The following is a 45652-nucleotide window of genomic DNA, read 5'->3' as shown; positions in this document are numbered from 1 at the left end:
GATGGCAATCCTGCGTTCGGGCCTGCGGGTCAGGCGAAGCTGAAAAGAGCCGGCCCCATCAAGACAATGCTTCAACCAATGGCCTGGTCACCTTCTCCACCCTCTAGACAGGCGCTCTCCAGTGACATCCGGTAACCCCATCGCACCTGGGGTACCGGATGACAACAGCCGACAACATGCTGGCGCGCCTGCTAGAGGATGACGAGCTCTACTGCGCCAAGAACCTGAAGATCCGCACGAAGGACGGGAAGGTCATCCCGTTCGTGTGGAACGCTGCCCAGCGGATGCTGCACGAGCGGCTTGAGCAGCAGCTGCAGCACTCCGGCTGGGTCCGGGCCATTGTGCTCAAGGGGCGACAGCAGGGCGTCAGCACCTACACCGGTGCCCGCTTCTACAAGCGGACCTCCATGCGCTTCGGCAAGCGCACCATGATCCTCACTCACCTGGCGGACGCCACGCGGAACCTCTTCAGGATGGTGAAGACCTTCCTGGAGCTGAGTGACGACACGTTGCGGCCGGCGACGAAGAGCAACTCGGGGACCGAGCTGAGCTTCGCCAAGCTGCGTAGCGGCTACGCCGTGGCCACCGCAGGCTCCCCCAACGCAGGGCGCTCGGACACCGTCCAGTACCTGCACGGCTCCGAGGTGGCGTTCTGGCCCAACGCGCAGGACATCATGGCCGGCCTGGGCCAGACCGTGCCGCTGCTGCCCGGCAGCGAGATGATCCTGGAATCGACGGCCGACGGCCTGGGCAACCTGTTCCACAAGATGTGGGTGCAGGCCACGGCGGGGAAGGGCGACTTCATCGCCATTTTCATCCCGTGGTTCGTGCAGGAGGAGTACCGCCGCGAGGTGCCGGCCGACTTCGAGATGGATGCCGATGACGAAGAGTACATGGAGACCTTCGGCCTCGACCTGGAGCAGATGGCCTGGCGTAGGGCGAAGATCGATTCGGAGTTCGCCGGCGACCTCGATCGCTTCAACCAGGAGTATCCCGCCACCCCAGACCTGGCATTCACCAAGGTCGGCCACAAGGCACTGATCCAGACGCTGCGCGTGCAGAAGGCGCGCAAGGTCAACCCGAAGCACCTGCAGGCGATCGGCGCCCACGTCGTCGGCGTCGACCCCGCGCGCTTCGGCGACGACGACACGGCCATCATCCACCGGCAGGGGCGCAAGGCCTGGGGCCTGGAGAAGGTCAACGGCCTCGACACCATGGCCGTGGTCGGCAAGATCGTCCGCCTCCTCGAGGACGATCGCACCATCCGCATGGTGTTCATCGACATCGGCGGGCTCGGCGCCGGCATCTACGACCGCCTGGTGGAGCTGGGCTACGGCGACCGCGTCACAGCTGTCAACTTCGGCGACAAGGCCATCGACGAGCGCAGGTTTTTCAACAAGCGCTCCGAGATGTGGGGCCTGCTGGCCGAGTGGCTGCACGACCTCATTACCCCGTCGATCCCTGACGACGACAGCCTGCACAGCGACCTGACAGCGCCCAGCTACCGCTACAGCTCCAATGGCCAGATCAAGCTGGACCCGAAAGAAAAGGTCAAAGAGGACACGGGGAAGTCCCCCGACGCTGGCGATGCACTCGCCCTCACTTTCGCCTTGCCAATCGCAGCCAGTGACATAGAGGTACCCGCGTGGAAGCGGAAGTACCTGGCTTCCCGAGGCCGCAAAACTGCCATGAGTGGATGAGATGACGACCGCTACCGAGCCCCAATCGACCGACCGCAACCAGGCGGCGCGCCAGAACTGGCAGCGTTACGAGTACGGCCGCAACCGTGGCCACCGCGACTACTGCCGGCAGGCGAAGATCAACGAGGGCATGTACCTGGGGGGCGGCCTGCAGTGGGACCAGGCCGACGTGGAAAAGCTGCGCGAGAGCGGGCGGCCGGCGTTCGAGTTCAACCAGATCCTCGGCAAGATCAACACGGCGATCGGCTACCAGATCCATAACCGCATGGACATTGCCTTCCGCCCGCGCGGTGGCGATGCCGATCAGGCCCGCGCCACCACCCTGTCGAAGCTGATCATGCAGGTGGCCGACAACAACAAGCTGCACTGGACCGAGACCCAGGTGTTCGCCGACGGGCTGATCCAGCAGCGCGGCTACTACGACATCCGCGTCACCTACAAGGACAGCCTGCTGGGCGAGATCCAGATCACCGACCTCGACCCGCTGGACGTGGTGCCGGACCCTGACGCGAAATCCTATGACCCCGACGGCTGGTCTGACGTGACCATCGCCAAGTGGCTGACCTACGACGAGATCGAGGAGAACTACGGGACCGAGGCGCGCAGCGAAGTCGAACTGGAGAAGCCCGACGACAGCGACTATGGCGAGGATGCCGATGACGAACAGCGCAACAAGTTCGGCAACGACGACACCGGCTTCGCTGATCGCATGGGGACCACCCAGCTTTCCGATGGCAGCCGGCGGGTGCGCGTCATCGAGCGCCAGTTCTGGAAGATGGTCAAGCGCAAGGTGGCCATCACGCTCACCGGCGACATCCGCCCGATAGACGACCTGAGCGAGGAGCAGACTGCAGCCCTGAAGGGCGTCGTGATCGCCGATCGCCGGATGCGTCGCGTCCGCTGGGTGGTCAGCACCCAGTGCACCACGCTCCACGACGACTGGTCGCCCTACAACCACTTCACCGTGGTGCCGTACTTCCCCTTCTTCCGCCGCGGCAAGACGCGCGGCCTGGTCGACAACGCGATCGGCCCGCAGCAGATGCTCAACAAGTCGCTGAGCCAGTTCCTGCACATCATCAACACCACGGCGAACAGCGGCTGGATCAGCTGGGCGGACACCATCGCCAACATGCGCGAGGAGGACATCGAGACCAGGGGCGCAGAAACCGGCCTCAACATGGTCCTCAAGAAGGGAACGCCGACCGACCAGATCCCCCGCAAGATCCAGCCCAACCAGGTGCCGACTGGCGTGGACCGAATGATCGACCGGGCCTCTGGCCTGGTGGACGAGACCACCGGCATCAACGACGCCATGGCAGGCGGGCAGGGGCGCGAAGTCAGCGGCATCGCCATCCAGACCAAGCAGTTTGCTGCCCAGCAGGGCCTGGCCGTGCCGCTGGACAACCTCGGCCGCACCCGCGCGCTGCTTGCCAGCCGGGCGCTGGAGCTGATCCAGGGCTTCTACGACGAGCCGCGCATCGTCCGCATCACCGAGACCGATTCAAACGGCAAGGAGCAGACCCAGCCCCTGTACCTCAACTACCCGGCCAACGACGGCACCGTGCTCAACGACCTGACCCTGGGCGAGTACGACGTGGTCATCACCGAGGTGCCGTTGCAGATCACATTCGAGAACAGCCAGTTCCTGCAACTGATCGAGATGCTCGAAGCGGGAATCCGCATCCCGCCGCAGTTCGTGGTTCGTCACAGCAACCTGGCCGACAAGACCGAGATCCTCGAAGCGATGGAGCAGCAGGGCCAGCCTCCGGTCGACCCGCTCACCGAGGCCAAGGTCAAGCTCACCGAAGCCCAGACCCAGAAGACGGTCAACGAGGCCGTCAACACGTCGGTCGAGTCGCAGTTCAGCGCGATCCAGACAGCCGGGACCATCTCCATCAACCCGGCTACCTCCGCCCTGGCCGATGCGCTGCTGCGCTCGGCCGGCTACGTCGACCAGGACATGGCGCCGATCGTCCCCAGCTACAACGGCCCCGGCATCGCCGGGGGGCTGCCCACCAACACCAACCCGCTGACTCCGGCCAACCCTGGCGTAGGGCTGAAGGCCGGTATCGAAACCCCGCGCATTGAAGGAGCCGCAGCATGAGTAAAGGCAGCGCACCGCAGGTCGCCGAGAGCGACAAGTGGCGCATCGAGGACGACCTCCGAACCCTGCTCAGGGCCGAGGAAATCAAGAAGGACAGCAAGCGCATGGCGGCCGTGCGGCGCATGGCCGGCGAAAAACTCACCGAGCTGAAGCAGCTCAGCACACGTTAACCACCCAAGGGGGCACCCATGAAACCGATCAGCATCAAGCACGCCAGCGACGACCTGGCCCTGGCCATCCTCGCGGGCCGTGTCGTCTCCGAGTACGACGAGCAGGACCCCGAGCTGCTGGGCTCCAGCATTGAGGAAGAGGAGGAAGAAGAGGAGGGCGCCGAGGACCGCGGCGACGAGGTCGACCCTGACCTGCCTCCCGAAGATGACGAAGGCCTGGAGCTGGAAGAGGACGACGACCAGGGCGACAACGAACAGGACGCAGACCCGGACGGAGACGGCCAGGACGACGAGCTCGACGAGGACGCGCTGGCCAAGATCGCCGGCACCGGCAGGTCCGCCACCGTGCCCCATGCCCGCTTCAACGAGGTGAACGAGAGCCTCAAGGAAGAGCGCAAGCGTCGCCTGGAGCTGGAGGAGGAACTGGCCCGTACCAGGGGGGCCGTACCGGCCAAGAAGGAGGAGGACCCGAAGCCCACGGCCTTCGACTACGACGAAGCGGAGGACCGCTACAACCAGGCGATCCTCGAGGGCGACGCCGATGCGGCCAAGGCGATCCGTCGCGAGATCCGTGCGGCCGAGCGCAAGGAGATTGAAGAGGCCGCGCAGCAGCGCGCTGAAGCTCTGTACCAGCAGCGCGCCCAGGAGGCTGCGCAACGACAGCAGCAGGCCGCGCTGCCCGGGGTGCTGGCGGAGTCCTACGAGAAGTTCCCCTTCCTCGACTACCAGGGGAGCGCACCCAACATGGAGGCGATCGAAGATGTGATTGCGCTGCGGAACCACTACATGGCCAATGGCGAGCCCATGGCCAAGGCGCTTGCCCGGGCCGTGGCCAAGGTCGGGCCGCGCTATGCAGAGCCTGTGAGCGTCGACAAGGCGCCGAAGAAAGGGGTGACGCTGACCACCGAGCAGATTGATCGCAACCTCAAGCGTGAGCGCGCAACTCCGCCGCTGACCCCCGGGGTGGGCGAGCGCGGTGCCGCTTTCGACGTGGCCAGCATGTCGGAAGAGGACTTCGCCAAGCTCTCCCCCGAGGACAAAAAACGTGAACGCGGGGACTACATCAGCCGTTGACGACGGCTCGCCAGTTACATAACCAGTGCATCGAGGGCCATCGGACGGCCCCGTGGAGGTGAGGGGCGCCCCGGGCTGGTAGAGCCGGGGCGATTCTCAACAGCGCAGCCGCCTCCTGCTGCTCGCTCGCCGAGACACGGCGTTCTCGCCCGCAGAGCGTTACCTGCACCCGAGTTCCCGGGCACTCCCCAACAGCCCGTCTTCGCCAGGGTGGCGACACAACCCAGACCCGACGACAGCAATTCGACGATAGGAGACGGCCATGTCCGTAACCAACTTTGCGCGGCTGAACGCCAAGCAGAAGATCGTCTGGTCGCGCGATGTGTGGGAAGCCGCCCGCGACCAGATGTTCATCAAGAAATTCCTGGGTACTGGCGATGGCGCCATGATCCAGCGCATCACCGAGCTGACCCAGACCGAGAAGGGTGAGCGGGTGATCATGCAGCTCGTGGCCGACCTGGTCGACGATGGTGTGATCGGCGACGACCAGCGTGAAGGCAACGAAGAAGAGATCCAGAACTTCGAAGTCGAGCTGAGCATCGACCTCATCTCCCACCAGGTGCGCAACAAGGGCAAGCTCGCCGACCAGAAGACGGTCATCAACTTCCGCGAGCAGGCCAAGAGCCGCCTGGCCTACTGGCTCTCGAACCGTATTGACCAGCTGGCTTTCCTGACCCTGTCGGGCATCTCGTATGCTTTCAACACCGACGGCAGCCCGCGGCAGAAATCGCCGTTCCCTCAGTTGAGCTTCGCTGCCGACGTGACTGCCCCCTCGTCCAAGCGCCACCTGATGTGGAACGGCTCCAATCTCGTGCCCAGCAGCACGGCAGCCATCACCAGCGCCTTCACCGCCAGCTACAAGATGATCGTGGACGCCGTTGCCTACGCGAAGGACCACTACATCAAGCCGCTGATGGCCGGCGGCAAGGAGTACTACGTGCTCCTGGTGAAGCCCGGCACCCTGGCGCAGCTGAAGAAGGACGCGGACTACCTGCGCGCAGTCGTGGCGATTGCCACCAAGGAAGGTGCCAATAGCCCCTTCTTCACCGGCGGCACCGTGACCGTGGACGGCGCGATCCTTCACGAGCACCGCATGGTGTACAGCACCACCGGTGCCGCAGCCGGCAGCAAGTGGGGCGCCGACGGCAACGTCAACGGCACCCGCACCCTGCTGTGCGGCGCGCAGGCGCTGGGCATGGCTGACCTGAGCGTGCCGGAGTGGGTCGAGAAGAAGTTCGACTACGACTCCAAGGTCGGCATCTCCGTGGACAAGATGTTCGGGCTGCTGAAGCCGAAGTTCTACTCGATCTACGACAAGTCGGTCGAGGACTTCGGCGTGCTCGCCATCGACCACTACCTGGGCTGAGGGCAGAGACCATGAGCATTTCCCGCAACTACAACCGTCAGTGCGTGGCCTTCGCCCTCCAGTCGATCGCCCTCGCCAGCTTCGCCGACGGCGCTGTGCAGCAAGCGGTTCAGCTGCCGGCCGGCGCCATCGTGACTCGCGCCTTCATCGTGGTGGACGAGGTGTTCAACGCCGCGACCACTGCGACCTTGAAGGTGGGCGACGCGGCGGATGACGACCGCTACAGCGCCACTCCGGTGGACCTGAAGACCACGGGCAAGAAGGACTTGGACGTCACCGGCTTCGAGCTGGCCGCCCAGGGCTACCTGACCGTGACCTACGCCAGTACCGGCGCTGCGGCAACCACCGGCAAGGCCCGCCTGTTCGTCGAGTACATCGACACCGGCAAGGCCGAGTGGACCCAGGGCTGACCTGGCAGGGGGCCGGGCAGCCGGCCCCTGTTTCCTTCACCCAACACAGGGGCATCACCATGAGTCAAGACAACGTCCGCTTCCTGCCGCCTCGTGGCCAGGACCTGCTACAGATCAGCCGTACCGATGGCCACTCCATCGTGATCCACGCCGTGGACCCGAGCGATGACAAGGAAGGCACCCTCGTCCCGCTGCGCTTTCGCAAGGACGCACTGGCTGCCGGCTGCAATGTCGTCGGCCTGGACCTCGGCGAGGAAGAAGGTCCGCCCGAGGGGCAGAAGACCGAAGTCGTGGTCAAGGCCATCCAAGCCATCCTTGAGCGCAAGGACGACTCGGAGCTGAACGGCGATGGCCGACCGAGCCTGAACGCGCTGAAGAAAGAGGCCGGCTTCGGCGTGACCCGCGATGAGTTCGAGGCCGCCTGGGTGGTCTTCGAGGAAAGCCTCGACGACGACGCGGACGCCTGATCGTGGCCATGAACACCGTCAGCGACCTGATCAAGGCCTTCCGGGAAGACGAGAAGGACGCCGTTGCTCCGTTCCTGTGGAGTGACGACAAGCTCGTGCGGGCCGTGAACGGGGCGCTGGCGGCGTTCTGCGAGCAGACCAGGATCGTCTACGACGAGATCGAGGCCGACTTCGCCGCGGGCGAGCGTGACCTGCCGCTGTCCGAATCGATCCTCGATATCGTCGAGGCCTCTATCGTCAACCCGCGTGAGCGCGACCTTGAGGTCGTGGCGCCCGGGGTGATCCCGCGCTCCAGCCTGCCGCGCGCCGGGTATCCCCGGTACCTGATCGCGGACGTGGTGAAGGGGCAGATGCGCATCGTGCCGACGCCGGCCGAGGCTGGCAGTCTGGTGCTGTCCGTCGTGCGCAAGCCGCTGCGCGAGGTGAACAAGGGCTCCAACATCCCCGACGTGCCGAGCGACTACCGCCCGCACCTGCTGCACTACATGCGCTTCATCGCCTACATGGACAAGGACGGGGAGCTCTACGACCCGGACAAGGCGATGGCGTCCCGCGCCCTCTTCGACAACGAGTGCCAGAGCGTCTACGAGGCCGGCCTGCGGCGTCGTTCGGCGGCATCTGGGCCCATTCGGTTCAGGTGGTAGCCATGCCTGAGCTGGTTCGCGTCGACGACTGGTCCGAGGGCATGAACAACCTGGCTCAGGTGGACCGCATCCCGCCGAAGCAGGTGCGCGACCTGCTCAACCTCGACCCGGTGGGCGGGGGCGGCCTGCAGCAGCGGGCCGGCCAGCGGAAGGTGGCCGACCTCGCAGGTGCCCATGGCGCGGTTCCGTATCGGGATGGGCTGCTGGTGGCTGCCGGCGGCAACCTGCTGCAGTACTCCGCCACCACCAACGAACTTCGGACCATCGGTGCCGCTCCTGCCACCGGTGGTCTCTGCGGCGCCGAGCTGAACGGTGACGCTTTCCTGTGCTCCGCCATCGACATGCTTCGCGTGCGCGGGGACCAGGTTGGCCCTTGGGGACTGCCCGAGATCATGCCGCGCGTGGTGTTGAGCAGCGGCAACCTGCCGGCCGGCATCTACCGGGTGGCGGTCACGGCCCTCGATCGCTTCGGCGCTGAATCCGGGGCGGCGCCCCTATTGGTCACGCTGGAGGCGCCTGGCTCCATCGACCTGCTGTGGACCGCACCGGCGGGGGCCACCAGTTGCCGCCTCTACGCCAGCGTAGCCAATGGCGAGACGCTCTACCTGCAGTCGAGCAGCCACACCGATGGCTTCAGCCTGACCAGCGTCACTGACTCCAGCGCCAGGCTGACCACCACCAACCTCGTGCAGCCGCCGGTGGCCACGCACGTCACCGCCTACAAGGGGCGCCTGGTGCTGGTGGTGGGTTCTGCCCTCTGGATCACCGAGCCGTTCGCGCCTCACCTGGTGAATCCCGCCTTCGGCTTCGTCCAGTACGGCGCGGCCATCGACATGGTGGCCGTCAACGACGCCGGCATCTTCATCGCTGCTGGACAGCGTACCTACCTGCTCATGGCGCCCGGTACCGAAGACGCCTCGCAGCGCGACATCTTCGGCTTCGGTGCCGTGCGCGGGAGCGGGGTCACGCTGCCGGGCGGCCAGGCCGCCTGGATGACGCAGTACGGCATGGCCATCGCCCAGGTCGACGGCACCGTCAGCCTGCCCCAACAACAGCGCTACGCGCCCAGCCTGGCGGCCTACGCCACGGCCGGCGTCGTGGACAACAACGGCCTGCAGATGCTGGTCACCACCATGAAGGGGGCCGTGGCCCCCAACACCCTCGGCGTCGAGGACTCCTTCGACATGGAGATTGAATGATGCACGTTCGAAACGAAGACGCCGTGACATTCGGCTTTGTCTACCACTTCGAGCTGATGGAGGAGGGCCGCCTGGTAAGCGAGTGGTATGAGCACAACCTGGTGCCGCTCGCTGGCCTGAACTACATGGCCCAGGCCATGTTCGGCGATACCTCGCCGATCGGCACCTTCTACGTCGGCCTCTTCGAGAACAACTACCTCCCGGCCTCCGGCGCGCTGGCTTCGGACCTGCCTGGCGTCATCGGCGAGTTCGTGGGGTACAGCGAGGCCGCCCGCCCACTGTGGAACCGGGTCAACACCAACGGCCTGATCACCAACGCAGCCAGCCGTGCGGTGTTCACCTCCAACCAGAACAAGCGCCTGTACGGCGGCTTCCTGGTGTCCAGCTCGGAGAAGGGCGGCAACACCGGGATGCTGCTGTCGGTGGCGCGATTCAACTCCCCCAAGGACGTGGAGGCCGGCCAGGTGCTGCGCGTCCGCGCGGAACTGTCCCTGATTCCCACGAACGTGGTGTGAGGCCCTCATGTCGACCCCGACCTATACCAGCGAGCAGATCATCGACCTGCTGTTCACCAACTCCACCAAGTACGTGTCGGCGCACACCGGCGACCCCGGTGCGACCGGCGCCAACGAGGTGGCGGCAGGCGTCGATGCGAACTACGCGCGCAAGGCGACCTCCCTGGTCAAGAGCCTGTCCGGAACCATCTACCGCGCCCGCAACAGCGCCGACGTGGTGTTCAACGCGGCGGCGGCCGGCGCGAGCTATTCGGTGACGCACCTCGGCATCTGGGATGCCGCGTCTGGAGGCAACTTCCTGGCGGCCTTGCCGCTGCCGGCGGCACTGCCGGTGGTGGCCGGCGCCATCAACGCCTTCGCCCTCAACGATATCGTCATCCGCGGAGACTGACATGAGCCTGAAATTCAGCACCGGCCTGCGCCGGGCATTGCTTGCTGTAGCGCCGCTGCGCACCGCGCTCAACGGCTGTGAGCTGCGGATCTATTCCGGGCCCGAGCCTGCCAGCGTCGACGCTGCCATCGCCGCGTCCAACCAGTTGCTGTTGACGATCAAGACCGACGCCGGCGCAGGCCTGACCTGGGAGGCGGATGCGCCGGGTGGCGTCATCACCAAGAACCTGGCCGAAGACTGGCGGGGCACCGTCGTTGCGGCCGGCGCCGCGACCTTCTTCCGCTTGGTGCTGCCGGCGGATACCGATGCCGCCTCTACCTCCGCTGTGCGCATCCAGGGCAGCGTCGCCATTGCCGGCGCGGATCTGAACTTCAGCAGCACGGCCTTGGTGGTTGGCGCCGTGCAGCGCCTTGAGGCCTACGCGATCGCGCTTCCCGAATTCTAAGGAGCGGCCATGGCCAACCGGCTGAGTAAAGTCCCGGCGGTGCGCAACATCCCCGGGACGCCGGGGGTGCCGGCGATCCCTGCGTATTGCGTAGACGTCCCGGTCTTCTCCGACTTTGGCGCCTATGCGAATAACCTGCAGCTGATGGCCAGCCTGACCCAGATGCTCACCCAGCAGAAGCTGGGGAACACCTACTACGGTGAGGTTGGCATTGATGCTTCAGGCCGCCCGCTCTACGGCCCGAAGGTGGTCGGCGTGCCGCCGGAGATCCGCGACATGTTCGTCGGGGCCGGCGGCGCGGGTGGGCCGCTGGTGTGGTACTACGAGAAGCGCTGCTACCCGGCCACGCCTGCTGTTCCAGCGGTGCCGCCCAAGGTGGTGTACGACGCGCTGCCCGGCTGGAACAGTGGTGGCCAGTCCATCGGCGGCCTGCTTGGCGACGGCTACGCCCAGTTCATCATCGGTCCCAGCTCCATTGGCGCGGTGGTGGGGCTGAACAGCCGTTCCGATACCGTGAGCCCGGCCGATTGCAGCCATGCGTTCTACGGCCACCAGGGCGCCCTGGACATCTACGAAGGCGGTGTGGTGGTGCAGTCGGTGGCCACGCCACTGTCGGCCCGTCCGGTCCTGCGCGTGGCCAGGTCCAAGGGGATCGTGCAGTACCTGGTGGATGGGGTGGTGGTCCGTACCAGTCCAACCCGGAGCACCGGTTTCGCGCGGCTCGACGTCTCCCTCTACGCGGCCGGCGACTTCGTTGAAGACCCGTTGCTGGCCAACTACAACTTCGGCACGGCATCCGGGCGGGTTGGCATCACGGCCAGCTTCGACCGGCGCCCCCGGGCGGAAGGGCGCGTAGGCGTCAGCGGCTACGCCCTCGGCCGCGTTGGCGATCGGCGGTACAGCTCGGCGTCCGGTCGTGTCGGAATCCAGAGCAGTGCGGTCGGCCACACGCTGAACCACTCCAGCGCCGCCGTCGACATCGGCATCGAGGGCCAGGCGACGCCCGCCGCCAATGGCGGTGTCGGGACATTCCGTGGCGGCTACCTCGGCATCGGCGGCGACCGCGCCTACGCGCAGGGCGTCGGCGTCTACCGAGGCGGCTACCAGGGCGAAGGGCGCGCCGGTTTCCCCGAGATCTCCTTCTCCTACGGCGTGGGGTATGGACCGAAGCCGCTCGGTACCGGTCGAGTCATCAGCGGCGGCGTCGGTCGCGGGTCCGGGGTGGCAGCCGCTGCCCAGGGCGTAGGCGGGGAACATGGCTACGCCCAGGGCGTGGGCGTCTACCGGGGCGGCTACATCGGCATCGGCTACGCGCCTTGGCTGGACAGCAGCTCGGCACAGTTCGGCGAGCCGATCCTGGTGCGAGACACGTTCTCGCTCGGCGCTGACCTGCAGGCCAGCTTCATCTCGACCGTGACCGTCGGCGACGACGTGCTGCTGGAGGTGGAGATCACCGAGGGCCTGGAGTGGTTCGAGACCATCTTCGCCGGCAGCCTGATGGCAGAGCAGGGCGATGTCGACCTGGCCTTCGCTGACCAGGTGCTGGTGAGCACCCAGTCCAACATCCCGCAGCTGGAGGGCATCCAGTACGCCTCCAACATCCTCACCGGCGCCCTCACGCGCTACAGCAACTTCGACTTCCTTGCGATCGGGCGCACGCCCTACGGCTCGTTCGGTGTGCGGGAGGACGGGATCTACCGGATCGCGCCGGGCGATGACGACGGCGATACCGTCGACATGCAGGTGGACTTCGGTGCCACCGACTACGGGACCAACCAGCTCAAGCGAGTGGATGCCGTGTACTTCGGGCTCTGTACGGACGGCCAGGTGCTGGCTGTGCTGCGCGCTGACGACGGCGCCGAGCACACCTATAAAGTCGTCTCCCGTGAGCCGACCCTGCGCGCCACCACGGCCAAAGGGGTAACCGGGCGATCCTGGCGGCTGAAGCTGAAGATCTACGCGGCCAGCCAGGCAGAGCTGGCCACCGTCGAAACATCAGTCGCAGCGTCCAGCCGGAGGCTCTCCTGATGGCCATCGTCAACGCCAAGTCGTTGTGCGTGTCGGGGACCTACCTTCTGGACCGCGCGAAGCGCCTGGCCTTGCGCCTGGTCCGGTTCAACCGGCAGTCGAACTCCGAGATCATCGACGGCTACCTGATCCGCGCCACGCGCAATGGGGCCTCCGCCACTGCAGTGATCATCGACCCGCCGGGGCAGCTGTTGGTCGTCGATGCGCGGCTGGACGACCGAGGGAATGCCTACCCGACCGGCCCCCGCGACCAGTTCGACAGCCGCATCGGATTGGCATCCGCCCCGCTGGGCTACGAGGACGTGGAGCCGAAGACTGTGGTCCCCAAGTTCGTCGCCCTGGGTTTCGACCCAACACAGCAGGGGCCGCTCGCGCCCTGGCAGCAGGCCTTCCTGTGGAGGTCCTACAGCACCGTGCACCGTGACGTCATCCGGGCGCACGCCCTGCGGGTCTATCCGGCGCCCGGCAGCAGCTATCCCTACGACTCCGCCGACCAGGTGCCTGCTGGGTCTCTGGTGTACAGCGGTGTCCAGGCCTACCCCAGATCCGAGGCACTTCCCGGCTACTGGCTGGCAGAGTCGTTCATCGAGCAGCACGCCCCCGGCTATCAATTGCTCGCCAGGACCAACCTGGGCTACATGTCCTTCGAGTACCAGGGGATGCAGGGTGCATCGGCATCCACCGGGCCGTGGACCCTGCTGGTCCTGCCCGTGGTGACGAACGTTGACCCGGACGCAGCTCACAGCTGGGGGAACAGTGCGCTGCTGTTCCTGCTGCTCAACTACCAGGCGGCCCAGGCCGGGCAGCAGCCGGCTACCGTCGCCTGGAGCAGGCTCTGGTCGCCGGACCAGCACAGCGTCGACTTCTTCCACAATGGCCCCTGGCTGGCCAGGCCCCGGCGCTCCATCAGCTCGCCCTTCGAGGCGCCGCAGAATGCCTGGTCTGCATTCTGGGATGCCTGGGAGGCGGGCGGGCGCGTTGTGCCGGCCGGCGGCAGCCGACCCAACTGGACCGATGCCCTCGGCGTTGCCTGGTTCAATGGGCGCTTCGTGGTGAACGCCAGGCTCTGCGCGCTCAACGCGACCCTCTCCGACCCAGGCGCAGGCTGGGATTTCGAGTACGTCGACGCCGGGGGCGCTGCCACCGTGCGTTTCGAGGTTGGCCTCGACGGTGACTTCCTGGTGGCCGAGCTGACGCACGAAGTGTGGGACAGCGCCGATCCAACCAGCCCGGGCAGGCGCAGGCCCTACGACGTCTGGGTGGCTGGGCATCTGGATGAAGCCCGGGTCCATGCGGTCAACCCGGTGGCCACCATTCCCCTCCCGGGGGCGCTGGTCGAGGTGACCTGGCGGATGGAGGGCAACCGTGCCGGCATCTTCAGCCTGGGTGAGGGCCCCTTCATGCCCGCCGACCTGGCGTCCGGAAGACTGGAGTTCTCGGTCACCCTGCTGGACGCCGCTGGCCAGGAACTCCCGGCGGTGGTGTACCAGGTCCGTTTCGAGGAGCTGGGCGCTGGCATTCAAGGGCCGACGATCCCGGTCTTTTCCTCCGGTACCAGTCCCGTGCTGATGCCGCCGACGGGCAGCTACAAGCTGTGGCCCTTGGCTCCGATGTTCGTGCCGATCAGCAAGTACGAGGTTGCCTTCGTCTGCTATGAGGCCTGGCAGGACTTCGGTACCGGCGTAGCCAGCCCTGTGCACCTGGCAGTGTTCGATCTGCGCACCGGGCGCGCCGGCCTGCGCTCGGCAATCGGGTTCAGCCATCAGCCAGCAGTGCAACACCAGTTCCCGGTGCACATCAGCTGCATGCAGCGGACCGTGTTCGATGCCGCCGGCAACACCGTCCTCGAGGCCGTGCTCTTCGCCACCGTCGAGACGGAAAACGCTGTGCGCATCAGCAGGGACAGCGGCAGGACCTGGAGCGACTACCTCACCTTCCCCCGGCCGCGCGCCGGAGCCTACTACCTCGGTAGCCCCCTGCTGGCCTCGACCAGGGGTGGCGCCGCCATTCTGGAGGACTGACCCCATGGCTTCCGTAGAAGATGCCGTCACCCGCCTGCAGGGTACCGTCGAGAGCACCTTGCGGTCGGCGCGGGAAACCGCGTCCCGCATCACCGGCTCCGTGGTACCTGACCTGCTGGCTCATGCCTTCGACTTCCAGGTCGACAAGCCGAACCTGGCGCCGCCGCCGACCATGAGTGACCTGTTCCCGGGCGTTGACCAGACGAACTCCGAGCTGATCCGGCTCGATGCCGAAACCGAGAAGTGGCTGGGCAAGTACTTCCCGGAGCTGACCGCCTGCCTGCGCGACAAGCCTGAGCAGTGGCTGTGCAAGATCATCAGCGGCAGCGACCCGTTCGGCGACAGCGGCGCGGTGATCGACGCCCTGTGGCATGAGGCCCGCGATCGTGCCTACCGTGCGGCCAGCACCGAGACGCAAGGGGTCCTGGCGGCGTTCTCCGAGCGCGGCTTCACGCTACCGCCGGGGGTCGCCGTTCGTCTGGTGAGCGAAGCGGAGCAGCGCGCCGGCCAGGCGATCGCCGACGTCAACCGTACCGAGACGGCTCGGATGGCCGAACTGAAGCTGGACCTGCTGAAGTTCGCCGAGGAGCAGGCCATCCGCCTGAAACTGGGCGTCATGGACACGCTCCGCGCCTTCTACGTCTCCTGGCTGTCGATTCCTGACAAGGACATCGAGCGCGCCCGCATCCGCGCCCAGGCGCAGGCTGCCCTCTACCAGGCCCTGAGCAGCTACTACAACGTCGAATTGGGTTTCGAGCAGCTGCGCCTGCGCGCGGCCGAGACCGGCATCGACGCGGCCATGGGCATCGACCGCAACAAGATCGCCGCCTTTTCCAGCAACCGCCCGGCTGAGGCCCTGGCACAGGCTGTGCGCGGATTCACCGATGTGGCCAGCTCCGCATCCAACGCGGGTTCGGCGCTGGTCGCCGAGATCACCACGGGGTAAGCCATGATCTATCCCATGTTCGCGATGTACGGCATCGGGGTGGATGCCCCGGGCCACCTCGTGCTGATCCGCTCGCCTGGTTCGCCGGACGTGCAGCGGCGCTATCCGGCGGTGCTCGCGCCCAGGATGCTCAGCATGATCGGACGGCAGGACCTTTTCGTGACCGGTGACCCACAGACGGCTGACCCGATCGGGACCTACCTGGCGGATATCGACACCAACCCGCCCGACCAGGGCGATATCCTGCAGTTCGGTGTCACCTGGACCAATGGCCCATGCCTGGTGATGCCCCTCGAGGATGGCCGGTTCGTCATCGCCTCCAGTGTCTACGTGTATGTTTCCGAGCCGGACGCCGAGGAGGGCGGCCCGAGCATCCAGCTTGCAGGGCTGGCAGTGAACGGCAACCACTACCCCGTCGCGATCTCCAGGGCCGGCACCACCATCCGCATCCTCTACGTGACGCGCGGCAACACCAACCAGCACGCCTACCTGCTGAACTTCGACCTGGCGGCCCCGCCGTTCGGCTCCGTGATCGATCTGCAGCAGGGGCCGCAGTACGCCGGCAGCGTCACCTGGCCCTATGTCGAGCAGGACCATTACAACTGGTACACCGGGCTGATCCCGCATGTGATGGGCGCATTCGACTACTGCGTCTTCCGCAATGCCGACCGCAGCAACGATGGCACCGACAACCTGTTCGTGGGCGTTGCCATCGGCGCGCCATTCGCCGACGGCGGCCAGATGATGATGTCCGGCTACCAGGTCACCAAGGGGCAGATCGGCGAGGCGAGCTTCGACACCTTTACCTCGGGCGGTACCCTGACCGGTACCACGCTCACCAGCCAGACCTACACCTCGGCCCCCGTGTGCACCACCACGGACATGATCAATGCGTCGGGGGTGGCCGCGAATCCGGATGACTACTTCTTCGACTCGACGATGAGCACGCTGCTGCTTTCCTTCGAGACCCCGCCGGTACCGGTTTTCTGGACGAACATGAGGCGCGCCGTCGAAGTCGTGTAGGGCTTGCCCATTCCGCCCGGTGACATAGCGTCGGGTGCATCCACCCCAGGGAGCACCCCACATGGCTATTCAAAATCCGTACAAACTCGGCTCAATCACTGGCGATACGTCGCTCGCTACCCAGAAGGCCAAGGGCATTTCGCCTTTGCCCGGCATCATGCCCATCGAGGCGCCGTCTGCACCTTTCAAACTCCCGGACCCGATGCGTATGGACGGGGGCTTGCTCTCGCGTGACTCTCAGGCACAGACCAAACCCTCGCCGTTGCGCCTTGATGGTGGCGTCCAAGGCTACCCGCCGCCGGCTCCGGAACAGCGATACGACATCGGCGACAGTCCGGTGCCTGGCAACCCCGCGCGAGCCAAGGCCATGCAGGCCCAGTATGATCAGCCTGTGTTCAAGGGCGCTCCCCAGGGTGGCCTTGGCAGTAGCCAAACTCCACCGGATCAACAGGATCAGTCTGGCTCCAGCGTGAAAAGGTTTGTTCACGGTCTGGCCAACTACCACAATGGAGTCGTGGACACTGTATTGGGTGGTGCCGGAGCGCTCGTTGCAGCGCCTTGGGACTGGGCGCGAAATGGGCTCACCACACTGGCCGGCGGCGACCCGTACTCACTGCCAGGTGGGACGACAATGTTCCGAGATGCGGCGTACCAGCGCCTGGACAAGGGTGTTGAACAGCTCAGCAAAACCGGGCAGATCGTCGGTGATACCGCGCTGACGCATTTAGGCGCTAAGCGCCGCGATGGCTCTGACCCCTCCAAGCCGGCACCGCCAGCTACCGAGGCGCAGTCGAAAGAAGACGCTGCTGCAACAGAGGAAGCCGCAGCCACCTCACTCAAACCTGAAGGCTCCAGTGGCTCCAGTGGCTACGGCGAGACCGGCATTGCTGGCGTCGTCGGCCGGCGCGGCGCCAACGGTGTCATGGAGTTCTCCAACGACCCCAACGACGTGGCAGGCGCCAAGGGCAAGGCCGGGGGCGGTATCGGCGATGGCATCGGTACGCTCAGCATCATGAGTGGTGGCGCCGAGGGCATGCAGCGCAACCTGGCCGCCGCGGAGATCATTCGGCAGACCCGTCGTGACAACGCCGGCGGTGGACTCACCATCGTCGGTGACTCCACCCGTGGCCGTGGCCTTGACCAGCAGCAGGCCGAGCGCGTTGCCAGTGCCAACTGGGATCGCCAGCAGCAGGCGAAGCTGGAGGCCCGGCAGGCAGGCGGTATCGCAGGAGGGCTGGACCAGTTCTTCAACAACCAGCTGCAGCGGCAAGCCACTGAGCAGCAGATCGCGGCGCGCGGGCTGGAGTTGCAGAAGCAGGAGCGGCTCAACGGGCTGCTTGCAGGGTTGGACGATCAGAGCAGGTCGCCGGAAGAGCGGGCTCTGCTGCGGGAGACCTACTTGCAGATGACCACCCCGCTCAAGGATCAGCGCATGGTCAGCATCGGCGAGACAGTCGATCCGGCCACCGGCCAGGCGATCAAGAGTCCGATGCTGGTGGACCTGATCAAGGGCACCAGTACCCGCATCGATGGCGGCCAGCAGGCCCCGACCATGACGCCCCAGCAGCTTGCGGATCTGGATGAGATGACCCAGGAGCTGGCGAAGAAACCTGGCATCAACTCGCAAGACATCGAGCGGCTGAACGAGCGGCGGCAGGCTGCGAACCTCAAGCCCCTTCCAACCGGAGGGGCATGACATGGCCGACAACTACGACATTCTGGCCGACCTGGATGCCAGGCTGGCGCGCAAGCAAGCCACGCTCAGCGGCGAGTTCGGCAAGGGGATTGCCTCCGGCGTTGACGCACTCCAGGGCTCGCTGTACGGCCTGGCCGGCTTGGTCGGCGATGTAGTGGCCGAGCCCGGGCTGCGTGACTGGGGGATCGCCGGCTACCTGCGCAACCAGGATGAAGCGCAGCAGAACCCCGCCCTTGTCCAGCGAGTCGAGGATGTGGGCAGCCTGAAGGATGCCGGACTCTACGCGGCACAAGGGTTGGGCCAGTTGGTGCCGTTCGCCGCCAGCTCGATCGCGGGTGGCGGCATCGGCGGAGTAGCAGCACGAGTCGCCGGCCGAAAAGCCGTCGAGAGGATGGTCAAAGGGAAGGTTGCCCAGGGGCTAGAGCGTGCGGCAGCAGAGCGCGCGGGCCAGGTTGCTGCGCGCGAGATGACCAAGCGAGGCGCCCAGGTCGGACTGGCGGGCACGTCCATTGGGACGGAGCAGGGCAGCATCTACGGCGATATCTATAAGAAGACCGGGCAATACGCCCCAGGCACCGCCCTCGCCTATGGAGCCGCCGCGGGCGCACTGGATGTGGTCCCGGAACTGGGCCTGCTCTCCAAGGCGATGCGGCCCAGCAAAGGGCTCCTGCGTGCCGCAGGGCAGCAGGCCGGAATCGAAGCCGCAACGGAGGCAGGGCAGACGGCTGTCGAGCGCCTGGCAGTGCAGCGCGTCGATCCCAGCCAGGAGGCGTTCAACGCGGAAGGCCGGAGCGAGCTGTTGAACGCGGCCATTCTCGGCGGCATCGGCGGCGGCATTCTTGGTGGTGGCGTCGATGCTGCGGGGCGCATTGCCCAGCGTGCCCTGCAGGCACCTGCCTCGCCGGCAGCCCAGCCGCCCACTCCGGAACCGGCGGGCCCGATCAGCCGCTCCGCTGCGCTCCTTCCTGGGCCAGCACCGCTGGCGGCCTTGCCCGCGCCTGACCCGGTGCTCTACGGAGACTCCAGCGGCACCATTCGCGACACCGGCCCGGTACGTGACGTGGACAGGGAACAGCGCCCGGTGCCGGGTCGTGAGCAGGCCCAGCCTCGTTCGCCCTTCGGCGGTGGCGGGATCGATCAGCCTGTGCCGCGCGGCGTGGTGCCGTTGTCCGGTGAACTGATCCAGGCGCCGCCGCCGGCCGTCCGGGAAACCCCGCCCATGGCGGTGCGGACCTTCGACGCCAGCCCGATCTACCCCGGCCTGCCGGATCTGCGCCCGGAGGCGGTGGTGGTGGACCCCAGTGGTCAGGCGTCGTTCGCCCGGGTGCCCACCCCAAGGCCAGTGGAGGACCAGGGGCCGAGCTTTGGCGCGGGCATGGACAGGCAGGCGCAGCCGGCACAGCGGCCGGTGTTCAGCGAAGTCTTGCAGCAGGCGCGCCAGGCACAGGGTGCGCTGGACGCCAAGGCCCTGGCAGAGCGGACGGGCGCAAGCCGGGCGATGGCGACTCGGGCGCTCGCTGGCGCAAAGGTAGAGCAACAGGTCACCGCAACCGCCTACAAGAGCGTGCCCGGCGCCAACAAGGCGCTGAGGAGTCTGCCGCTGCCCGACGAGTTCGAGGTGGTGAAAACCGGTAACCGACAGTGGGCGGTGCAGCGGCGCCCCGTACAGGAGCGTGCATATATTGATAGTGGGACAGGGCCTGTTGATGAGCGAGCAGCAGGCGATCAGGGTGCTGCGCCGTTCCAGCCGACTGACCCGGCAGGAGTACCGGATGCTGAAGCAACGGCGCAAGCTGCCGCAGTCCAGCCAGTGGAAAGCGGAGCTGGTGTTCCTCCTGCAGCTGCGGGGGCCGACGGACAGCGTGCATTGACGGTGGCCAAGCCCCCGGCCCAGCCAGAGCCTGTGGCGCCTCCGCAGCCGGCCGACGGCGCGTCGCCTCGCGCCAACGATAGGGAGCAGGGCGCCGAGGTCGAGCAGCCCAGTGCCACCCCAGACCGCCAGCAGGTCCAGGAAGCCGAGGCGCCTGCGCAGGCTGAAAGCCAGGGCGCCGCGAGCCAGGCCGAAGCGGGTGCTGCTGTCAGCACCGATCGCAAGTCCAATCCGGCGGATGACGCCGGCGGTGGCCGAGGGCGCAACGATGCCCCTTCGGAGAAGCCGGCCAGGATCGAAGACTTCGGCGAGAAGCTCGGTGGTGCCAGAAAGGATCTGTGGAAGGGGTTTCGCGAGAGCATTTCCGCAGATGTCGATGTCGCCGCTGAGCCGCTGAGCAAGTCGTTCCCGGAGCCAGACTACGAAAGCCTGTCCAGCGAGGGCGTGGACCCGAAGGTACTCGCGCTGATCGCCGCTATGCGGGCCGAGATCCCGGCCAAGCCGCGTATCGGCCACCGGGTGCGTATGTGGTCTGACAAAGTGAAAGTGCTCCGCGATTTTGCCAAGCAACTGCTTGAGGGTGAACTGTCGGCTGACCAGGTGCTTGGCCAGATGCGCGGCCGATCCGCGCTCGGCGAGCTTGCTGACACTGTGCCGGTGCTGGCTCGCTTGCCGGCGTCGCTCCTGAAGTCGGCCTCGAAGTGGCGCATCACGTCGGGCAGCTATACCGTGTTTGCGGGGGAGCGCCTGGAGCGGCCCACCACCATCTATGTACTGGAGGACCCGGCCCAGAGGCTGGTAACAGGCATTCGTGGGAGCACCGCTGAAGCGATCACCGATGCTGCCGTGAAGCACCTCACCAAGGTGCTGGGTGACCAGCCTGCAGGGGCTGGGCGTGTGTCGAAGATCGAGGTCTATCAGGACAGGATGTCGAAGCAGTACATGCTCGGCTACAAGGGGGCCGGCGGCGTGGTCCGCCTGAAGACCAACTTCGCAACGAGCCGCGATGCACGTAACTACCTGAATGACAACCGCGACGAGCTGGAACAGAAGCTGGCGGAGCTGAGAGCGGCGCCGGTGGTTCGCCGTGAGCGCAACGAGGATCGTGTTGGACCTGCTCGTCACGAAGGTGATGTGTCGCCGGACCAGTTCCTTTCAACCTTCGGTTTCCGGGGTGTGGAGTTCGGCAACTGGGTAGAAGGATCTCGGCGTCAGCGCGACTTGAACAACGCCTACGACGCGCTGATGGACATGGCTGATGTCCTGGGCATTCCACCCCAGGCTGTTTCGCTGAACGGCGAGCTGGGCCTGGCGTTTGGTGCTCGCGGGAAGGGAGGGTCTGACCCGGCGTCTGCGCACTACGAGCGCGGCAAGGTCGTCATCAACCTCACCAAGAAGAATGGGCCGGGCAGCCTGGCGCACGAGTGGCTGCACGCTCTCGACCATCACTTCGGGAAGCGTGATGCCCAGAGTGGCTTCATGAGTGAGCGTCGTCGCCGTGAAAAGGAGTTCAACCCGATAACCCGGAAAATGGAGGATGTTCAGTATCCGGTCAGGGACGAGGTGTTCAAGGCGTTCAAGGCTATCGAGCGCGCGGTCAATGCCGGTGATTTCAAGGCGCGTGCGGTTGAGCTGGACCAGGCCCGTAGCAAGCCCTACTGGTCCACCACCGTGGAGCTCGCAGCCAGGGCTTTCGAGAAGTACGTCGACGCCCGGCTTCGAGACACCGAGCAGTCCAACGACTATCTGGTCAACATATCGAAGTCCAGCGTTGCCTACCCCAACGACGAAGAGTTGCAGAGCGGTGGCATCCGCGAAGCGTTCGACCAGTTGTTCCAGACACTGGAGGTCCGCCAGACGGAGAAGGGGCAGCAGCTGTATTCCCGGGCCAGCTACCGCCAGGTACCTTCCCGTCAGGCCAAGGGGGTGCGCGCTGAGTCGCTGTCGAGGACACTGGCCGGCATGGCAGCGAGCTGGAAGAACGCGCCCCAGATCCATGTCGTGCAGTCGATCGACGAACTTCCCCCTCGACTTCGCCAGCAGGTGCGGCGAGATGGCGCGCTGGACGTCGAGGGTCTCTACGATGCCCAGGGCGTCTACCTCATCGCCGATAACCTTTCCAGCCTGCAGCATGCCGCCTTTGTCCTGCAGCATGAGGTCATCGGGCATGCCGGCCTCCAAGGGGCATTTGGCAAGCGGCTCAACCCGCTGTTGCTCAGCATCTACAAGGAGCACCCGGCCCTACGGTCGTCGGCCGATCGCTTGCGGGATCGCTATGGCTATGACAAGGCCTTGGCCATGGAAGAGGTCCTGGCAGATCTCGCCGCGGCTGGGCGCCTTACCGAGCAGCGCTTCTGGCCTCAGCTGGTGGCGGCCGTTCGCAATGCGTTGCGCGCCATTGGCTTCCGCGTGCGCTGGACCGACCAGGACATCGCGGCCCTGCTGGGCACTGCGCGGCGCTTCATCGAGAAGGGCGGGGACAAGGGCACCGCCGGGTTGGTACAGACCTACTCCCGGGAGCCCGGAACGGGACTGCCCGCTGCGCTGGAGAAGGAAATCGACGAAGTCTTCAGGGGCAAGACACTCACCAAGCCCCTGTCCCTCGGCGGAACGCCTGACGTGCTGAAGGCACTGGGGGCTGCCGATGCACCGATCAACATCACCGAAGACACGCTGTGGAAGGCCGTGGACAAGCACAGCCTGACGCCCAGGGATGTGAAGGCCGCCCTGGCTGCACTCGGCGAGCCGGTGATGGTGTTCGATTCCGCCACTGCGCCGGACGGCCTGGTGGCGCTGGTGGAGACGGCGAGCCGTGGGCGCTCGGTGGTGGTGGCGGTGCACATGAACCGCGCGGAAAGGGTCACCGTGAACCGGATCGCCAGCATCCACGCCAAGGACAGCACAGGCTTCATCAGGCAGTGGATGGAGACCGGCTTGCTGCGATACGTGGACAATAAAAAAGCCGATGCTTGGTCCAAGGCTAGAGGGCTCCAATTGCCCAAAGCGGGACCAAAACATCGGCTCGGCAAAAAGGTACTGCGTCCGGAGGACATTGGCAAGGAGGCGGGTGACGTGCGGTATAGCCGCGCAAGCCAACGGGCGGCCGACTTCTTCGACCAGGTGACCAACCGTGGTGAGGTGCGTTTCCCGGAGCACGCCACCTCGGCCCAGCGGGATGCGCTCGGCAAGATCGGCGCCTTCATCCGACAGGAACCGCTGGCCAAGACCGCGCGAGCGCTGTCCGAGCGCTGGAAGGAGAAAGTCATCCAGGGCGTGTTCGACCAGTTCGCGCCGATCGCCAAGCTGGACCAGGCCGCCTACATGCAGGCTCGCCTGTCCAAAGGCACGGACGGAGCGCTGGAGGCCACCTTCTTCCATGGCCGGCCGACGATCACCGACGGGGCGCTGGACGTAGAGGCGGACGGCCAGGGCTTGCGTGGGGTGTTGGCGGAGCTGAAGGGAGAGCACGATCTCTTCTTCGCCTGGATCGCCGGCAACCGCGCCGAGAAGCTGGCCCAGGAGGGGCGCGAGAACCTCTTCACCCCGGAAAACATCGCAGCGCTGCGCTCGCTCAATCAGGGCACTATGGCCGACGGCCGCAGCCGCGCGGTGGTCTACCGCGACGTGCTCAAGCAGTTCAACGCCTACCAGAAGGCGGTGATGGACGTGGCCGAACAGGCCGGCCTGATCGACGGCAGCAGCCGCAAGCTCTGGGAAAGCGAGTTCTACGTCCCGTTCTATCGGGTGATGGAGGAGGGGGATGGTACCGCCGGCCCTGGCCAGATCGGCGGGTTGACCGGGCAGAAGGCCTTCAAGAAGCTCAAGGGCGGCAAGGAGCCGTTGGGCGACCTGATGGCCAACACCCTGGCCAACTGGTCGCACCTGCTCTCGGCATCCATGAAGAACATGGCGGCGAACAAGGCGCTGCAGGCTGCCGAGCAGATGAACATCGCCACCCGCGTGCGCGAGGCGGAGAAGGGCAGCCTTCGGGTAATGGTCAACGGCAAGGAGCGGCACTACCTGGTGGACGATCCCCTGGTGCTTGACGCACTGACGATGCTGAATCACCAGGACTGGAACAACCCGGCCATGAAGGCTATGCGTTCCTTCAAGCATGCGCTGACCGTGGGGGTCACCAGCAGCCCCGCGTTCCGCGCCCGCAACCTGCTACGTGACAGCATCTCCTCGATCGCCGCCAACGACCTGGGCTACAACCCGCTGAAGAACATGGCCGCGGGCTGGAAGGGAACCGGCAAGGACAGCCCAACGCTGCACCGGCTGCTGGCCGGCGGCGGCGCTGTGCGGTTTGGCTCGTTGAACGATGGCGACCAGGCCACCTACGCGAAGCGCCTGATCAGTCGGGGTGTCGACTCCAGCCAGATCCTCAACACCCCCGCCAAGGTGGCCCGCGCGCTGCGCGGTGCCTGGGACAAGTACCAGGAGATCGGCGACCGACTGGAGACGGTCAACCGTGCGGCCCTCTACGAGAAGCTGCGCGCCGAGGGCAAAAGCCACCTGGAGGCCAGCTACGCCGCCCGTGACCTGATGGATTTCACCTCGGCCGGCAAGTGGGCCAGCGTGCGCTTCCTGACGCAGATCGTGCCCTTCATGAACGCCCGCCTGCAGGGGATGTACAAGCTGGGGCGCGGTGCCTCGGCAGATCCGCGCCGCTTCCTGGCAGTCTCCGGTGCGGTGGCCATGGCCTCGACCCTGCTGTTCCTGCTCAACAAGGACGACGAGGAGTTCAAGCAGCTGCCGGACTGGGTCCGTGACACCTACTGGTGGGTGCGCATCCCGGGTACCGAGAAGGCGCTGTACCTGCCCAAGCCCTTCGAGGTCGGGGTCATGGGGTCGGTGGCCGAGCGGTTGACGGAGCTGGCACTCTCCGGGGACGACTACCGGGCCGGCGACTTCGCCAGCACGGCTGGCTCGCTGCTGTGGAACCAGCTTTCCATGAGCCCGGTACCGCAGGCCTTCAAGCCCCTCATGGAAGCCGCTTTCAACTACGACAGCTTCCGCGACCGCCCGATCGACAGCATGGGCCAGGAGCGGCTGCCGGCGGAGGAGCGCTACACCGCCAGGACCAGCGCGTCGGCCGTGGCCGCCGGGCAGTTGACCGGGATCTCGCCGCAGCGGATCGAGCACCTGGTGCGCGGCTACTTCGGCTGGCTCGGCACCCAGGCGCTGAACACCGCCGACTACCTGACTCGCGGCATCACTGACCTCCCGTCGAATCCGAAGAGCGACCTGACCAACCCGGACAACTGGACGCTGTTCGGGGACTTCGTGAAGGCAGCCGACCCGGGCAGTGGCAGCAAGTACCTGACCCGCTTCTACGAGATGCAGCACCAGATCGACCAGCTCTACGCCTCGGCCAGCGAAGCACGGAAGGTGGGGGATCTGGAGCGTCTGCAGCAACTGGCTGGCAACGAGATGCTGAAGCTGCGGCCGGTCTACCAGGCCGCCAACCGGCAGATCACCGCCATCAATCAGCGCATCAAGGCCGTGACGAATGATCGGTCACTGGGCGCGGCGGAGAAGGCGGAACTGTTGAAGCAGCTGAACGCAACCAGGAACCGAGCTGCGCAACTGGCGGACGAGCGGGGGCGGGCAGCGGGCTGAAAAGGGGGTTGCCCAGGCCCGCCAGTGACATAGCGTCGAGCGGGCTTGGGCAACCAGGTCGGCCTCTCTGCAGGCCGCAGCAGGCTAGGTTCGCTACCGAAAAGGGATGGTCTACTCCCGCCTACGCCCCTGCCTGCTGACCCTTCTTCTAGGCGGAGGGAGAAACCGATGAACAACGTCATTCCGTTCCATTACCAAGGGCAGGCTATCCGTTTCAACCGCGATGGATGGATCAATGCCACAGCGGCGGCGGCCGTATTTGGCCAGGAACCGCGAGATTGGCTGCGGCTTCATGAAACTGAATGCTACATGCGCGCCCTTGCCAAGCACCTTGGCATCCCGTTTGAGCCCAAGATGGTCGAGCGTAAGCAGAGCAAGAAAGTCCAGGGTGGCAAATCCGGTTTCCGCCCCGAATTGAGCAACTGCGCGGGTTTGGTCGTGACTCGCAGGGGCGCAGCAGCCAATGGCGGCGGTACCTGGCTTCACCCGAAACTGGCCGTTGCGTTCGCTCGCTGGCTGAATGTGGACTTCGCGGTCTGGTGCGACCTTCACATTGATGCACTGCTGCGTGGTGAGGCCGAGCCGCTGCAGGAGTTCGAGCGAGCCAGCGCTGTCTTTGCAGAGCGCGAAGCTCTTGCAAGCCTCCACGGCAAGGGGTTGGCAGCCTGGCGGGTCGAGAAATCCCCACTGAAGCGGGAAGTGGAGTACTGGCGGGAGCAGATGCAGCTTGTGCTCGGCCTGGACGAACCTACTTCGCGTACTTTGGGCCTACCTGGTTGACAGCAATACGGATCGCATCGGCAACGCTGTAACCTTTCGCTATTAGCGAGTTGCGAACCTGAATGACTTCAGCGATCGCTGCCTGGTTGGCGTAGGGTTTGGTGTGATCCAAGAAAGGAAAATTGCGGTACGCAATGCCAAGCTGAATAGCAACGTCGACATCATATTCATCGTCCTGCTGTGGGGAACCGTATGTGGTGCCAGAAGACACAGGAGGGCGATCGCGCTCAGCCAATGAGGCTTCCCGTTTACTTACTAAATGATCCATCCAGGCGGATTCTCGCAGATTAAATAAAACCCCGTTCATTAACACGGCGACAACAGAAGCGGTGATGCATAGCGCCCAGCGTCCACTTGAGAGAGGTCTACAGGTAACTCGGGTTCCGGCCTTGCTATCCCAGGGGGTGAGACCATTTCTTTTAAGTAGAAAATAACTGATCGGGTAAGTGATTATTCCGGCAAAAGGTATGCAGGCGCCTTGGCCAATCAGGTTCGCCAACAAGCTCCTCTCAAGTGACTCATTTGCACCGGGCTTGTTGCCGTGCTCGTCTGTGATGTAGATGCCGAAAATGAATTTCCCAGGGGTCGTGGAGGCTTTGTGCACACAGAGCGCTTCGATGATGATCGTGCCTACTGCCCCGATAACAAACCACTTCAATGGGGAGTCGCCAAGATAATCATTGATATTTTGGCCGAATAAGTGGTTTATGAAAGAGATAAATAATATCGATGCCGAAGTGAAGATCAATGTATCAATGAAACGCGCAAAGAAGCGACGCCACGGGTGCGCAGGGTGACTGTCTTGCTTGCCGTGATTTTGTACAGGAGGCTCCGGCGAGTGATTGTCGGCAGCACTCTTTTCTTTGGGGTCGCCATCAAGATTATCGCGCTGTTTTTTTAACCATGCGTCATACTCCGCCCTTGCCTTCGGATCGGAGAGCACCTCAAAAGCGCGGGTGATGATTTTAAAGTACCGCTCGGCCTTTACTCTATTGCTGGGGTGTTTGTCAGGGTGCCATTTTTGCGCAAGGGCTTTGTAGGCAGCCTTTACGACTTCCTGGCTTGCGTTTTCAGTGATGTGTAGGTTGTCGTAGTGGGTTCGAAGCTTTACGTCCATGTGCACTTGCTCTAATTATTCCTTGAGGCGTTGGTGTACTTCGGACCAACTTGGTTAACAGCAGCCCTTATTGCCTCTGCCGCGCCGTAGCCTTGCGCCATCAGTGCGTTGCGAACCTGAATGACCTCTGCGATCGCTGCCTGGTTCGCGTCGGGCCGCTCGTAATCGAGGAAAGGGTAGCGGGCGTAAGCCTCCCGCAGCACAGCCGCCAGCGCGGCTAATTCTCCCTTCGCTGTCGCGGCCTTGCCAGCGTATTTGGGCCCCACCTGCCGGACGGCCTCGCGTATCGCATCGGTGACGCTGTGACCCTTGGCCATGAGTACGTCGCGCACCTTGACGACCTCGTCAATCGCCGCCTGATTCGCGTCTGGCCCCTCGACGTCGAGGAAGGGAAAGTCTCGGTAAGCCTGCGCGAGCACAGATTTTATGGTGCTGTCCCGCTGTGGCTTCTGCGAGGGGAGGTACCCGGTACGGAAGACGTGCTCCAGGCAGGCATCGAAGGTCTCGACGACGTTGGGGCATTTGTCGGCGACAGCCTTTCGCTTCAGGTATTCAGCCTTGGTGATCCCGTACTTTGCGGCGCCGGCAGAGTCTATGTACTCGCCCTCTACGGGATCAGTGAGGTTGAGACCGAAGTACATCAGTTCAGTGAACTCGAGATTTCGCATGTCCTCAGAAGGGACTTGCACCATGGCATCGTAGAGCCTATCGGACAGGTTCATGTCTCTCAGGAACGCCTTCGCTTTGTCTTGTGTGGCGCGGTAGTTCTGTTGTGCCTGCTGAATGTCGAGTTCCCCAATCTGAGGTGTATAGGGACGGTGAATCCCTACAGTGCCGTAGACCGAACGGCGTACCCCACCAGCCAGTAGAAAGACGCAGGCGCTGAGGCAATGACTTCCGGAGTCAACTTCAACCTTTGCCCTCATCTGGCGAATCGTCCGGCCGGCGGCGATCGCAGCGTCGACACTTCCACCGTGCGAGTTCAGCGTAATGGTTGGCCGGCTGAGTTTGCGTCCGTCCAGGAATCGGGAAATCTGCGCGAGGGCGGTGGCATCGGCATCGGTGATTTCACCGGATATCAGGAAGCACCCTGCAGGCGTCGAGCAGTCAGCAACCTTGGTGACGTCAGCAAGGGCGGCGCCCGATGTGAAGGCCAGGGCAGCGAAGAGGGGGGCCAGGCGGCGAGGTTTCATTGTGAGACTCCATCCTACACGGGGCGGAGGCTATCACTTCGGGCTTGGCAGTAGGAGGGGCTGGATAGGACCTTGCGGAGTGGAGCACGGTGGCGCCTTCCAGCTAGGGGGGAGTGACCGTTCGGTGAGGCCTATCCCGTTGCAGTTGGGGCAATCCTCGCGGAGAGAGAATCTACCGCTGCATGCCGGGCAGGTGCGAAATTCCGACCATCTCAGGCGCTTTCTGTACAGCTCCACCTGCAACTGATCGCCTGCCTCGATCGCAGCCAGCAGCAGCGCTGCCACCACCTGGTGGTGATCCGGGTCGGTGATGAGGGGCACGATGCGGCCCAGGTGGAAAAAGCCGAGCGGCCGGAACTGGTAGCGGCTGCCGTTCTGGTGGTGGAACTCCAGGCCGTACACCGGGCCCACCGGGTCGCGCCGGTCACGCATCAGCTGCAGCTGGCCGTTCGCATCATGCAGTGCTGTGAGGTGGTTCAGCTCTGGCCGGGTACCGGCGCTGAGGAATCGGCGCTCCAGGCGCCCAACCGGGCCGCCATTGGATGCATCCAGCACGGCATATACACCGGCCATCTCCAGCGCGTCCCCGGCCGTGCGCTCGACTGCGTGGGTGTGAACGGCCAGCACCTCGTCGCGCATGTCCAGGTATTCGGGCGCCTCGATCACTCCATCCCGCAGCAATTCGTCTGCCGCCTGCAGCTGCTCGCGCCGCCAGCGCTCCGGGTCTCCGTAGATGTGGGCGGGGTAATGGAATGCCGCTTGGTAAAGGCGCAGCCGTTGGTCGATCTGGAGGTGCATGGTGCCGAAAACATAGCTGGATGGATATCCAGTATGCCGCTAGGGCCCCGGGGCTCGCCAGAGCCCTCAGATGAGAGGCGAGGGTAGGGGCTCGATCAGATGAGGGCCCTGGTTGCGCACATTGCCCACGGCTCGGTCGACTCGGTACCACTCGAACGCAGCAGGCCCCTCGCCCTGGCGAAGCATCTCCTCGGCGCGTTCCCGGGGCGTAGCCGGGTCCAGCCACTCCCGGGCCAACTCCGGTGCGAACGCCACCGGCCGGCGGTCGTGCACGTCCACCATGCCGCCCAGGGCATCGGCGGTGATGATCACGAAGCCGTCGTCATCCCGGGGCTCGTCGTGCACCTGGCCGATGGAGGCGCAGAAAGTAGGGTTCCCGTCACGCCTGCGGATGTAGTACGGCTGTTTCTTTGGGCCTCCCTCGTCCACCCACTCGTACCAGCCCGAGATGGGGCACAGCATGCGGTGCGGCCAGATAGCCCTGAAGAACGGACCATGTGCGACCTTCTCGGCCCGGGCGTTGATCGGTGCGGCTCGGTCCTGCGCCCAGTGTGGCCGCCATCCCCAGCGCACCGGCGCCAGCCGTCCACTTGCTTCGAGCGGCAGCACCATCTGCACCTGGGTGGTGGGCGCGACGTTGTAGCGAGGCTCCGCCTGGGCCGGCGGCTCGCTGTGGATGTTCAGCAGGTGGTGGATCTCGCTCCAAGACATTGCTTGGACGACTCGGCCGCACATGGTCGGTACCTGTGGGATTTGGGCTGTTAGAGGGTAGACAAAAGGAATGGGAGAGGGTGCCCAGAACGGGCGTGGAGGGAGGAAAACCGGTCCAAGAACTCGGAGCCGGTATTCAGTAATGACGCGGGTTACATAGCACTAGGTATCGAGTCGATTTTGGGACTGATATAGATGCCAAAGGCGCTAAATTCCTGCAATCCTGTGGCGGACTTGAAAACCGCCGATGGGAAACTATCCGTGAGTTCGAATCTCACCGCTTCCGCCATATACATAGACGCCAAAGCCCCGATATTCGGGGCTTTGGCGTTTTTGCATGGTCGATAAGCAGTTCGCGAATATCCCTTGAGCAGCCCTTTGGTCTTGCCGCGATTGGTGAGGCTTTGTGCGGGCTTTTGCCGCGATCCGTTATTAGTTGGCCGCTAGATAGCTGACGCTGCAGGCGGATACCCAGGGGTCAGTTAGATTGGCTCTGGTGGTCAGAACGGGATTCGTCTTGAGCGGCCTCATAGAGCCGGGCGGCATCTTCGGCGAGGTACTCCAGGCAGGCGAATGCGCCGCCCAGCAGTTCGGGTGATGGCGTGCCGTGGTCGGGAATGTTGGACAGGAAGCCGAGCATGCCGAGCATGCCGAGCAAGGCGCGTTGGCGCATATAGGCCGCTTCGTAGAGGGTCAGGTGACGGAGATCGCCAGGAGCATGTAGGAATGAGGTGGGCATGGTGTCGTTATCTCTTGGAGGACGAGAAACCGCGTCCTGACGCCAATCAGGGAGGGCGGGCCGTGCAGGTTGGCGTACCGTCAAGAGAACCGGTGCATCCGAAGATGCCCTGCACGGCCCTCCCATAACTTGGGTGCGACCATGCTAGGAGTTTGGCCTTAGCCATGCTCCTTCCCTTGTGCGGGACGCCAATCCCGACTGCCCAGGTTGGGCAGCGCGGCAACGTTAGGGCGTGGGGAGGAGGGTGTCAATCGGCAGTGGCTCGGGTCCATCGGGGCGTTGCGGGTTCTCTTTTCAGACGTCGATGACGTAGCTCTCAATGTGCTTCCAGCCACTTCAATTACTGCGTCCTGGCTTTTCGGTGGCGTTCTCCAGGCTGTGGCTCCACCAGTACCGTACGGCGCAGATGTTTGCCGGTTGGGCAACGCTGGCTCTTTCGTGGCTGCGCTTCCAATGGCTTTGCTCTTGCTTTTTGACGGCCGTGATTTTTTGGGGGGCGCCGGTCTCTTTATTTCCTAAAGCGCGATGGCATGGCGATAGACGATTTCTGCGCTCGGCGCTTCGGCAGTTTCCGGTCTGCCCGTAGCCGGTCGTCAAGGCGCCTGACTCGCCCTGTCAGGGCGTCCTACGCTGAAGTTCCGGGGGTGATTTTCCCTTTGGTGAGGGCGCGCGCTACGGCGGACCCCTTCGGGGGTGATAGGCGGACTCGATTGTCAGTCCTTGCTGCTTATGTTTTCCTGGCGCTTGTGATTTGACGGTGGCGGTCGCGCTAGGTCTGAGCGCTCCGACTTGCTAATGTATCGGCCTTTCCATGTGACGCTCCCCAGTTGGCGGGCGGTGCACTGCGAGGTGTCGCTTGATTAGGGTACTGGTGGTCGATGACCACGATCTGGTTAGAACAGGCATCAGCCGCATGCTCTCGGACATCGATGGGCTGCAGGTGGTGGGACAGGCCGAGAGCGGCGAGGAAGCGCTGAAGAAGACGCGCGAGCTCAAGCCCGACGTGGTGCTGATGGATGTGAAGATGCCCGGCATCGGCGGTCTTGAGGCGACGCGCAAGCTGCTGCGCAGCTACCCCGATCTGAAGGTGGTGGCGGTGACGGTGTGCGAAGAGGACCCGTTTCCTACCCGGCTGCTGCAGGCCGGTGCGGCGGGCTACCTCACCAAGGGCGCTGCGCTTGAAGAGATGGTCCAGGCGATTCGCCAGGTCTTCGCCGGGCAGCGCTACATCTGCCCGCAGATTGCCCAGCAGTTGGCGCTGAAGTCCTTCCAGCCGCAGACAAGCGGTTCGCCGTTCGACCTGTTGTCGGAGCGGGAAATCCAGATCGCGCTGATGATCGCCAACTGTCAGAAGGTCCAGACCATTTCCGACAAACTGTGCCTGTCGCCTAAGACGGTGAACACCTACCGCTACCGGATCTTCGACAAGCTCTCCATCTCCAGCGATGTCGAGCTGGCTCTACTGGCGGTTCGCCACGGCATGGTGGATGCCGTCAACTGATGCAACCCACATTCGATGCAAGTGATTTTCTTGCCGCCTGCAGCGGGCGTCCGGGGGTTTACCGGATGTTCGACGAGGGCGGCAAGCTGCTTTATGTCGGCAAGGCCAAGAACCTCAAGAAGCGTCTTGCCAGTTACTTCCGCAAGACCGGCCTGGCGCCCAAGACGGCCGCCTTGGTGGCCCGCATCGCGCAGGTCGAGACCACCATCACCGCAAACGAGACGGAAGCGCTGCTGCTGGAGCAGACGCTCATCAAGGAATGGCGGCCGCCTTACAACATCCTGCTGCGGGACGATAAGTCCTATCCCTATGTGCACCTCTCCGATGGCGAGTTCCCGCGGCTGAGCATCCATCGCGGGGCGAAGAAGCAGAAGGGGCGCTACTTCGGACCTTATCCCAGCGCGGGGGCCATCCGTGAAAGCCTGAACCTGCTGCAGAAGGCGTTTCTCGTGCGCCAGTGCGAGGACAGCTACTTCCGCAACCGCACCCGGCCATGCCTGCAATACCAGATCAAGCGCTGCAAAGGGCCGTGTGTCGGCCTGGTCGAGGCGAACGAGTACGCCGAGGACGTGCGCCATTCCGTGATGTTCCTGGAGGGGCGGAGTAATGCCCTGGCGGCCGAGCTGACCAGCAGCATGGAGCAGGCGGCGATGAACCTGGAGTTCGAGCGGGCTGCCGAGTTGCGCGACCAGGTGTCGATGCTGCGGCGCGTGCAGGACCAGCAGAGCATCGAGGGGGGCACCGGCGATGTCGATGTGGTTGCCGCCATCGTCAACCCGGGGGGCGCCTGTGTGCATCTCATCAGCGTTCGGGGTGGGCGTGTGCTGGGCAGCAAGAACTTCTTTCCGCAGGTGGCGATCGAGGAAGAGGTGGGGGATGTGCTGGTGGCCTTCATTGCGCAGTACTACCTGGGTAGCCATGAGCGCGATCTGCCGCAGGAGCTGATCGTCAATACTGTCCATGAGGATTTCCCGACGCTGATCGAAGCCATCGCCGAATCACGCGGGCGCGAACTCAGCATCAGCCACCGGGTGCGGACCAATCGCGCTCGCTGGCAACAACTGGCGGTCACCAACGCCGAGCAGGCCCTTGCAGCGCGCTTGGCCAACCGCCAGCACATGGCGGACAAGTTCGAAGCGCTCGGCGAGGTGCTCGGCCTGGCAGAGCCGCCGCAGCGGCTGGAGTGCTACGACATCAGCCATTCCAGCGGCGAGGCGACCGTCGCATCCTGCGTGGTGTTTGGCCCGGAAGGGGCGCTCAAGTCCGACTACCGCCGCTACAACATCGAGGGCGTGACCGCCGGCGACGACTATGCCGCGATGCACCAGGCGCTGACCCGACGCTTCAGCAAGCTGAAGGATGGAGAGGGCAAGTTGCCGGACGTACTGCTGGTGGACGGCGGTAAAGGCCAGCTGGCCATGGCACGGGAGGTGCTGCAGGAGCTGGCAGTGCCGGAACTCATCCTGCTCGGTGTGGCCAAGGGCGTGACCCGCAAGCCGGGCTTCGAGACGCTTTACCTCAACGGCCCGGAGAACGAATTCACCCTGCCGGCCGATGCGCCTGCGTTGCACCTGATCCAGCAGATTCGCGACGAGGCGCACCGCTTTGCCATCACCGGCCACCGTGCGCGACGCGGCAAGGCCCGTCGGACCTCCAGTCTGGAAGAGGTGGCGGGGGTAGGGCCGAAGCGTCGGCGCGAGCTGCTCAAGCATTTCGGTGGGTTGCAGGAATTGAGCCGCGCCAGTATCGAGGAGATCGCCAAGGCGCCAGGCATCAGCAAAAAGCTCGCCGAGTCGATTTATGCGGCCCTGCACAGCGAGTAGAATGCTCCCCTCTTTTTCGGTCTTGCTGTGACGATGAATATTCCAAACCTGCTCACCGTTCTGCGTGTTCTGCTGATCCCCGTCTTCATCCTGCTGTTCTATCTTCCGTTTTCGGGGAGCCACATGGCCGCAAGCGCGGTGTTCGCCGTTGCGGCTATTACCGACTGGTTCGATGGCTACCTGGCGCGTCGCTGGGAGCAGAGCACGCCGTTCGGGGCCTTCCTCGACCCGGTGGCAGACAAGCTGATGGTGGCGGTGGCACTGGTGCTGCTGGTCGAGGAGCACCACACGTTGTGGCTGACCTTGCCGGCGGCCATCATCATCGGGCGGGAGATCGTGGTTTCGGCGCTGCGGGAATGGATGGCAGAGTTGGGCGCGCGTGCCCAGGTTGCGGTCTCCAACCTCGGCAAGTGGAAGACGGCGGCGCAGATGTTGGCGCTGGTCATCCTGCTGGCCAATCCGCCGGTGCTGAGCTTCTGGGTGGTGGTGGGCTTCCTGCTGCTGATCATCGCCGCCGCGCTGACACTGTGGTCGATGCTGCATTACCTGTTGGCCGCCTGGCCGCACCTGAGCACCGAGCCGAAAGATAAATAAACTTTTTTGAATCAAGGGGTTGACGGCTGCTAATGATTCTATAGAATGGCGCCCGTCACCAAGACAAAGCGGGAATAGCTCAGTTGGTAGAGCACGACCTTGCCAAGGTCGGGGTCGCGAGTTCGAGTCTCGTTTCCCGCTCCAGATTGTCGTGAAGACGCCGCCTCAAAGCGGCGTCTTCATTTAAGGCCGGATGGCAGAGTGGTCATGCAGCGGATTGCAAATCCGTGTACGCCGGTTCGATTCCGACTTCGGCCTCCATATGAGAAGCCCCGTAGATTCACGTCTACGGGGCTTTTTCATTTCCGCAGCGTGTTGGCGTCCTCGTTGTGGCTGGGCTTTTTTGCTGTCCGGTCATGGACTTGCGAATGCTTGCGTGCGGGGGAGGGGGTGTATATATTCCTGCCCTCGCAAAAAACGGGGCTCGGCTCCGTATTGCATTGAGCGCTACCGCCCGAATGGCGAAATCGGTAGACGCAAGGGACTTAAAATCCCTCGCTGGCAACAGCGTGCCGGTTCGACCCCGGCTTCGGGCACCATATAAATCAAGGGCTTGCACGATTCTTTCGGGCAGGCCCTTGTTGTTTCTCGGTACGCAATTCGGGGGGCAGTCCGCACTTTTTGATGCCCGCCTGATGTGAAAAGGCCCTGCGCTTATACTCCCGGCCTTCCGATACACGACAGGGAAGTGAGTCATGCGGGATTTCATCAAGGCCCGAAGCCTGGATATCGCCATCGGTGTGATCTTTGTGGTCGTGTTCGCAGCGCTGATTGATATCAGGGGCGACGTACTGTTCATCGGCCTCTGGTATTACCTGGCGGTCATCGGGGGTGCGTTCGTTTCGGCAGTGCTGGCCAATCCCAGGCCATTTTTCGCCGGTGGCGCCGTTCTGGCTGCAGGGCTCAGCCTTGCGCTCTATGTCTGGCTCAACTGGCATCCCGACGCCAGGAGCGGCCTGTTGGGGATTGCTCACCTGTTGTCGCTGCCGGGTGCCGCCGTTGGGGTCGTGGCGCTCGGCGTCGTGAGTCGGCGGCGCAAGTGGCGTCGTGAGTCCAGGCTGTTCTCCGCCGGGTTCCTTGGCTTCTTCCTGGGGTTTGTCGTCAATCAGGTCGGCCTGTTCCTGGTTTGACGCGCAGTTCGCGCGCTCACTCCGCTTCGCCCAGGCTCTTCACATAGGCCGCGAACATGTCGCTCAACGCCCCGATCAGTTCGGCGCGGGTGAGCGGTGGGTGAGGATGGCTCATGAAGCGGATGATGGTCATCAGCGCGCTGTTGATGACCACGTACAAGGTCGGCAGCGGGTTCTCGATGGGGATCTCCCGTAGGTGGCGCAGCAGGTAGAGGCGGCAGAAATCGAACAGGTGCTGTTCCATCTCGTCGACCACCCTCAGCGTGCGCAGGTCCTGCCAGTGCCGTGCGAGTTCCAGATGCAGGCTGGCGTTGCGGTCGAGGAATGCGAATACCGCCTGCAACAGCCGCTCCACCGCAGCGTGAACGTCGTCCGCCAACAGGGCCGGGGCGTTGTCGCGGATGACGCTCACCAGGTCCTGGCTCATCCGGTCGAGCAATGCCTCGACCAGCGCCTCCTTGCAGTCGAAGTACTGATAGAGCGAACCGACACTGACCCCGGCCTCGGCAGCGATGAGGTTGGTGCTCAGGCGTGGCAGCCCTTCGCGCGCGATGACGCGGGCGCAAGCCTCCACCAGGTCAGCGACCATCTGTTGCGAGCGTTGCTGGCGGGGCTGCTTGCGCATGGCGGGCTCCGGACGCGAATTGAGTGCGAGCGGATAGTCGCATTAGCGTGAAGGCGTTTCCAAGCACCTGCCGGAGCCGCCTTCATGCACTCACCTGACTCCGTTCCACCCGCCCAGCCGAGCCCCTTGGGGCCGGATTCCCTGACCTGGCGCTACTTCGGTGACCTGCGGGGCCTGCTGCTGATCGGTCGCACCGGCATCCTGCAGAACATGCATCCGGGGCTGGCTGCCGGCGTGCTCCAGCATTCCGACCTGTTCGCCAACCCCTGGAACCGCTTGCTGCGCTCCATTCCGCCCATCCTCGGCGTGGTCTACGACGGTGAGAAGGCGGCCGGCACCGCGCGCCAAGTGCGGTCCTTCCATCGTGACATCAAGGGGCGGGACGGACAGGGGCGCCCTTATCACGCCCTCAGCCCCGAGCTGTTCTACTGGGCCCACGCCACCTTCTTCGAAGCGCAGATCGCCTTGCAGGAATGGCTTGGCACCCCCCTGGACGAACAGCAATGCGAGCACCTCTACCAAGAGTCCATCCACTGGTACGCCCTCTACGGCCTGCCGATGGGGGAGGTGCCGGCGAACTACGCAGCCTTCCGGGTGTACTGGCAGCAGATGCTGGAGCAGCGCCTGCAGGCGACGGAGATCACCACCTGGTACTTCGGCTCGACCGGGCGCCTGTCCGCGCCCTATCCCTGGATGCGCGGCCCGCTGTGGTGGTGCCTGCAACCCCTGCTGGTGGGTGGCGTGCGCTGGGTGGCGCGGGGCACTTTGCCGCTTGTGCTGCGGGAGCGGCTGGGGTTGCGGTGGACGGCATCGGATCAGCGCCGGTTGCGGTTGCTCGCCGGCGTTCTGCAGGTTGCCTGGCGTGGATTGCCCTGGGAGTGGGGCTATTTCCCCCGGGCGCGGCGTGCGATACGACGTGCGCGCAGGGCTGCCACCGAAGAGCACCCGGCGCCCCGGGCTTGACTGCCCTGGCGTGCGGCGGACAATTCGGCCTCACGTTTCGCGGCCAGGCAGTGCCGGCCGCCGCACCGAGCAGTGAGGTCTCCCCATGCTTCCATCTCCGATTCCCCGTGGCAGCGCGCGGCGCTTTCACTTGCACAGGGTCCGTGGACGTGTCGGGCTGGGCCTGGTGGCCGGGCTTTCCGTGCTGGCGGGGATGACCGACGCCATCGGCTTTCTCGCCACCGGCGACTTCGTCTCCTTCATGAGCGGCAACACCACGCGGATGGCCGTGTCCCTGAGCGAGGGGCACCTAGACGCCTTCGGGCGCCTGGCCCTGGCGGTGCTCTGCTTCGTGCTGGGCAATGCGCTCGGGGTAGTGGTCGCGCGCTTTTCCGGTCGCCGCGCCGCGCCGCTGCTGGCAGTGATCGCCACCCTCCTGGCCATTGCCGCCCTCTGGCCCTTTGCCTGGAGAGTGCCGGCGGTGGTGCTGTCGATCCTGGCCATGGGCATGCTCAACGCCGTGGTCGAACAGGTGAACGGCCTGCCCATCGGGCTCACCTACGTCACGGGCGCATTGTCGCGTTTCGGTCGGGGGCTCGGCCGCTGGCTGCTGGGCGAGCGACGCGAAGGGTGGCGGGTCCAACTGGTGCCCTGGGGCGGGATGCTGGCGGGCGCCGCGCTAGGCGCGTTCCTGGAGTTCCGCATGGGCCTGTTGGCGCTCACCTTCAGCGCCGGACTCGCGGCGCTGCTGGCCATTGCCTCGTTGTGGGTGCCGCGTCCCTGGCAGCGCGGCTACATGCCCCGCTGAGCAGTGCTCAGGCCGTCATCTTGCGCGGATGGGGCACCCCGGCCTGGATGCGCTCATACACCTCCTTGCGGTGCACGGCGACATTCTTGGGTGCGATGATGCCGAACTTCACCTGATGGCCATGGACGCTGATCACCTCCAGGGTGATGCCGCCTTCGATGACGAAACGTTCGCCGACGGAACGGATGACGAGCTGCATATCAGGCTCTCCTGACTGGAATCTGTGGCAAGGGTCGCTGCGGCACGCCTCAGCGACGGTGGGCTTGAACACCTGACCTTAGCGGGGCCGATCAAGTTCCACCCGGTGAACCCCGGCAGGCGATACACGGTCGAACGGCGGATGGCAGGGGATGGTCTAGCCTGAGACTGCCTGAAGGAACCAGGAGACGTGGAATGGACACCCGTGAACAGCATCTGATCCGCCTGCTCGGCCTCACCACCCGCAGCCTCACCCATCTGTCGGCGGCCATGACCGAAATGTCGTTCGAGCTGATGCGCAGCGAAGATGACGCCGCGCGCCAGGCCGGACGCCGCATGATCGACCACCTCGCCGTCATCAGTGCCGGCCTCGACGAGCACTGGCAAGCCCTGGGCGACTTCGGCGGCGGCCCACCGGAAGAACCGGTGGAGGGGCTCGTCGAAGTCGAACTGCAACCCGTCGACGAGGGCGGCTCCGGATAACCTCGTCGTCACCTCACTGTCACGCCCCTGCCACCGGAGTCCGTTGCAATCCCTGCAACGACAGCGGAGGTGCAGCCATGCGGATATGCGTGATCGGGGCGGGCTATGTGGGGCTGGTGACGGCGGCGTGCTTCGCCGAAATGGGCAACCGGGTGCGCTGTGTCGAGCGCGACCCGGCGCGCCTGGCGCAGCTGCGCCAGGGCCAGTCGCCGATCCATGAGCCGGGACTGGCGCCCATGCTGGCGCAGCACCTGGAGAGCGGACAACTGGACTTCACAGCGCGCCTGGCCGAGGGGCTGGAGCAGGCGGACGTCGCCTTCATCGCCGTGGGCACGCCCAGCGGCGAGGACGGTTCCGCCGACCTCAGCCACGTGCTGGCCGTGGCGGACGAGCTGGGGCGGGTGTTGCAGCGGCCCTGCCTGGTGGTGGACAAGTCCACCGTGCCCGTTGGCACCGCCGAGCGGGTCGCCGCGTGCATCAACGGGCGACTCGCCGCCCGGGGCAAGGCCTTTCGCATCCAGGTGGCGAGCAACCCCGAGTTCCTCAAGGAGGGGGCTGCCCTCGACGACTTCATGCGCCCCGACCGCATCGTCATCGGCACCGAAGACCCGGCAGCCCGTGAGCTGCTGCGGCGCCTTTATGCGCCGTTCTCGCGCAACCATGATCGCATCCTCTGCATGGGCACCCGTGCTGCGGAGTTCACCAAGTACGCCGCCAACGCCTTTCTCGCCACGCGCATCTCCTTCATGAACGAGATGGCCGGGCTCTGCGCCCGCCTGGGCGTCGACATCGAGGAGGTGCGGCGCGGCGTGGGCAGTGATCGGCGCATCGGCACGCACTTCCTCTATGCCGGTTGTGGCTACGGCGGCTCGTGCTTCCCCAAGGACGTGCGTGCGCTGATCCGCTGCGCCGAACAGGAGGGGATCGATCCCGGCATCCTGCGGGCCGTGGAGGCGCGCAATGCCGAGCAGAAGACCTTGCTGTTCCAGGCGCTGGTGGCGCATTTCGAGGGACGTCTGCAGGGGCGGGTGGTGGCGGTTTGGGGGTTGTCCTTCAAACCGGGCACCGATGACATCCGCGAGGCGCCCAGCCTGGTGCTGATCGACGCCCTGCTGGCCGCCGGCGCCTTCGTGCGCGGCTGCGACCCGGCGTCGCGGGAGGCCGTTGAAGCCTGCTACCCGGACGCCCTCGCCAGCGGCCGGCTGTGGCTGGGGGAGTCCCCCTACCAGGCCGTGGAGCAGGCCGAAGCGCTGGTGCTGGTGACCGAATGGAAGCAGTTCCGCCAACCGAACTTCGAGCGGATTCGCGGTCTGATGAAGGTGCCGGTCATCTTCGATGGCAGGAATCTCTACGACCCGTTGCAACTGGCCGACCTGGGGTTCCTCTATCGCGGTGTCGGACGCCCACCTGCGGGGCATTGTAAGGCGACAGCGGCGTGATTAGACTTCGCCGCACTCAGCCCACACCCACCTTATTCAAGGTTCAACATGATCAAGAAATGCCTGTTCCCGGCCGCTGGTTACGGTACCCGTTTTCTGCCCGCTACCAAGGCCATGCCCAAGGAAATGCTGCCGGTGGTGAACAAGCCGCTGATCCAGTACGGGGTTGAAGAGGCGCTCGACGCCGGTCTCAATGAGATCGCCATCGTCACCGGTCGCGGCAAGCGCGCCCTGGAAGACCACTTCGACATCAGCTACGAGCTGGAACACCAGATCAAGGGCACCGACAAGGAGAAATACCTGGTCGGCATCCGCCGCCTGATCGACCAGTGCAGCTTCTCCTACACCCGCCAGGTGGAAATGAAGGGCCTCGGCCACGCCATCCTCAGCGGCCGTCCGCTGATCGGCGACGAACCCTTCGCAGTGGTACTGGCGGACGACCTCTGCCTCAACCTCGAAGGCGATGGCGTGCTGACCCAGATGGTCAAGCTGTACAACCAGTTCCGCTGCTCCATCGTCGCCATCCAGGAAGTGCCGCCGGAGGAAACCTCCAAGTACGGCGTGATCGCCGGCGAGATGATCCGTGACGACATCTACCGCGTGAACAGCATGGTCGAGAAGCCCAAGCCGGAAGACGCCCCGTCCAACCTGGCGATCATCGGCCGCTACATCCTGACCCCGGACATCTTCAAGCTGATCGAAGAGACCGAGCCGGGCAAAGGCGGCGAAATCCAGATCACCGACGCCCTGATGAAGCAGGCCCAGGACGGTTGCGTGCTGGCGTACAAGTTCAAGGGCAAGCGTTTCGACTGCGGTGGCGCCGAAGGCTACATCGACGCGACCAACTACTGCTTCGAGAACCTCTACAAGACCGGCAAGGCCTACTGACAGGCTCCACCGCGTCAGCCAAGGCCGCCTCCGGGCGGCCTTGTCGCATCTGCTTCAGGTAGCCCGGGCTTCCGCCCGGGAAGACTGTCTCAGGGAATCTCCATCCCTTCCGAACCCGGCCCCAGCGGTTGGCCATAGCTGAACTCCACATAGTTGCCCGCCGGGTCCCGCAGGCCGCAGTAGTAGCCCACCGGGAAGGGCTCGTCCCGGGGTGCCCACACCAGGCAGCCATCGGTCGCCGCGCAGGCGGCCAGGGCATCCACCGCCTCACGGCTTTCCAGGGCGAAACCGAAGTGGCTGTAGTCGTCGGCGGCCAGGTCACGCGGGCGTCCGCCGGGCATGATCACGAAGATGAAACGGTGCTCCTGGCCCGGTTCGGCCATCCAGACGATGCGCGAGCCCTTGCCGGCACGCGAGTGGATCACCCGCATGCCGCAATAGCGTTCGTAGAAGGCGATGCACGGCTCCAGTTCGGGTACGTGCAGGGCGAGATGAGTGAGGGTAGGGCGCATGGTGCTCCTCCTTCGGCGTACCAGGCTCAAGGATAGGCGCGGCAACTGGTCAGGAACACCGGTTCAGGTATGCTGGCCGCCTGTTTCTGGAGACCCCTGCCATGGCCTACGATTTCGACCTCTTCGTCATAGGCGCCGGTTCCGCCGGCGTACGTGCCTCTCGCTTCGCTGCCGGTTTCGGTGCCCGCGTCGCGGTAGCGGAAAGCCGCTACCTGGGCGGTACCTGCGTCAACGTCGGCTGTGTGCCGAAGAAGATGCTGGTGTACGGCGCCCACTACGCCGAAGACTTCGAGCAGGCCCGCGGCTACGGCTGGTCCATCGGCGAGCCCGGGTTCGACTGGGCGACCCTGATCGCCAACAAGGACAAGGAAATCCACCGCCTCAACGGCATCTACCGCAACCTCCTGGTCAACGCCGGCGTCACCCTGCTCGAAGGCCATGCGCGCATCCTCGACGCCCACACCGTGGCAGTTGGCGAGCAGCGCTTCACGGCCGAGCACCTGCTCATCGCCACCGGCGGCTGGCCCCAGGTGCCGGACATCCCCGGCCGCGAGCACGCCGTCACCTCCAACGAAGCCTTCCACCTGCGCGAACTGCCCAAGCGCGTGCTGGTGGTGGGCGGTGGCTACATCGCCGTCGAATTCGCCTCGATCTTCCACGGCCTGGGTGCGAACACCTCGCTGCTCTATCGCCAGGACCTGTTCCTGCGCGGCTTCGACGGTGCCGTGCGCACCCACCTGCGTGACGAGCTGACCCGCAAGGGCCTCGACCTGCAGTTCAACGCCGACATCACCCGCATCGAGAAGCAGGCCGATGGCAGCCTGCTCGCCACCCTCAAGGACGGCCGCAGCCTGGAGACCGATTGCGTGTTCTACGCCACCGGTCGCCGACCGATGCTGGACAACCTCGGCCTGGAGAACACCGGCGTCGAGCTGGATCAGCGTGGCTTCATCAAGGTGGACGATGAATACCGCACCACCGAACCGTCGATCCTCGCCCTGGGCGATGTCATCGGTCGCGTGCAACTGACCCCGGTGGCCCTGGCCGAAGGCATGGCCGTTGCCCGCCGCCTGTTCCGCCCGGCCGAGTACCAGCCGGTGGACTACGACAACATCCCCACCGCCGTCTTCAGCCTGCCCAACATCGGCACCGTCGGCCTGACCGAAGAGCAGGCGCGGGGCCGCGGGCACAAGATCAAGGTGTTCGAGAGCCGCTTCCGCGCCATGAAGCTGACCCTCACCGACAACCAGGAACGCACCCTGATGAAGCTGGTGGTGGACGCCGAGAGCGACCGCGTGCTCGGCTGCCACATGGTCGGTCCCGAGGCGGGCGAGATCATCCAGGGCCTGGCCGTGGCGCTCAAGGCCGGCGCCACCAAGCGCATCTTCGACGAGACCATCGGCGTGCACCCGACCGCCGCCGAGGAATTCGTCACCATGCGCACCCCGGTGGGGAACTGATCGGTCCATGGAACAGCTCTTCTACCTGTCCGACCTCTTCGGCGTCGCCGTCTTCGCCATCACCGGCGCGCTCATGGCCGGGCGCAAGTCCATGGACCTGTTCGGCGTGCTGGTGATCGCCATCATCACCGCCCTGGGTGGCGGCACCCTGCGCGACGTCATCCTCGGCAACCACCCGGTGAGCTGGATACGCGACGACACCTACATCCTCGTCGCCTCCCTGGCCGCTGTGGGTACCGTGCTCTGGGTCCGCCTGACCCGGCCCATCCACGAGACCGGGCTGCTGGTGGCCGACGCCTTCGGCCTGGCCGTGTTCACCGTCTACGGCACCGAGGTCGCCCTGCAGCACCAGGTGCCCCTGAGCACGGCGGTGATCATGGGCGTCATCACCGGCGTCGCCGGGGGCGTGATGCGCGACGTGATCTGCAACGAGATCCCGCTGATCTTCCAGAAGGAGATCTACGCCATCGCCTGCATCGCCGGTTCCCTGGTGTTCGTCGGGCTGCTGGCCGTCGGGCTGCCGCGCTGGCTCGACACTGGCATCGCCATGGCCGTGGTGCTCGGCACCCGCCTGGCCGCCATCCGCTGGGGGCTCTCGCTGCCCCGTTTCCACCTGCTCGACAGGCACTGACCCATGCTGGAACGCATCGATCACCTGGTCCTCACCGTCGCCGACATCCCCCGCACCGTGGATTTCTACCAGCGCGTGCTGGGCATGCGTCACGAAGTGTTCGGCGAGGGCCGCAGCGCCCTGGCCTTCGGCCAGCAGAAGCTCAACCTGCATCAGGCCGGACGGGAGTTCGAGCCCAAGGCCGCGCACCCGCAGCCGGGGGCCATCGACCTGTGCCTGGTCACCACCTGGCCGCTGGAGCGCCTGCTGGCCCACCTGGCTACCGAGGGCGTGGCGGTGGAGGAGGGGCCGGTGCGCCGCACCGGCGCCCTCGGGCCCATCGAGTCGGTGTACTTCCGCGACCCGGACGGCAACCTGATCGAGATCGGTCGCTACCTCGCCTGAACCGTCACTGCGCCGTCGCCTCCACGCGCACCTCGCCGGCCTTCTCGAAGCGCAGGATGAGCGGGATGCGCTGTCCGGGCGTCACCGGCTGGCGCAGCCCCAACAGTGTCAGGTGGCTGCCCTCCGGCTTGAGCGCCAGCGTGCCCCCGGCGGGAATGCCGAACGACACCAGGGTCATCACCCGGCGGGCCTCGCCGATGCGCACCGTGGTCTGCAGGTCCACCCGCCAGGCCAGCGGCGAGCTGGCGCCGTTCAGCCGGTCGCCATCGCCGCCCTGGTCGTGGATGTCCAGGTAGACTTCCCGCGCCGTGGCGTCCCAGGTCGAGGCCCGGCTCCAGGCTGGCCCCAGCTCCAGATTCCCCGCCCGTGGCCCATCGGCCAGGGCCCAGGGGCAGGCGAGGGCGAACAGCAGGAGGAACGACGAGCGACGCATGGCAACCTCGGCAAGGTGTTGGGAGTGCTATTTCACCTGGCAACGGCGGTTGGCGAAAGCCCCGAAAAACCGCGACACTTGCACGCTGCCCAGCTTCGCTGAACCCGGAGAGAAATCGAAATGCGCAGATCGTCGCTGTTGTTCGCCCTGCTGGCCTTCGCGGGCATCGCCCAGGCCGAGGTCAGGACCAAGGAGCTCCACTACAAGGCCGCCGACGGCACCGCCCTGGTGGGCTACTACGCCTACGACGATGCCATCGAGGGCAAGCGCCCCGGCGTGGTGGTGGTACATGAATGGTGGGGCCTGAACGACTACGCCAAGCGCCGCGCCCGCGACCTCGCCGAGCTGGGCTACAGCGCCCTGGCCATCGACATGTACGGCGAAGGCAAGAACACCGAGCACCCGGCCGACGCCGCCGCCTTCATGCAGGCTGCCCTCAAGGACGCCCCCGCCGCCAAGGCGCGCTTCCTCGCCGGCCTCGACCTGCTCAAGCAGCAGCCCCTGACCGATAATCGCCGCCTGGCCGCCATCGGCTACTGCTTCGGCGGCAAGGTGGTGCTGGACATGGCCCGCCAGGGCGTTCCGCTGGCCGGCGTGGTGAGCTTCCACGGCGCCCTCGCCACCGCCACCCCCGCTACCAAGGGCAGTGTCAAGGCGCGCATCCTCGTGGAGCACGGGGGGCAGGACAGCATGGTCACCAAGGCCGACGTCGCCGCCTTCAAGGACGAGATGGACGCCGCCGAGGCCAACTACCGCTTCGTCCTCCAGCCCA

The 45652-nt window shown here is 65.1% G+C and carries 41 protein-coding genes and 3 tRNA genes (1 of these 44 running past the window's edge); 35 read left to right on the top strand and 9 right to left on the bottom strand.

Annotation, left to right across the window (positions count from 1 at the left end; translation table 11 throughout):
- The first annotated feature begins 158 nt into the window (after positions 1–158).
- From A7D27_RS09930 to A7D27_RS09845, 19 genes are all read left to right on the top strand, one after another.
- Positions 159–1700 (top strand): hypothetical protein, encoded by a 1542-nt coding sequence (locus A7D27_RS09930; RefSeq protein WP_069564757.1) that lies wholly within the window; start codon positions 159–161, stop codon positions 1698–1700.
- Between the two features lies 1 nt (position 1701).
- Positions 1702–3804 (top strand): genomic island protein, encoded by a 2103-nt coding sequence (locus A7D27_RS09925; RefSeq protein ID WP_069564756.1) that lies wholly within the window; start codon positions 1702–1704, stop codon positions 3802–3804.
- The gene (locus A7D27_RS28320) at positions 3801–3974 is read left to right on the top strand and encodes a hypothetical protein (RefSeq protein ID WP_160158578.1); all 174 of its coding nucleotides are present in this window, start codon (positions 3801–3803) and stop codon (positions 3972–3974) included. The genes A7D27_RS09925 and A7D27_RS28320 overlap by 4 nt, the downstream gene beginning before the upstream one ends.
- 18 nt (positions 3975–3992) lie before the next feature.
- Positions 3993–5048: a hypothetical protein gene (locus A7D27_RS09920; RefSeq protein ID WP_083265585.1), complete on the top strand. Its 1056-nt coding sequence runs from the start codon at positions 3993–3995 to the stop codon at positions 5046–5048.
- A 262-nt stretch (positions 5049–5310) separates the two neighbouring features.
- A complete protein-coding gene (locus tag A7D27_RS09915) occupies positions 5311–6414 on the top strand; it encodes a N4-gp56 family major capsid protein (protein ID WP_069561202.1) in 1104 nt (367 codons plus the stop codon).
- Positions 6415–6425: 11 nt separating this feature from the next.
- Positions 6426–6824 carry a hypothetical protein gene (locus A7D27_RS09910; RefSeq protein ID WP_253543669.1) on the top strand — a complete coding sequence of 133 codons (399 nt, stop codon included), beginning with the start codon at positions 6426–6428 and terminating at the stop codon, positions 6822–6824.
- A 59-nt stretch (positions 6825–6883) separates the two neighbouring features.
- Entirely contained in the window at positions 6884–7291 is a 408-nt protein-coding gene (locus tag A7D27_RS09905; RefSeq protein WP_069561201.1) for a hypothetical protein, read from the top strand.
- 8 nt (positions 7292–7299) lie between these two features.
- Complete coding sequence (locus A7D27_RS09900; RefSeq protein WP_139131139.1) at positions 7300–7935, top strand: hypothetical protein; 636 nt, start codon at positions 7300–7302, stop codon at positions 7933–7935.
- 2 nt (positions 7936–7937) lie between these two features.
- Positions 7938–9134 carry a hypothetical protein gene (locus A7D27_RS09895; protein ID WP_069564754.1) on the top strand — a complete coding sequence of 399 codons (1197 nt, stop codon included), beginning with the start codon at positions 7938–7940 and terminating at the stop codon, positions 9132–9134.
- Complete coding sequence (locus tag A7D27_RS09890; protein WP_069564753.1) at positions 9131–9649, top strand: hypothetical protein; 519 nt, start codon at positions 9131–9133, stop codon at positions 9647–9649. Before A7D27_RS09895 ends, A7D27_RS09890 begins: the two co-directional genes overlap by 4 nt.
- 7 nt (positions 9650–9656) lie before the next feature.
- Complete coding sequence (locus A7D27_RS09885; protein ID WP_069561197.1) at positions 9657–10040, top strand: hypothetical protein; 384 nt, start codon at positions 9657–9659, stop codon at positions 10038–10040.
- A gap of 1 nt (position 10041) precedes the next feature.
- Entirely contained in the window at positions 10042–10485 is a 444-nt protein-coding gene (locus A7D27_RS09880; RefSeq protein ID WP_083265584.1) for a hypothetical protein, read from the top strand.
- Positions 10486–10494: 9 nt separating this feature from the next.
- Positions 10495–12513 carry a hypothetical protein gene (locus tag A7D27_RS09875; protein ID WP_069564752.1) on the top strand — a complete coding sequence of 673 codons (2019 nt, stop codon included), beginning with the start codon at positions 10495–10497 and terminating at the stop codon, positions 12511–12513.
- Complete coding sequence (locus tag A7D27_RS09870; protein WP_069564751.1) at positions 12513–14534, top strand: hypothetical protein; 2022 nt, start codon at positions 12513–12515, stop codon at positions 14532–14534. The genes A7D27_RS09875 and A7D27_RS09870 overlap by 1 nt, the downstream gene beginning before the upstream one ends.
- Before the next feature lie 4 nt (positions 14535–14538).
- The gene (locus A7D27_RS09865) at positions 14539–15480 is read left to right on the top strand and encodes a hypothetical protein (RefSeq protein ID WP_069564750.1); all 942 of its coding nucleotides are present in this window, start codon (positions 14539–14541) and stop codon (positions 15478–15480) included.
- Positions 15481–15495: 15 nt separating this feature from the next.
- A complete protein-coding gene (locus tag A7D27_RS09860; protein WP_069564749.1) occupies positions 15496–16503 on the top strand; it encodes a hypothetical protein in 1008 nt (335 codons plus the stop codon).
- A 61-nt stretch (positions 16504–16564) separates the two neighbouring features.
- Complete coding sequence (locus A7D27_RS09855; protein ID WP_139134073.1) at positions 16565–18199, top strand: hypothetical protein; 1635 nt, start codon at positions 16565–16567, stop codon at positions 18197–18199.
- A gap of 1 nt (position 18200) precedes the next feature.
- Complete coding sequence (locus tag A7D27_RS09850) at positions 18201–25691, top strand: LPD38 domain-containing protein (RefSeq protein ID WP_069564747.1); 7491 nt, start codon at positions 18201–18203, stop codon at positions 25689–25691.
- 168 nt (positions 25692–25859) lie between these two features.
- Positions 25860–26471, top strand: coding sequence for a KilA-N domain-containing protein (locus A7D27_RS09845; RefSeq protein ID WP_069564746.1), 612 nt, complete (start codon positions 25860–25862; stop codon positions 26469–26471).
- On the opposite strand, the gene A7D27_RS27095 is transcribed toward A7D27_RS09845, so the two are convergent.
- The 5 genes from A7D27_RS27095 to A7D27_RS09825 form a co-directional block, all read right to left on the bottom strand.
- Positions 26440–27588 carry a DnaJ domain-containing protein gene (locus A7D27_RS27095; RefSeq protein ID WP_083265583.1) on the bottom strand — a complete coding sequence of 383 codons (1149 nt, stop codon included), beginning with the start codon at positions 27586–27588 and terminating at the stop codon, positions 26440–26442. The two genes, A7D27_RS09845 and A7D27_RS27095, sit on opposite strands and share 32 nt — an antisense overlap.
- A gap of 11 nt (positions 27589–27599) precedes the next feature.
- Positions 27600–28781 (bottom strand): ATP-dependent Clp protease proteolytic subunit, encoded by a 1182-nt coding sequence (locus A7D27_RS09840; RefSeq protein ID WP_069564745.1) that lies wholly within the window; start codon positions 28779–28781, stop codon positions 27600–27602.
- A 33-nt stretch (positions 28782–28814) separates the two neighbouring features.
- Positions 28815–29579: a hypothetical protein gene (locus tag A7D27_RS09835; protein ID WP_069564744.1), complete on the bottom strand. Its 765-nt coding sequence runs from the start codon at positions 29577–29579 to the stop codon at positions 28815–28817.
- A gap of 66 nt (positions 29580–29645) precedes the next feature.
- A complete protein-coding gene (locus A7D27_RS09830; RefSeq protein ID WP_069564743.1) occupies positions 29646–30314 on the bottom strand; it encodes an SOS response-associated peptidase in 669 nt (222 codons plus the stop codon).
- 454 nt (positions 30315–30768) lie between these two features.
- Positions 30769–31029: a hypothetical protein gene (locus tag A7D27_RS09825; RefSeq protein ID WP_083265582.1), complete on the bottom strand. Its 261-nt coding sequence runs from the start codon at positions 31027–31029 to the stop codon at positions 30769–30771.
- 856 nt (positions 31030–31885) lie between these two features.
- On the opposite strand from A7D27_RS09825, the gene uvrY reads away from it, so the two are divergent.
- The 7 genes from uvrY to A7D27_RS09790 all read left to right on the top strand — a co-directional run bounded on the left by uvrY (position 31886) and on the right by A7D27_RS09790 (position 36077).
- Positions 31886–32530 carry a UvrY/SirA/GacA family response regulator transcription factor gene (uvrY, locus tag A7D27_RS09820; RefSeq protein ID WP_069561180.1) on the top strand — a complete coding sequence of 215 codons (645 nt, stop codon included), beginning with the start codon at positions 31886–31888 and terminating at the stop codon, positions 32528–32530.
- Complete coding sequence (gene uvrC, locus A7D27_RS09815) at positions 32530–34353, top strand: excinuclease ABC subunit UvrC (RefSeq protein ID WP_069561179.1); 1824 nt, start codon at positions 32530–32532, stop codon at positions 34351–34353. Before uvrY ends, uvrC begins: the two co-directional genes overlap by 1 nt.
- 33 nt (positions 34354–34386) lie before the next feature.
- Entirely contained in the window at positions 34387–34947 is a 561-nt protein-coding gene (gene pgsA, locus A7D27_RS09810; RefSeq protein WP_069564741.1) for a CDP-diacylglycerol--glycerol-3-phosphate 3-phosphatidyltransferase, read from the top strand.
- A gap of 68 nt (positions 34948–35015) precedes the next feature.
- A tRNA-Gly gene (locus A7D27_RS09805) sits at positions 35016–35091 on the top strand.
- 43 nt (positions 35092–35134) lie between these two features.
- Positions 35135–35208, top strand: a tRNA-Cys gene (locus A7D27_RS09800).
- Between the two features lie 191 nt (positions 35209–35399).
- Positions 35400–35486: transfer RNA gene (locus A7D27_RS09795), tRNA-Leu, on the top strand.
- Between the two features lie 156 nt (positions 35487–35642).
- The gene (locus A7D27_RS09790) at positions 35643–36077 is read left to right on the top strand and encodes a hypothetical protein (RefSeq protein ID WP_069564740.1); all 435 of its coding nucleotides are present in this window, start codon (positions 35643–35645) and stop codon (positions 36075–36077) included.
- Between the two features lie 16 nt (positions 36078–36093).
- Here the strand turns inward: A7D27_RS09790 and A7D27_RS09785 are convergent, their stop codons facing one another.
- Entirely contained in the window at positions 36094–36702 is a 609-nt protein-coding gene (locus tag A7D27_RS09785; RefSeq protein ID WP_069561176.1) for a TetR/AcrR family transcriptional regulator, read from the bottom strand.
- Between the two features lie 84 nt (positions 36703–36786).
- Between A7D27_RS09785 and A7D27_RS09780 the strand changes: the two genes are divergently transcribed.
- Together A7D27_RS09780 and A7D27_RS09775 are read left to right on the top strand one after the other, a co-directional pair.
- Complete coding sequence (locus A7D27_RS09780) at positions 36787–37665, top strand: oxygenase MpaB family protein (protein ID WP_083265581.1); 879 nt, start codon at positions 36787–36789, stop codon at positions 37663–37665.
- A gap of 85 nt (positions 37666–37750) precedes the next feature.
- Positions 37751–38452 carry a YoaK family protein gene (locus A7D27_RS09775; protein ID WP_069561174.1) on the top strand — a complete coding sequence of 234 codons (702 nt, stop codon included), beginning with the start codon at positions 37751–37753 and terminating at the stop codon, positions 38450–38452.
- Between the two features lie 7 nt (positions 38453–38459).
- Here the strand turns inward: A7D27_RS09775 and A7D27_RS09770 are convergent, their stop codons facing one another.
- Positions 38460–38651 carry a carbon storage regulator gene (locus tag A7D27_RS09770; RefSeq protein WP_069561173.1) on the bottom strand — a complete coding sequence of 64 codons (192 nt, stop codon included), beginning with the start codon at positions 38649–38651 and terminating at the stop codon, positions 38460–38462.
- 194 nt (positions 38652–38845) lie between these two features.
- Between A7D27_RS09770 and A7D27_RS09765 the strand changes: the two genes are divergently transcribed.
- From A7D27_RS09765 to galU, 3 genes are all read left to right on the top strand, one after another.
- Positions 38846–39133: a hypothetical protein gene (locus A7D27_RS09765; RefSeq protein ID WP_069561172.1), complete on the top strand. Its 288-nt coding sequence runs from the start codon at positions 38846–38848 to the stop codon at positions 39131–39133.
- A gap of 77 nt (positions 39134–39210) precedes the next feature.
- On the top strand, positions 39211–40572 hold the full coding sequence (locus tag A7D27_RS09760) for a UDP-glucose/GDP-mannose dehydrogenase family protein (RefSeq protein ID WP_069564738.1): 1362 nt from the start codon (positions 39211–39213) through the stop codon (positions 40570–40572).
- Between the two features lie 48 nt (positions 40573–40620).
- Positions 40621–41460, top strand: a complete 840-nt coding sequence (gene galU, locus A7D27_RS09755) for a UTP--glucose-1-phosphate uridylyltransferase GalU (protein WP_069561170.1) — start codon at positions 40621–40623, stop codon at positions 41458–41460.
- 89 nt (positions 41461–41549) lie between these two features.
- Here the strand turns inward: galU and A7D27_RS09750 are convergent, their stop codons facing one another.
- Positions 41550–41972, bottom strand: coding sequence for a VOC family protein (locus A7D27_RS09750; RefSeq protein WP_069564737.1), 423 nt, complete (start codon positions 41970–41972; stop codon positions 41550–41552).
- Positions 41973–42073: 101 nt separating this feature from the next.
- On the opposite strand from A7D27_RS09750, the gene gorA reads away from it, so the two are divergent.
- The 3 genes from gorA to A7D27_RS09735 are packed head-to-tail and all read left to right on the top strand — an operon-like array spanning position 42074 to position 44447.
- Positions 42074–43432 (top strand): glutathione-disulfide reductase, encoded by a 1359-nt coding sequence (gorA, locus tag A7D27_RS09745; RefSeq protein ID WP_069561168.1) that lies wholly within the window; start codon positions 42074–42076, stop codon positions 43430–43432.
- 7 nt (positions 43433–43439) lie between these two features.
- Positions 43440–44063 (top strand): trimeric intracellular cation channel family protein, encoded by a 624-nt coding sequence (locus A7D27_RS09740; protein WP_069561167.1) that lies wholly within the window; start codon positions 43440–43442, stop codon positions 44061–44063.
- A 3-nt stretch (positions 44064–44066) separates the two neighbouring features.
- A complete protein-coding gene (locus A7D27_RS09735) occupies positions 44067–44447 on the top strand; it encodes a VOC family protein (RefSeq protein ID WP_069561166.1) in 381 nt (126 codons plus the stop codon).
- A 4-nt stretch (positions 44448–44451) separates the two neighbouring features.
- Here the strand turns inward: A7D27_RS09735 and A7D27_RS09730 are convergent, their stop codons facing one another.
- Positions 44452–44880: a copper chaperone PCu(A)C gene (locus A7D27_RS09730; protein WP_069564736.1), complete on the bottom strand. Its 429-nt coding sequence runs from the start codon at positions 44878–44880 to the stop codon at positions 44452–44454.
- A gap of 120 nt (positions 44881–45000) precedes the next feature.
- Here A7D27_RS09730 and A7D27_RS09725 point away from each other — a divergent pair, with 120 nt between their 5' ends.
- Positions 45001–45652, top strand: partial view of a dienelactone hydrolase family protein gene (locus A7D27_RS09725; RefSeq protein WP_069564735.1) — the 5' portion only. 152 nt of this gene lie beyond the right edge of the window; 652 of the gene's 804 nt are visible here — the first part of the coding sequence; the start codon lies at positions 45001–45003; its stop codon lies beyond the right edge, outside the window.

It is taken from the genome of Pseudomonas sp. 1D4 (assembly GCF_001728925.1).
Lineage (GTDB): Bacteria > Pseudomonadota > Gammaproteobacteria > Pseudomonadales > Pseudomonadaceae > Metapseudomonas > Metapseudomonas otitidis.
The sequence above is the reverse complement of the archived record's forward strand: the minus strand, read 5'-3'. Positions and strand labels throughout refer to the sequence as shown.

Excerpts from the sequence above, each read along its gene's own strand:
- A7D27_RS09840 (WP_069564745.1), bottom strand. The coding sequence starts at position 28,781 with ATGAAACCTCGCCGCCTGGCCCCCCTCTTCGCTGCCCTGGCCTTCACA.
- A7D27_RS09730 (WP_069564736.1), bottom strand. The coding sequence starts at position 44,880 with ATGCGTCGCTCGTCGTTCCTCCTGCTGTTCGCCCTCGCCTGCCCCTGG.
- A7D27_RS09780 (WP_083265581.1), top strand. The coding sequence starts at position 36,787 with ATGCACTCACCTGACTCCGTTCCACCCGCCCAGCCGAGCCCCTTGGGG.
- A7D27_RS09785 (WP_069561176.1), bottom strand. The coding sequence starts at position 36,702 with ATGCGCAAGCAGCCCCGCCAGCAACGCTCGCAACAGATGGTCGCTGAC.
- A7D27_RS09865 (WP_069564750.1), top strand. The coding sequence starts at position 14,539 with ATGGCTTCCGTAGAAGATGCCGTCACCCGCCTGCAGGGTACCGTCGAG.
- A7D27_RS09885 (WP_069561197.1), top strand. The coding sequence starts at position 9,657 with ATGTCGACCCCGACCTATACCAGCGAGCAGATCATCGACCTGCTGTTC.
- A7D27_RS09790 (WP_069564740.1), top strand. The coding sequence starts at position 35,643 with ATGCGGGATTTCATCAAGGCCCGAAGCCTGGATATCGCCATCGGTGTG.
- A7D27_RS09890 (WP_069564753.1), top strand. The coding sequence starts at position 9,131 with ATGATGCACGTTCGAAACGAAGACGCCGTGACATTCGGCTTTGTCTAC.
- A7D27_RS09895 (WP_069564754.1), top strand. The coding sequence starts at position 7,938 with ATGCCTGAGCTGGTTCGCGTCGACGACTGGTCCGAGGGCATGAACAAC.
- A7D27_RS09830 (WP_069564743.1), bottom strand. The coding sequence starts at position 30,314 with ATGTGCGGCCGAGTCGTCCAAGCAATGTCTTGGAGCGAGATCCACCAC.
- uvrC (WP_069561179.1), top strand. The coding sequence starts at position 32,530 with ATGCAACCCACATTCGATGCAAGTGATTTTCTTGCCGCCTGCAGCGGG.
- A7D27_RS09910 (WP_253543669.1), top strand. The coding sequence starts at position 6,426 with ATGAGCATTTCCCGCAACTACAACCGTCAGTGCGTGGCCTTCGCCCTC.
- A7D27_RS09740 (WP_069561167.1), top strand. The coding sequence starts at position 43,440 with ATGGAACAGCTCTTCTACCTGTCCGACCTCTTCGGCGTCGCCGTCTTC.
- A7D27_RS09880 (WP_083265584.1), top strand. The coding sequence starts at position 10,042 with ATGAGCCTGAAATTCAGCACCGGCCTGCGCCGGGCATTGCTTGCTGTA.
- A7D27_RS09765 (WP_069561172.1), top strand. The coding sequence starts at position 38,846 with ATGGACACCCGTGAACAGCATCTGATCCGCCTGCTCGGCCTCACCACC.
- A7D27_RS09930 (WP_069564757.1), top strand. The coding sequence starts at position 159 with ATGACAACAGCCGACAACATGCTGGCGCGCCTGCTAGAGGATGACGAG.
- A7D27_RS09835 (WP_069564744.1), bottom strand. The coding sequence starts at position 29,579 with ATGCACCTCCAGATCGACCAACGGCTGCGCCTTTACCAAGCGGCATTC.
- A7D27_RS09735 (WP_069561166.1), top strand. The coding sequence starts at position 44,067 with ATGCTGGAACGCATCGATCACCTGGTCCTCACCGTCGCCGACATCCCC.
- A7D27_RS09850 (WP_069564747.1), top strand. The coding sequence starts at position 18,201 with ATGGCCGACAACTACGACATTCTGGCCGACCTGGATGCCAGGCTGGCG.
- A7D27_RS09750 (WP_069564737.1), bottom strand. The coding sequence starts at position 41,972 with ATGCGCCCTACCCTCACTCATCTCGCCCTGCACGTACCCGAACTGGAG.
- A7D27_RS27095 (WP_083265583.1), bottom strand. The coding sequence starts at position 27,588 with ATGGACGTAAAGCTTCGAACCCACTACGACAACCTACACATCACTGAA.
- A7D27_RS09845 (WP_069564746.1), top strand. The coding sequence starts at position 25,860 with ATGAACAACGTCATTCCGTTCCATTACCAAGGGCAGGCTATCCGTTTC.
- A7D27_RS09875 (WP_069564752.1), top strand. The coding sequence starts at position 10,495 with ATGGCCAACCGGCTGAGTAAAGTCCCGGCGGTGCGCAACATCCCCGGG.
- A7D27_RS09825 (WP_083265582.1), bottom strand. The coding sequence starts at position 31,029 with ATGCCCACCTCATTCCTACATGCTCCTGGCGATCTCCGTCACCTGACC.
- A7D27_RS09855 (WP_139134073.1), top strand. The coding sequence starts at position 16,565 with ATGGCTATTCAAAATCCGTACAAACTCGGCTCAATCACTGGCGATACG.
- A7D27_RS09760 (WP_069564738.1), top strand. The coding sequence starts at position 39,211 with ATGCGGATATGCGTGATCGGGGCGGGCTATGTGGGGCTGGTGACGGCG.
- pgsA (WP_069564741.1), top strand. The coding sequence starts at position 34,387 with ATGAATATTCCAAACCTGCTCACCGTTCTGCGTGTTCTGCTGATCCCC.
- gorA (WP_069561168.1), top strand. The coding sequence starts at position 42,074 with ATGGCCTACGATTTCGACCTCTTCGTCATAGGCGCCGGTTCCGCCGGC.
- A7D27_RS28320 (WP_160158578.1), top strand. The coding sequence starts at position 3,801 with ATGAGTAAAGGCAGCGCACCGCAGGTCGCCGAGAGCGACAAGTGGCGC.
- A7D27_RS09925 (WP_069564756.1), top strand. The coding sequence starts at position 1,702 with ATGACGACCGCTACCGAGCCCCAATCGACCGACCGCAACCAGGCGGCG.
- A7D27_RS09915 (WP_069561202.1), top strand. The coding sequence starts at position 5,311 with ATGTCCGTAACCAACTTTGCGCGGCTGAACGCCAAGCAGAAGATCGTC.
- A7D27_RS09775 (WP_069561174.1), top strand. The coding sequence starts at position 37,751 with ATGCTTCCATCTCCGATTCCCCGTGGCAGCGCGCGGCGCTTTCACTTG.
- A7D27_RS09920 (WP_083265585.1), top strand. The coding sequence starts at position 3,993 with ATGAAACCGATCAGCATCAAGCACGCCAGCGACGACCTGGCCCTGGCC.
- A7D27_RS09860 (WP_069564749.1), top strand. The coding sequence starts at position 15,496 with ATGTTCGCGATGTACGGCATCGGGGTGGATGCCCCGGGCCACCTCGTG.
- A7D27_RS09770 (WP_069561173.1), bottom strand. The coding sequence starts at position 38,651 with ATGCAGCTCGTCATCCGTTCCGTCGGCGAACGTTTCGTCATCGAAGGC.
- A7D27_RS09870 (WP_069564751.1), top strand. The coding sequence starts at position 12,513 with ATGGCCATCGTCAACGCCAAGTCGTTGTGCGTGTCGGGGACCTACCTT.
- A7D27_RS09900 (WP_139131139.1), top strand. The coding sequence starts at position 7,300 with ATGAACACCGTCAGCGACCTGATCAAGGCCTTCCGGGAAGACGAGAAG.
- galU (WP_069561170.1), top strand. The coding sequence starts at position 40,621 with ATGATCAAGAAATGCCTGTTCCCGGCCGCTGGTTACGGTACCCGTTTT.
- A7D27_RS09905 (WP_069561201.1), top strand. The coding sequence starts at position 6,884 with ATGAGTCAAGACAACGTCCGCTTCCTGCCGCCTCGTGGCCAGGACCTG.